This window comes from Halolactibacillus halophilus (genome assembly GCF_900115605.1).
Taxonomy (GTDB): Bacteria; Bacillota; Bacilli; order Bacillales; family Amphibacillaceae; genus Halolactibacillus; species Halolactibacillus halophilus.
Genome location: NZ_FOXC01000010.1, coordinates 1 through 57,671, shown reverse-complemented (window position 1 = coordinate 57,671; position 57,671 = coordinate 1). Strand labels below are relative to the sequence as shown.

Annotated in this window: 46 protein-coding genes and 4 pseudogenes (1 of these 50 running past the window's edge); 30 read left to right on the top strand and 20 right to left on the bottom strand. The window is 37.3% G+C overall.

Annotation, left to right across the window (positions count from 1 at the left end; translation table 11 throughout):
• From BM098_RS05340 to BM098_RS05315, 7 genes are all read right to left on the bottom strand, one after another.
• Positions 1–309, bottom strand: partial view of a YehS family protein gene (locus BM098_RS05340; RefSeq protein WP_089831184.1) — the 5' portion only. The gene continues 198 nt to the left of window position 1, outside the view; the window shows 309 of its 507 coding nt (coding positions 1–309); the start codon lies at positions 307–309; the stop codon falls past the left edge of the window.
• 496 nt (positions 310–805) lie between these two features.
• Entirely contained in the window at positions 806–2,884 is a 2,079-nt protein-coding gene (locus tag BM098_RS05335; protein WP_089831182.1) for a carbohydrate-binding domain-containing protein, read from the bottom strand.
• 869 nt (positions 2,885–3,753) lie between these two features.
• Entirely contained in the window at positions 3,754–4,626 is an 873-nt protein-coding gene (locus tag BM098_RS05330) for a metal ABC transporter permease (protein ID WP_089831180.1), read from the bottom strand.
• Positions 4,626–5,534 carry a metal ABC transporter permease gene (locus BM098_RS05325; protein WP_089831178.1) on the bottom strand — a complete coding sequence of 303 codons (909 nt, stop codon included), beginning with the start codon at positions 5,532–5,534 and terminating at the stop codon, positions 4,626–4,628. The genes BM098_RS05330 and BM098_RS05325 overlap by 1 nt, the downstream gene beginning before the upstream one ends.
• Before the next feature lies 1 nt (position 5,535).
• Entirely contained in the window at positions 5,536–6,273 is a 738-nt protein-coding gene (locus BM098_RS05320; RefSeq protein ID WP_089831176.1) for a metal ABC transporter ATP-binding protein, read from the bottom strand.
• A 34-nt stretch (positions 6,274–6,307) separates the two neighbouring features.
• On the bottom strand, positions 6,308–6,526 hold the full coding sequence (locus tag BM098_RS13675) for a hypothetical protein (protein ID WP_234987420.1): 219 nt from the start codon (positions 6,524–6,526) through the stop codon (positions 6,308–6,310).
• 459 nt (positions 6,527–6,985) lie between these two features.
• On the bottom strand, positions 6,986–7,924 hold the full coding sequence (locus BM098_RS05315; RefSeq protein WP_089831174.1) for a metal ABC transporter solute-binding protein, Zn/Mn family: 939 nt from the start codon (positions 7,922–7,924) through the stop codon (positions 6,986–6,988).
• Positions 7,925–8,261: 337 nt separating this feature from the next.
• On the opposite strand from BM098_RS05315, the gene BM098_RS05310 reads away from it, so the two are divergent.
• The 11 genes and pseudogenes from BM098_RS05310 (at position 8,262) to BM098_RS05260 (ending at position 21,508) form a co-directional block, all read left to right on the top strand.
• Positions 8,262–9,968: a sensor histidine kinase gene (locus BM098_RS05310; RefSeq protein WP_089831172.1), complete on the top strand. Its 1,707-nt coding sequence runs from the start codon at positions 8,262–8,264 to the stop codon at positions 9,966–9,968.
• Between the two features lie 3 nt (positions 9,969–9,971).
• Positions 9,972–11,483 carry a response regulator gene (locus tag BM098_RS05305; protein WP_089831170.1) on the top strand — a complete coding sequence of 504 codons (1,512 nt, stop codon included), beginning with the start codon at positions 9,972–9,974 and terminating at the stop codon, positions 11,481–11,483.
• 150 nt (positions 11,484–11,633) lie between these two features.
• Positions 11,634–12,956 carry an ABC transporter substrate-binding protein gene (locus BM098_RS05300; RefSeq protein ID WP_089831168.1) on the top strand — a complete coding sequence of 441 codons (1,323 nt, stop codon included), beginning with the start codon at positions 11,634–11,636 and terminating at the stop codon, positions 12,954–12,956.
• Between the two features lie 22 nt (positions 12,957–12,978).
• Entirely contained in the window at positions 12,979–13,866 is an 888-nt protein-coding gene (locus BM098_RS05295) for a carbohydrate ABC transporter permease (protein ID WP_089831166.1), read from the top strand.
• Positions 13,863–14,693 carry a carbohydrate ABC transporter permease gene (locus BM098_RS05290; RefSeq protein ID WP_089831164.1) on the top strand — a complete coding sequence of 277 codons (831 nt, stop codon included), beginning with the start codon at positions 13,863–13,865 and terminating at the stop codon, positions 14,691–14,693. The genes BM098_RS05295 and BM098_RS05290 overlap by 4 nt, the downstream gene beginning before the upstream one ends.
• Before the next feature lie 10 nt (positions 14,694–14,703).
• Entirely contained in the window at positions 14,704–15,990 is a 1,287-nt protein-coding gene (locus BM098_RS05285) for a glycoside hydrolase family 125 protein (protein ID WP_089831162.1), read from the top strand.
• A gap of 20 nt (positions 15,991–16,010) precedes the next feature.
• Positions 16,011–17,402, top strand: a complete 1,392-nt coding sequence (locus BM098_RS05280) for a glycoside hydrolase family 1 protein (protein ID WP_089831161.1) — start codon at positions 16,011–16,013, stop codon at positions 17,400–17,402.
• Positions 17,395–18,294, top strand: coding sequence for an ROK family protein (locus tag BM098_RS05275; protein WP_089831159.1), 900 nt, complete (start codon positions 17,395–17,397; stop codon positions 18,292–18,294). The genes BM098_RS05280 and BM098_RS05275 overlap by 8 nt, the downstream gene beginning before the upstream one ends.
• A gap of 128 nt (positions 18,295–18,422) precedes the next feature.
• Positions 18,423–19,328 (top strand): ROK family protein, encoded by a 906-nt coding sequence (locus BM098_RS05270; protein ID WP_089831157.1) that lies wholly within the window; start codon positions 18,423–18,425, stop codon positions 19,326–19,328.
• Between the two features lie 362 nt (positions 19,329–19,690).
• Positions 19,691–19,864 (top strand): annotated as a pseudogene (locus BM098_RS14035) (IS1634 family transposase); the annotation flags it as partial.
• A 130-nt stretch (positions 19,865–19,994) separates the two neighbouring features.
• Positions 19,995–21,508 (top strand): annotated as a pseudogene (locus BM098_RS05260) (IS3 family transposase).
• Between the two features lie 347 nt (positions 21,509–21,855).
• On the opposite strand, the gene BM098_RS05255 reads toward BM098_RS05260, so the two are convergent.
• The gene (locus BM098_RS05255; RefSeq protein WP_089831155.1) at positions 21,856–22,668 is read right to left on the bottom strand and encodes a MurR/RpiR family transcriptional regulator; all 813 of its coding nucleotides are present in this window, start codon (positions 22,666–22,668) and stop codon (positions 21,856–21,858) included.
• Between the two features lie 225 nt (positions 22,669–22,893).
• On the opposite strand from BM098_RS05255, the gene BM098_RS05250 reads away from it, so the two are divergent.
• The 8 genes from BM098_RS05250 (at position 22,894) to BM098_RS05215 (ending at position 32,732) form a co-directional block, all read left to right on the top strand.
• On the top strand, positions 22,894–24,216 hold the full coding sequence (locus BM098_RS05250; RefSeq protein ID WP_089831153.1) for a family 4 glycosyl hydrolase: 1,323 nt from the start codon (positions 22,894–22,896) through the stop codon (positions 24,214–24,216).
• Positions 24,217–24,230: 14 nt separating this feature from the next.
• Positions 24,231–25,784 carry a DUF3604 domain-containing protein gene (locus BM098_RS05245; RefSeq protein ID WP_089831151.1) on the top strand — a complete coding sequence of 518 codons (1,554 nt, stop codon included), beginning with the start codon at positions 24,231–24,233 and terminating at the stop codon, positions 25,782–25,784.
• 18 nt (positions 25,785–25,802) lie between these two features.
• Positions 25,803–27,170, top strand: coding sequence for a PTS transporter subunit EIIC (locus tag BM098_RS05240; RefSeq protein WP_089831149.1), 1,368 nt, complete (start codon positions 25,803–25,805; stop codon positions 27,168–27,170).
• A 57-nt stretch (positions 27,171–27,227) separates the two neighbouring features.
• The gene (gene nagB, locus BM098_RS05235; protein WP_089831147.1) at positions 27,228–27,962 is read left to right on the top strand and encodes a glucosamine-6-phosphate deaminase; all 735 of its coding nucleotides are present in this window, start codon (positions 27,228–27,230) and stop codon (positions 27,960–27,962) included.
• 29 nt (positions 27,963–27,991) lie between these two features.
• Positions 27,992–29,371, top strand: a complete 1,380-nt coding sequence (locus BM098_RS05230; protein ID WP_089831145.1) for a sulfatase family protein — start codon at positions 27,992–27,994, stop codon at positions 29,369–29,371.
• 355 nt (positions 29,372–29,726) lie between these two features.
• Positions 29,727–30,506, top strand: coding sequence for a sulfite exporter TauE/SafE family protein (locus tag BM098_RS05225; protein WP_089831143.1), 780 nt, complete (start codon positions 29,727–29,729; stop codon positions 30,504–30,506).
• 123 nt (positions 30,507–30,629) lie between these two features.
• Positions 30,630–31,454 carry a formylglycine-generating enzyme family protein gene (locus tag BM098_RS05220; protein ID WP_089831140.1) on the top strand — a complete coding sequence of 275 codons (825 nt, stop codon included), beginning with the start codon at positions 30,630–30,632 and terminating at the stop codon, positions 31,452–31,454.
• Between the two features lie 27 nt (positions 31,455–31,481).
• Positions 31,482–32,732 carry an anaerobic sulfatase maturase gene (locus BM098_RS05215; RefSeq protein WP_089831138.1) on the top strand — a complete coding sequence of 417 codons (1,251 nt, stop codon included), beginning with the start codon at positions 31,482–31,484 and terminating at the stop codon, positions 32,730–32,732.
• 120 nt (positions 32,733–32,852) lie between these two features.
• On the opposite strand, the gene BM098_RS05210 is transcribed toward BM098_RS05215, so the two are convergent.
• From BM098_RS05210 to BM098_RS05200, 3 genes are all read right to left on the bottom strand, one after another.
• Positions 32,853–33,587: a GGDEF domain-containing protein gene (locus tag BM098_RS05210; protein WP_234987418.1), complete on the bottom strand. Its 735-nt coding sequence runs from the start codon at positions 33,585–33,587 to the stop codon at positions 32,853–32,855.
• A gap of 51 nt (positions 33,588–33,638) precedes the next feature.
• Positions 33,639–34,532 (bottom strand): hypothetical protein, encoded by an 894-nt coding sequence (locus tag BM098_RS05205; protein ID WP_089831134.1) that lies wholly within the window; start codon positions 34,530–34,532, stop codon positions 33,639–33,641.
• Between the two features lie 242 nt (positions 34,533–34,774).
• A complete protein-coding gene (locus tag BM098_RS05200) occupies positions 34,775–35,959 on the bottom strand; it encodes a dicarboxylate/amino acid:cation symporter (RefSeq protein ID WP_089831132.1) in 1,185 nt (394 codons plus the stop codon).
• 296 nt (positions 35,960–36,255) lie between these two features.
• On the opposite strand from BM098_RS05200, the gene BM098_RS05195 reads away from it, so the two are divergent.
• Positions 36,256–36,993: an HIRAN domain-containing protein gene (locus BM098_RS05195; RefSeq protein ID WP_089831130.1), complete on the top strand. Its 738-nt coding sequence runs from the start codon at positions 36,256–36,258 to the stop codon at positions 36,991–36,993.
• Positions 36,994–37,293: 300 nt separating this feature from the next.
• Here the strand turns inward: BM098_RS05195 and BM098_RS05190 are convergent, their stop codons facing one another.
• The 3 genes from BM098_RS05190 to BM098_RS05180 form a co-directional block, all read right to left on the bottom strand.
• Positions 37,294–38,817, bottom strand: a complete 1,524-nt coding sequence (locus tag BM098_RS05190) for a cryptochrome/photolyase family protein (RefSeq protein ID WP_089831128.1) — start codon at positions 38,815–38,817, stop codon at positions 37,294–37,296.
• A complete protein-coding gene (locus BM098_RS05185; RefSeq protein ID WP_200795833.1) occupies positions 38,818–40,266 on the bottom strand; it encodes a DASH family cryptochrome in 1,449 nt (482 codons plus the stop codon). It abuts the gene before it with no gap.
• A gap of 319 nt (positions 40,267–40,585) precedes the next feature.
• On the bottom strand, positions 40,586–41,692 hold the full coding sequence (locus BM098_RS05180) for a putative manganese transporter (RefSeq protein ID WP_159430115.1): 1,107 nt from the start codon (positions 41,690–41,692) through the stop codon (positions 40,586–40,588).
• A 265-nt stretch (positions 41,693–41,957) separates the two neighbouring features.
• Here BM098_RS05180 and BM098_RS05175 point away from each other — a divergent pair, with 265 nt between their 5' ends.
• The 3 genes from BM098_RS05175 to BM098_RS05165 are packed head-to-tail and all read left to right on the top strand — an operon-like array spanning position 41,958 to position 44,791.
• Positions 41,958–43,085 (top strand): NAD(P) transhydrogenase subunit alpha, encoded by a 1,128-nt coding sequence (locus tag BM098_RS05175; protein WP_089831121.1) that lies wholly within the window; start codon positions 41,958–41,960, stop codon positions 43,083–43,085.
• A gap of 3 nt (positions 43,086–43,088) precedes the next feature.
• Positions 43,089–43,394, top strand: a complete 306-nt coding sequence (locus BM098_RS05170) for an NAD(P) transhydrogenase subunit alpha part 2 (RefSeq protein ID WP_089831119.1) — start codon at positions 43,089–43,091, stop codon at positions 43,392–43,394.
• Positions 43,391–44,791, top strand: a complete 1,401-nt coding sequence (locus BM098_RS05165) for an NAD(P)(+) transhydrogenase (Re/Si-specific) subunit beta (protein WP_089831118.1) — start codon at positions 43,391–43,393, stop codon at positions 44,789–44,791. The genes BM098_RS05170 and BM098_RS05165 overlap by 4 nt, the downstream gene beginning before the upstream one ends.
• A gap of 91 nt (positions 44,792–44,882) precedes the next feature.
• Here the strand turns inward: BM098_RS05165 and BM098_RS05160 are convergent, their stop codons facing one another.
• Positions 44,883–45,704, bottom strand: coding sequence for a DUF4097 family beta strand repeat-containing protein (locus tag BM098_RS05160; RefSeq protein WP_186819685.1), 822 nt, complete (start codon positions 45,702–45,704; stop codon positions 44,883–44,885).
• Positions 45,705–45,709: 5 nt separating this feature from the next.
• A complete protein-coding gene (locus BM098_RS13410; protein ID WP_234987417.1) occupies positions 45,710–45,880 on the bottom strand; it encodes a hypothetical protein in 171 nt (56 codons plus the stop codon).
• Positions 45,881–46,090: 210 nt separating this feature from the next.
• On the opposite strand from BM098_RS13410, the pseudogene BM098_RS13325 reads away from it, so the two are divergent.
• Positions 46,091–46,312, top strand: a pseudogene (locus BM098_RS13325) (GGDEF domain-containing protein); the annotation flags it as partial.
• A 354-nt stretch (positions 46,313–46,666) separates the two neighbouring features.
• On the opposite strand, the gene BM098_RS05150 reads toward BM098_RS13325, so the two are convergent.
• The 3 genes from BM098_RS05150 to BM098_RS05140 all read right to left on the bottom strand — a co-directional run bounded on the left by BM098_RS05150 (position 46,667) and on the right by BM098_RS05140 (position 50,015).
• Positions 46,667–48,190 (bottom strand): methyl-accepting chemotaxis protein, encoded by a 1,524-nt coding sequence (locus tag BM098_RS05150; protein ID WP_089831113.1) that lies wholly within the window; start codon positions 48,188–48,190, stop codon positions 46,667–46,669.
• 208 nt (positions 48,191–48,398) lie between these two features.
• On the bottom strand, positions 48,399–49,043 hold the full coding sequence (locus tag BM098_RS05145) for a peroxiredoxin-like family protein (protein ID WP_089831112.1): 645 nt from the start codon (positions 49,041–49,043) through the stop codon (positions 48,399–48,401).
• A 261-nt stretch (positions 49,044–49,304) separates the two neighbouring features.
• Positions 49,305–50,015, bottom strand: coding sequence for an HAD family hydrolase (locus BM098_RS05140; protein ID WP_089831110.1), 711 nt, complete (start codon positions 50,013–50,015; stop codon positions 49,305–49,307).
• 213 nt (positions 50,016–50,228) lie between these two features.
• Between BM098_RS05140 and BM098_RS05135 the strand changes: the two genes are divergently transcribed.
• From BM098_RS05135 to BM098_RS05115, 5 genes are all read left to right on the top strand, one after another.
• Complete coding sequence (locus tag BM098_RS05135) at positions 50,229–50,987, top strand: MurR/RpiR family transcriptional regulator (RefSeq protein ID WP_089831108.1); 759 nt, start codon at positions 50,229–50,231, stop codon at positions 50,985–50,987.
• A 123-nt stretch (positions 50,988–51,110) separates the two neighbouring features.
• On the top strand, positions 51,111–52,715 hold the full coding sequence (locus BM098_RS05130) for a PTS transporter subunit EIIC (protein WP_089831106.1): 1,605 nt from the start codon (positions 51,111–51,113) through the stop codon (positions 52,713–52,715).
• A 21-nt stretch (positions 52,716–52,736) separates the two neighbouring features.
• Positions 52,737–54,062 (top strand): 6-phospho-alpha-glucosidase, encoded by a 1,326-nt coding sequence (locus BM098_RS05125; RefSeq protein ID WP_089831104.1) that lies wholly within the window; start codon positions 52,737–52,739, stop codon positions 54,060–54,062.
• 135 nt (positions 54,063–54,197) lie between these two features.
• Positions 54,198–55,112, top strand: a complete 915-nt coding sequence (gnd, locus tag BM098_RS05120) for a phosphogluconate dehydrogenase (NAD(+)-dependent, decarboxylating) (RefSeq protein WP_089831102.1) — start codon at positions 54,198–54,200, stop codon at positions 55,110–55,112.
• On the top strand, positions 55,102–56,574 hold the full coding sequence (locus BM098_RS05115) for a gluconokinase (protein ID WP_159430113.1): 1,473 nt from the start codon (positions 55,102–55,104) through the stop codon (positions 56,572–56,574). The genes gnd and BM098_RS05115 overlap by 11 nt, the downstream gene beginning before the upstream one ends.
• Positions 56,575–56,631: 57 nt before the next feature.
• Here BM098_RS05115 and BM098_RS05110 read toward each other — a convergent pair whose 3' ends face one another.
• A complete protein-coding gene (locus tag BM098_RS05110) occupies positions 56,632–56,805 on the bottom strand; it encodes a winged helix-turn-helix transcriptional regulator (RefSeq protein ID WP_089831096.1) in 174 nt (57 codons plus the stop codon).
• A gap of 393 nt (positions 56,806–57,198) precedes the next feature.
• Here BM098_RS05110 and BM098_RS05105 point away from each other — a divergent pair.
• Positions 57,199–57,671, top strand: a pseudogene (locus BM098_RS05105) (hypothetical protein); the annotation flags it as partial.

The window sequence follows — 57,671 nt, the reverse complement described above, 5'->3', positions numbered from 1 at the left end:
AACGTTATTAACATTCTCATCTGTTAACGTAACTGTTTGCGGGGCTTTTTTCGCTGGATCTTGTCTACCGCGCTTAAAGATAATTAAGCCATCTAAGAACGCATTTAACTGTTGATTGGTGCAAGTTGTCTTGTATTCATTTTCCGTAAAAGTATTGTCACCCGCTGTTTTATCAGTCGTTTTTAAAAACATGTCCCGAACGTTTTCTACCGTTAGCTTCTCATCACCTAAAGCAAAAACTTCTGTCATTTCTTCATCTTTTAGATCAAGAGCATACCTTATTCTTACTAATCGATCATTATTATTCATGCCAAACCTCCGTTAGTCATCTATTTTAATATTATTTTCAGCGCTTATTTTGTTAGAGCGAATATCTAACTTAATTTTAGACCAAACCAATAGACACGTCAATTAGCGCAAGTCACCTGCTTTTTAAGTCTTTGAAAGTGTAGGTAAAAAAATTCAAGAATTAAACCATCAATGAACGAATGGAAGATTTAAAATACGATTATTCTGATACCGTTGATCTATTAACGAGAATTCAAGTTATATCTCGTGTTTTAAGTAGTTCACTTCAAATATATTTTAGAGAAAAAATGAAGACCTAAGAACTGTTCTTAGGTCTTCAATGAGACTAGCTTTATTTTTATAAACAGTGACTTATTTACATCAGAATGACCATAACCTTGTCTAAATGGATGAGTTGTTTATGGATACAATCGGTACGGAAAATGGTATATGAACTATGCCCATCCTCGTATTTAGCTCCCGCTAAATTCTTTGGTTTTTTACATGATGTGAACTTTTATCCGTTTGGTCCTACCCCATCACCAATTACGGTAAGAGAGGTTTCACTAATACCATCTGACGTTATGTGTGTGATTGTGTCGTTTAACTCAAACGTTACAGAGGTATCATAGTCAATGATGTTACCTTCAGTATATAAACCATCCTCAGACTCACCTTCAACTGTTGCGCCCGTAAATAGAGTATAAGTGTCACCAACAGGTAATTCTGGTGTTGAAATGACAATGCTGTCATAGGATTTAGACGGTGTGAAGGCAGTGATAATATTACCGTCGCTATCCGTTATTGCGATTGTTTCATTTGCTACTAAATCATTCAGTTTATAAAGAATCGCGTTTTGATTAGAAGTATCAGATGCGACTTGGGCCATGTTACTGTTTCCGGCAGCGATAAGTGTACCACCATTTATTTCGAAAGTATCATCGTAATCAATAGCACCCTCTCTCATTGTAGTAGGTCCATTAATTAATAACAGCCCATCGTTTAGCTCAATTGTAGCGTTTGAATCAATACCATCGCCTGTAGCATCAATAATGGTTTGTCCACCATTAAAATGAAGGTAACCGACTTCGTCTGTTGTATTATCACTCCAACCCATACCGGTATTTATCCCGTCATCCATGGCGGTAATATGAAGGACGCCATCATTTATAGTGACTTGATTCGCTTCCATGCCTTCATAGCTCATATCAATATCAATTGAGCCACCATTAACTATTAATGAACGATCAGCATGTATCGCGTCATCGCCTGTTAATAGTGTGAATTCCCCGTCTTCAATGGTAAGTGTCTCATCGCTATGAATGGAATCATCCAAACTATCAATTGAAAAAGTACCATTTACAATCACTAAGTCGCTACCTGCTTTTAACCCTTTAGTGGACGACGTATCTTCACTCGTTTCATCCGCCCTTTCATCATCTAGGTCTGGAGCTATACCGTTTTGGTCATTATCTCTAGGAGGCATTCTGTCATTAGTACCACCTGCTATTTCCCTTCTACCAGGAGGTGTTGCACCTTGTTCAGGCCCTTCATTAATTGCCCCAGGAGGTGTTAAAGCTTCTAACTCACCAGCTTCTTCAAGAATCAAACGGATCTCTTCTAACGATTCGGCTGTTTTAAGCTCATCTTCAACATCTGCTGAAAATGTATTGTTGTTTACTAATTCATCTTTTATTACATTGATATCAGCCTCAATAGGCATTTGAGGTTGCTGGTGTCCTTGTTCAACTGGAACGTCAATGGTATCGGGATGGCCCTCGCCAGTTGTCAAATCATAGTTTCCTTCCTCGATATATAAAGAAGCTATACTCTGAATGCCATCGGCATCACTGTTAATTGTCACATCACTAGAAAGAATAACGAGATTACCTTGGTCTTCCTCATCATTGGTAGTTTTAATGCCGTCACCACCAACAGTCGCTGTTATAGTACTATCAGAAATATAAGCGAGATCACGACCGACAATACCATCATCGATAGCATTTACATAAAGATCAACTTCAGTAATGAATAAATCATCACGACCAGTGATGGCATCATTGCTTGAAGAAGTAACAGTTAGTGTCCCGCTGCCATTGATGACTAAATTATCGCTGCTATACAAGACGGCTGTTAGGTCGTCGTTGGTTGTTGTTGTCGTTGATATAAGTTGATTAGCTGTGTCAGGGACGACTGAGATAATGGTTTCATCTGCTTGTTCAACTTGAATTGCTGACGATTGACTTGTTTCAATGGTCGCTTCATTGAGAATAAGGTTGACAATACCCTCATCTTCTTGGTCAACAATAATTGATCCGGCCGTATATTGGCCAGAGAAGACATAAGTACCAGAAGTTCTAATATATACATCCCCTGCTTGTTGACTTACTGCATTGTTGCCGTCAATTGTTATCACATCATTATCTAATGTGACAAATGTAGCATCATCTGACCACTCCGTGTGGAGAGGGATCTCCTCAATTGTTTTGATTGAGTAGTCTCCTGATGTGGTTGTTACATTTGACTCTGTTTGGTTTGTTGAACACCCTACTAACAATAATAATAAAGCAAGAGCTGCGGTTATAAGCTTTTTCATAGTATCATCCTTTCGGTTTTAAATTTACCATCGTAACTTTACAAAATAGCTGAATATACGTCAGTTAAATTAGCCAGCTACTCTATGAGAGATCGATTGACTGTCTTTAAACAAAGTTCATAAATTAGTTCTATTTTTCCACTAGAAATGATTGAAAAGAATCTAATTTTAGTTGTTTGGTTTATTTCCTCCTCATTTTGTTGATACTATTGATTCTAAAGAATAAATGTGTCAGGAGTATGTCAGAAGAAAAAAACATAAAAAGCAAAGACTGCAATATAGACTAACCTTCGTTATTATGGATATGATGTTGCGCTATAAAGATAGCCTGGTGGTATTTGTGTTTTAGTATGGGAAGGTGCTATCTATGAAAGAGGAAGAGTTGAAGGATCAGTTCAGCAATAGGGTATTCTAGATAAAAGATTACATCATGATGCTCAGTACAATACTTACGCTGTTTGTCGTATGACTCAGTAAGGTTATGAACAAGAACGACCGTACAAAGGGGATATTTTTAAATCATAGAGACGCGCTTACCTACATCTGTTTTATAATCCTGAAAAGGTAGCAAAAGATAGCTGAATCCCTAGATATCTCGGCTCTCCCATTATAAAATATCGGGAATTCAGGATGCATAACATATATATGTAGCGGTGTTAAAATTGTGGTAATAAACTACTAAATAAAAAATGAGGGACGTATGACGTTTTAAAAGTCACATGTCCCTCTCGTGATAAATATGGTCTTACATGATATTTAATGAAAACACGGTTAAGTATCGACTTTTGCATGTTGAGAAATCACATAAATCGATGGTCTATTCTAAAAAAATCTTTAATTATTGGCATGGTTAGCATTTATCTTTTTTATCACAAGTTCTTAATAGGCTGAACGTATTTTGATATGATCCCATGCTTTGGCGAAAAGATAAAACTAAACATAAATATTAAACCTGTTGAAAAGGCCATAGAGCCAGATATCGAAGTATCAATCCAATAGGCAATATAATAGCCCGAAATAGCGGATAAGATACCGAAGATACTACTTAAAATCAACATGACAACAAGTCGGTCGGTCCATAAATAAGCTGATGATGCGGGTGTGATGAGCATCGCAACAACCATAATAGCACCAACCGCATCAAAGGATGCGACAGTAGTGATAGACACTAAACTCATAAATAAATAATGCATAGCAATGGCAGGAATACCGATGCTGACCGCAAGAGCAGAGTCAAATGATGTTATTTTCCATTCTTTATAGAAGGCGGTAATAAAGAATAGTACAATGAGGAAGACAATAAAGAGCAGTAAAGTTGCTCGTGGAACCTCACCAACCAATGGTAAACTAACTTTATCAAATGGGATAAAGGTGATCTCACCCATTAAGGCATGTTGAATATCTAAGTGAGCATTCCCAATAGACGTTGAAATCAGAATAACACCAATGGCAAAGAGCGTTGTAAATATGATCCCCATAGACGCATCATGTTGAACGTCAAGGGAATGTAGCCATTGGACTAAAAAGGCTGTTAGAAGGCCGGCAAATATACCGCCCACGAGCATCGCAGGCCCGCTAACTTCCTTGGTTACTAAAAAAGCTAGAACAATCCCTAATAATACAGTGTGACTAATAGCATCTGCCATCATGGCTGTTTTTCTTAGAACAAGAAAGACCCCTATTAAGCCACATGACATTCCTACCAATGAAGCTGTTACGATAATCCATGCGGTGTAGGTCATCATTTAACCTCCCTTATCTCAGTTCTTAATGTTTGTTGCTTTTTTTGTTGCTGCTTATTCAAAAATTTAATTAATAATCCCTTTTCTTTACCTAATGTTAACGATAGTATGAAAATACCTGCAGCAATAACAACGATGAAAGGGCCTGTAGGCCATCCGCTTCCTTTAGAACTGATAAATGTTCCTACAGCGCCTGAAATAGCACCAAAACTTGATGAAATAATTAACATGTTTCTAAATGATTTGGTCCAGTAGCGGGAACTAACAGCGGGTATAATGAGCATAGCTGCCATTAAAATAACCCCTACGGCTTGTATACCTATAACAATGGTCATGACTAACACGAGCGTATAAAGTCCATTCATAAATCCTATAGGTAACCCTAATCCATTAGCAAAGTGGCGATCAAAGAGGTATAGTTTCCATTCCTTAAAACCAATAACGATAATAAAGATAACCACAATAGCTAAAATTGACATAATCCGAACATCAGATTTCACCATAGCAGCAGCTTGACCGAAAATAAAGCTGTCAAGACCACTTTGGTTTCCCCCTGCCGATCTGTTGGCAACAGTCAAGAGCATTATACCTAAGCCGTAAAAGATTGCTAAAACCATACCCATTGCGGCATCTTCTGAGATTCGGCTAGCATTTGAAATCCATTGTATCAGCATGGCACCAAGAAAAGCACTAATACCGGCACCAATAATAAGGAGTAAAAGATTTTTTTCTTGAACAATTAAAAAAGTGATAACCACACCAGGTAAGGCAGCATGAGATAAGGCATCACTCATCAGGTTTTGACGTTTCCAATAAGCTAAACAACCAATAGCGCCTGATGCAATTCCTAGAATGGTTGTACTCATGATAACCCATCCGGTATTCGTATTAAAAAGAAGTGACCACATATTATATGCCGCCTCCCAAGATGCGAATGTTACCACCGTATGCGCGGGTAATATTGTCTTTAGTAAAGACTTTTTCTGTTTTGCCATGGTTGATGATGGTTTTATTTAAAAATAGAACATGATCAAAATAATCTTCGACTGTTTGTAAATCATGATGAACGACAAGAACGGTCTTACCAATCGCATTTAGTTTTTTTAGCGTTTCCATGATCGCAATCTCAGTAGCAGCATCAACGCCGGCTAATGGCTCATCCATGAAATATAAATCAGCGTTTTGAACAAGCGCGCGTGCTAAGAAAACACGTTGCTGCTGGCCACCGGATAATTGACTGATTTGGCGGTTAGCGTAGTCACCCATCCCCATTTTTTCAAGGGCCTCAAATGCTTGTTTTTTATGAGATTTTGAAGGTCTTTTTAACCAACCAACCTCTCCGTATAATCCCATTGTCACAACATCAAGTGCATCGGTGGGGAAATCCCAATCGACAGAGCCTCTTTGGGGTACATATCCGATTCTTTTCTTTACTTTTTTAAATGGTAATCCAAAATACTGCACCTCGCCTGTTAAGGAAGGATGTAAATTTAACATCGTTTTAATTAATGTTGATTTACCCGCACCGTTAGGTCCAACAATGGCTGTAAGTGACCCGGGTGTAATTTCGAAATTAACATTTCTCAATACCGTATTTTTTTGGTAGGCTGCTGATAAATTATTAACCGATATAACGGGACTAGACATTTTCATCAAACTCCTTTATCTATTTAACGTATTTTTAAATGGTCTTGTTATTGTATCCATCGTACTTTTGGTAAAGATGGTGGAGACGTTGTCGTCGTGATAGTGTCATGAATACTAAAATACCAACCTCATCTTCTACCTGCAATCTTTGGCGGCTAATAACATCTATGTCATATTTTCTTAAAGTATCGTGAGTAGCAACGAAACCACGTTGTTCCACTGGTGTTGCTGTTTTTGCGTTATTTAATTTCACGAATTATTGATGGTGTTTATTTCCGAAAAAAGCAAGCTGAAGTATTTTGATTTCATAGTCATTCTCCCTTTATTTTGCCTTAAGGCAACTTTTTTGTATAAGTACAATTTAACGTATTTTTCTTGTCAATGTCAAGTATTAAACATAAAATTATTTAATGCGGTGATTAAAAAAGAGAAACAACTATAAAAGCTGTAAAAAAGTCTTGTGGCTGTACTATTGTTCAGAATTCAATTGGTAAGTTAAAGGGATGAACGATGGGTGTGTCCATCAAGTAATGGTTCAGTCAGAATGGGTGAAGCTAATAAGGTTAAGACAGATCGTATCTAGTACGAAAATGAAGCCATTTTCCCTAGTCATTTGTGCGTGAATATATAACAAAAAGAGCCTCAACTCATTGGGGGTCAATGAGTTGAGGCTCAGAACAATAGAGCATAAGCACAAAACACCGGTATACTATTATTTATTTAGCGCATTATAAATAGTTTCAATATTGTGTTCATACATACCGATATACGTTCCTTTTTCTGTATTCGCTTCACCCATAGCATCTGAGAACAGTTCACCGCCTAATGCAACGTCAACACCGTCACTTTGTGCACCTTCAATTACTGCTTGTATGGTGTCTTGGTTAATACTACTTTCAACAAAGATGGCAGGGACGTTGTAGTCTTTAATGACAGCAATGGTATCATTGATATCAGAAACACCAACTTCATCTTCTGTACTCAATCCTTGTAAACCAATAACATCCATGTCATATTTTCTACCGAAGTAACCAAAAGCATCGTGTGCAGTAACAAGAATACGTTGTTCATCAGGTATGGTTGTTATTTTTTCTGCTGATTCTTTTAAGTCAGCTAGTTTTTCGAAATATTGGTTTTTATTATTTTCAAAAAATTCAGCGTCTTCTGGTGAATATTCTTTTAGTTTATCAACAGCAGACGTTAAAGCTTGTTCCCATAAATCAATATCGAACCAGATGTGTGGATCAATTGCGCCTTCTTCATCATATAATAGATCATCTTCAGAAATACTATCACCAACAGCTAGTACAACTTTTTCATCACTAATCGCTTCAAAGACATCGACCATATTTGCTTCTAAATTTAAGCCGCTGTAAAAGACGACATCTGCTTGGTCTACCTTTGTTATATCACTTTGTGTTGGGTTATATAAGTGAGGATCGACTGATGGCCCCATCAAGCTAGTAACCACCACTTTATCACCGCCGATTACAGATAGTGGTTCCCCAATCTGAGAAATCGTTGTGACGATATTAATTTCTCCGTTTTCTGCATCACTTGAATTACTCGTGTTGTCATCTCCGCAGGCGCTTAATAACAAAAGTAATCCTAAGACTACTGTTATGAACACATGATTTATTTTTATTTTCATATCCATTCTCCTTTTTTGCCCTAAGGCAACTTTTTTGTATAAGTACAATTTAACGTACGTTCATGACTCATGTCAAGTAGCAGAATGAAATTATTTAAATTAATTGGTTATAAAACGAAACGTGTTGCTTTAAGTATTGTTAAAAATCCTTGCAGCTGTGCTATCTTTATCGTTTTAGAGCGAGAAGATACCTTACTCAAACATCGTGTGAAGGAACCTTAGCGCGTTTAAAGCGCCTCACGCTTGTTTTGCCAGAGATAACCTTGTTTTATGTGAAGCTATCGTATACTATTAAGAGAAATTAGCACGTATATGTTTTATAATCGAGGTGAATAATATGAGGCTCTTCAAAAACAATAGTTTACAGACGCGTATTTTTGTATTTACGTTAGTTTTAGTTCTTATCCCGGTAATCATTATCGGACTAGCAACGTATTCAAACTATAAAAATTCAGCTATGGATAACTTAGTCTATTCAAATAAAAGTACAGTTAATCAAATTAGTGAAAATTTAACGTTCATCCTAGAAGATATCCATGATCTTTCCCTTTTTGTCATACAAAGTAACCAAGCACAAAACTTACTTCAAAATACAGAAGATAGAGATCGTTTTGCTTTCCAACAAAAAAAGCGAGAAGCAGAAGAATTATTAGTCCACCTTATTGGATCTAAAGATTATATTAAGTCGATTCATATTGGTACAGAAGACGCCTTGCTAATTAATACAAATCGCTCTGGTGAGCTGTTAAATGAAGACCAGCATGAGAAGATATTAGATTTAAATGGACAAGCATGTTTTTTTATTGATCGTGACCAATCAAGTTTTGTTTATAGCCGTGTCATTAAAAACCTCCAAGATATCACGTCACCGATTGGCTATATTAGTATTCATTTAGATATGAATTACTTAGATGATTTACTAACGACGAGTAACGAGAATGTAAAAGAAAATTATTATTTAATTCATAATGATGAGAAGCTTGTCTTTAAAAGAGAACGAATAGATACCCCAACTCAAATTGATTGGCATATCGAAGGCACAGAGACTGTTAGTAAGGAAGTATCGATTGATCGCACCAATTATCTCCAAACAATCAGTCCGTTAGAGGCACATCCGTTTAGCGTTGTTCATTTGATTTCACTTGATCAATTATTACAAGGCAGAGCAATTGTTCCTAGATTAGCTATTGTTTCATTAATCGTTAGTTTAGTCGTTTGTTTGATTGTTGCTTTTTATTTCTCGAGATACATTGTTCAGCCGGTTAAGAATCTAGAGTCGTTAATGAAAGAAGTTGAAAATGATAACTTAGATGTCACTTTTACTGAAAAGGGAACCGATGAAATCAATCAATTAGGTTCTGGGTTTAATGCGATGTTGACGCGGATTAAATATTTAATTGAACGTGTCTATCAAGTTGAAATTAAAAATAAAGATGCAGAATTAAAAGCTTTGACCGCACAAATTAATCCCCACTTCTTATATAATACGTTAGATACAATTTATTGGATGAGTTTTTCAGAGGGGAGTAAAAAGTCAGCAGAGATGGCTTACTCTTTATCACAACTGTTTCGTATGATTTTAAAAGAAGAAGGTTCGGTGACGACGGTAGAAAATGAATTATCTTACGTCACTCACTACTTGAAAATTCAAGAAGTGCGCTATCAAGGTATGATTAATTTTGACATTGATGTTGAACCAGGTATTGAAAACTATAAAACAGTAAAAATGGTTATTCAACCACTCATTGAAAATGCAATTACGCACGGTATTGAACACCGTGGTCAAGGAAATATTTCTATTCAAATTAAAACGACTGATCACTATTTAGATATTAAAGTTGAAGATGACGGGGTTGGTGCCGATATTACTAAATTGTTGGCGCTGTTGGATGACAACAGGTTCAATCAAGATATGAAAGGTTATGCCTTACGAAACATTAATGATCGAATTAGGTTAAATAATGGCGTAGATTGTGGTTTAATCTTTTTAACGAATAAACAACAAGGATTAACGGTTATTGCTAGGCAGAAGATGGAGGTGTAAGCATTGAAGATTTTAGTTGTAGAAGATGAACCGATGATTAGACAAGGTATTGTCGCAGCTATTAAACAGATGGATGAACACGATGTTTTTGGTGCGTCAAATGGCCAAGTTGCTTTAAATATAATGGACAAAGAAGCACCAGATATATTAATAACCGACATTCGTATGCCGGTTATGGATGGTTTTGAATTAATTCAAGAAACATGTAAAAACTTCCCTAAAACAAAGATGATTATCTTGAGTGGTTATCAAGATTTTCAATATGCCCAAAAAGCAATACAATTTGGTGTGAAAGAATATTTAACAAAACCTGTGGGTTTTCCAGATTTAGTGCGCTCGTTAAATAAAGTGACCAATCAAATTTTAGGCGAGCGAACACGCCAAAGTTTTTATAAAGAAAATAAAGTATTACTGCAGCGAGAATGGCTCAGAACCATTATGCAATCGCAAACAGACTTGACAAGTTTTCAACTCCAAACCGCTAAAAAATTAGGCATTCATTTTGATGGGCCATTCTTCCGTGTCGTATCAGTGGAGTTTGACCAACCTGTTTCTAGAAATGAAGGAGACCATCTTCTACAATTAATTAGAGGAAGCTATCTTTCTTTTTTCCCTTCTGAATATGAAATAGCGCTGGTCATAAATGAATCAGCTGTAAAAATAAAAGAAACTAAAGAATATTTTGTAAGCGTTTTAAAGTATGCGATAGCGAAAAACTATACGATTACAATCGGAGTAAGTTCTGTCGTTGATTCAAGTGTAAAATTAGCAATTTTGTATACTGAGGCGGTCGATGCAAGAAAACAAAAGGTATATTTTGGAGAGAACAAAGTCTATGTGGCTTCTGATATCCTTTATCAAGATGAACAAGGCCATTTACCGGTAATTTCTAAAGAAGTTAATTTGACTATTATTGAGTGTTTAAAAAACTGTGATATAGCAAGGTTAGAACAAAAAATAGATCAGTTATTTCAGATGTTTGTAAAAGAGCGCTATTCTTTAACTAAAGTGCATCAGTGGGCGGTACGTATACTTATTCGTTCTTATATTGAATTGGACCGAGAGGAAGAATTAGCGCAACTCGACCAGGCAGAAATCTTTGCTTTAGATAATACTGTAATGAAAATTCAAGCGACATTGGTTCAGGCTTTTCAACATTTATTAGAAAAACGAGAGGCAGAGTCAACAAGTACACGCTTTAAGCTTGTAAATCAAACAATCGATTATATAAAAGAACATTATCAGGAAGAATTAGCGCTTGAAGTCTTAGCAAAACAAGTCTTTATTTCCCCAACATATTTAAGTAAAATTTTCAAAAAAGAAAAAGGGGTATCACTTATTACGTGGTTAAATGATTATCGAATAGAACAGGCGAAAATCACGATAAAAGAACAACCGGCTTGGCCGATGTATCGCGTGGCAGCTGAAGTGGGCTTCAAAGATTACAAATATTTTGTGCGCGTATTTAAAAAGAAGACCGGTGATTCCCCAACGGAATTCAGAAACAGAAGATAATTTTATATTTTTTGAGAAGTTAAGTTGACACTTGCTTCTCTTTTTTTGATGATAGACAAAAATGGAGAACATTTCACAAGAACGTGTAACGTCAAAAGAATTATCAGGCGGTATAATCAAATTATAAATTAAATCTTAGGAGGAATAAAAATGAAAGCGTTTATTTTAAAGTTCACTTTATTTGTTGCTATTGTCAGTCTTCTTACTGCATGTGGAAGCGGGGATGATAATGCAACCGGTTCTGAAAACCAAGGCGGTGATGATGTAAGTATTTCACTTATGCACTATTACAACAAAGAATTAGGGGAACCAGCACCAACGGCTCAATTAGAAAAATTAGATGAGTTTGCCGCTAACAACCCAGATGTAACAATTAACCAAGAAATTCAGTCACATGATAATTACGAAACGAAAGTTAAGACACTAGCAGCTGGTGATGAATTGCCAGATGTATTTCTAATTAAAGGTTCAATGACGCAACAATTTTTAGAAAACGAACAAGTCATGAACTTAGATGAGTTTTTGAATGAAAATGATGGTTGGCAAGACCAATTTATTGATGGAACACTTACGCCGTTCCAAGTAGATGGTAGTGCTTATGGCGTGCCAATTTCAGGTGGTGCAACACATATCGTTTATTATAACCAAGCAATCTTTGATGAAGTAGGTATCGAAGCATTCCCTGCAACATGGGATGAGTTCTTAGCAGCTATTGATACGTTAAATGAAAATGATGTAACACCAATCGCTCTAGGTAATAAAGGTAAGTGGGTACTTAATTCAAGTTATTTAAGTACACTAGGTAACCGCTATACAGGTGATGAGTGGTTCGATAATATTTTAGCGAACAATGGCGAAGCTGCCTTTACTGATCAACCATTTATTGATGCACTAAGTGCCATTAATCAATTAGCTGATAGAGATGCTTTTAATGAAAATATGAACAGTATCGATAACAGTGAACAACAAGCCTTGTATATGAACGGTAAAGCAGCGATGTTTATCGAAGGCGACTGGGCAGCTGGTTCTATTTCAAGTAATGCTCCAGAAGAAGTATTAGAAAATACACATGTAGCTATTTTCCCAGCGATTGATGATGCTGGTGGAAACCAAAATACCGTATCAGGTGGCGGTGGTTGGGCTTATGCCATCAACGCTGACGTTACAGGTGAAAAACTTGAAGCAATTAAAGACATGATTTATCACTTAACGAATGAAGAAGCAGGAAAGCTTATCTTAGAAAAAGGTCAAATGCCAGCAATCAAAGTATCAGGTACGGAAGATATGGAATTAGGTAGATTAACACGCGAAATCTTAGAATTACTCGAAGATAATAAATATGTACCTATCTATGATACGATCCTAGAACCTGCTTTAATTGAAGAAATGAACAACAACATGCAAGTCATGGTCATTGGCCAAGTGACACCAGAAAAAGCTGCGGAGAATATTCAAAAAGTATACAGTAAATAATCTTTACATTTGAGGGGATAAAATGAAAACAAAAAGTGCAATAAAGCCTAGAAATTCTAAGATTTATTTATACCTTTTACCTGGATTAGCTATCTATGCTTTTGTCGTTCTAGTCCCACTTGTGATGGCATTAAGATATAGTTTCTTTGATTGGTCAGGTGGACCAAATATGGACTTTATCGGTTTAGATAACTTTGTAGCACTCATTCAAGATGATGTGTTCTGGCAATCGTTCCGAAATAACTTATTTATCATTATTATGAGTATTATCGGTCAAGTCGGCATTGCTTTCTTAATTGCGGTCTTATTAACGAGATCATGGGTAAAATGGAAACAATTTCACCGAACGGTTATTTTTATCCCCAATGTACTAGCCGCCGTTATTATCGGTTTCTTATGGTCAATGATTTACAATCATGATTATGGTTTATTAAATTATAGTCTGAATGCTGCTGGTCTTGAGTCATGGATTTCTCCATGGCTCGATGACCCAAGCATTGTAATGGCCTCAGTTACGATTCCGATTGTGTGGCAGTTTATTGGGTTTTATTTAATTATCTTTATGTCTGCGATGCAAAACATTCCAGATGAACTATATGAAGCCGCCAAAATTGATGGCGCAACGAGTTGGAAACAAACATGGCATATTACGATGCCGATGTTAAAAAGCACATTTAGAGTAGCCATCATGCTGTGTATTGCTGGAAATATGAAAGTGTTTGATCATATCTTTGTTATGACAGGCGGTGGGCCAGGTAGTAGCTCAACTGTTATGGCACAATATGCGTACGACGTATCATTTAACCGTTTTGAATTAGGTTACGGAAGTGCTGTATCTATTGGTATGTTAGCACTTAGTCTAGGACTTATTCTTATCAGTCAAATAATAGGAAGGGGAGAAAAAGAATGAAATGGCTCACACCTTTAGGTAAAACGATTGTAAATATACTATTGCTGATGTTTTCTTTATCTGCTGTCTTCCCTATTATATGGATGTTATATTCGTCATTTAAAACACAGAAAGAATTCACATTAAATACGATTTCTTTACCTGAAACGTGGCAATTCTCTAATTACATTGAAGCGATTCAGGTTGGTAAATTACATGAGTACTTTTTTAATAGTGTTTATATTAGTTTATCATCCGTATTTTTAATCATCCTCTTAGGGTTTATTATTGCGTATATGATCGCAAGATTTTCGTTCCCAGGAAGAAAAGTGATTTATATATTATTTATGTTTGGGATGTTGATTCCCATTCATGGTTTACTCGTCCCTATTTTTATTGAATTTAAAAATGTCGGGCTATTAAACAAACCGTACACACTTATTTTGCCTTATGTCGCCTTTGGTTTGCCGATTGTGATTTTCTTATTTGAATCGTTTATTAAACAAATTCCAAAAGAAATTGATGAGGCAGCGATCATGGATGGTTGTACAACTTTTCAAGTTATTTTTAAAATTATTTTCCCAATTGCCTCACCTGTCATTGCGACAGCGGTTATTTTAAGTTTCTTAACAGCTTGGAATGAGTTCCCATTTGCGTTAGTACTTATTCAAGACGAAGCGCTTAGAACCCTTCCTGTTGGTTTAACGAACTTTAATGGTCAGTACACAGTGAATTATCCGCAAATGATGGCAGCGATGTCGATCACGGTATTGCCAGTCTTACTGATTTACTTAGCGTTCTATAAGAAAATTATCCAAGGTATGACAGCGGGATCTGTGAAAGGTTAAGGGTGAGAAAATGAAGCAATATCCAGAGATTATTCAACATGTCATGGATGAAGTCCATATACAATTAAAAAACGAACCAAAATTACAACAGCTGTTTATGAATTGTTTCCCGAACACACTAGAAACAACGACCAAACGTTTAACTGACGGAACAACATTTGTATTTACAGGTGATATTCCGGCGATGTGGTTACGAGATTCAGCTGAGCAGGTCGCTCATTATTTGCCGTTTTTAACTAAAAGTGACGAACTACAAGAGCTAATCAAAGGGTTGATTAAACGACATTTGTTTTATATCAACCACGATCCTTACACGAATGCATTTAATGAAGAAGCAAATGATCAACACTGGAATAAAGCAGATAAATCAGTGCTCACGCCATGGATTTGGGAGCGGAAGTACGAAGTCGACTCTGTCTGTTTCTCACTAAAGCTAATCTATACTTACTGGAAACAAACAAGTGATGACACGGTCATTGATGCAACGTTCTTAAGAGCACTGGATAAGATTATTTCAATGTGGGAAATAGAGCAATATCACGATAAAAAATCTTCATATACTTTTGAACGAGATGATTGTCCCGATATAGATACTTTGTCTAATAACGGCAAAGGAACACCTGTGAATTATACAGGTATGACTTGGTCGGGCTTTCGACCAAGCGATGATGCCTGTGAGTATCATTACCATATTCCTGATAACATGTTTGTTGTTGTTGTCCTTGGCTATGCGTTAGAAATGATCTCACACCTTGAGGGTGAAGATATCTTAATAAAGCGGATGCAACAACTACAAAAAGACGTTCAACAAGGTATTGAAAATTATGGGATAGTACATCATCCAGAATTCGGAGAAATCTATGCCTATGAAACAGATGGATTTGGTCATCATGTGTTAATGGATGATGCTGGAACACCTAGTCTACTTTCTGCGCCTTATTTAGGCTACTGTCGTGTTGATGATGAGATTTATCAAAATACGCGTAAATTTGTTTTAAGTGAAGGTAACCCGTATTACTATGAAGGCATATATGCCAAAGGTTTAGGAAGTCCGCATACGCCGGAAGGCTATATTTGGCCAATTGGTTTGTCAATGCAAGTTTTAACTGAGCAAGATCCTAAAAAGATTAAAGCGCTTATAGATACTTTAGCTTCGACTGACGCTGGAACAAACTATATGCATGAGGGGTTTGATGCGAATGATCCTTATCAATATACCCGTGAATGGTTTGCATGGTCTAACAGTTTATTCTCGCAAGCATTACTCTATGCGCTTGAAAAGAAAGTATTTGAATAATTTAGAGAGGATGGTCATGAATGGTTCATTATGATTTCCCTCCCGATTTTTTATGGGGAGCAGCATCTTCTGCGACGCAATCCGAAGGAACGGTAGCAGGTGATGAAAAAGCAGAAAATATTTGGGACTACTGGTTTAAAACGAATCCTGAAAAGTTCTATCATGGTGTAGGTCCTAGTATCACATCTGATTTTTACCAACAGTTTGAAGAAGATATTCAGAGAATGAAAAACATTAACTTTAATTCGTTTCGGACATCAATTTCATGGTCGCGGCTACTTCCAGATGGTGAACACGTTAATCCAGAAGCAGTGACCTTTTATAATCATGTTATTGATCGATTAATTGAAGCAAATATTAAGCCGATTATTAATCTGTTTCACTTTGATATGCCGATGCACTTACAAGAAAAAGGTGGGTGGGAAAACTCTGATATTATTAAAGCTTTTTCCTATTACGCAGAACAAGCCTTCAAGTTATTTGGTGACCGAGTGAAGATGTGGACAACGTTTAACGAGCCGATTGTGCCAGTGGAAATGGGTTACTTAAATACCTATCACTATCCTGCAGTTATTGATATGAAACGGGCTGTTGTTGTTGCTTATCATTCAATGCTCTCAAGTGCAAAGGCGATAGAAACGTATCGAGAACGTAATTTAGACGGTGAGATTGGAATTATTTTAAACTTAACCCCCTCTTATCCTAAGAGTGAAAGTGAAGCAGATATAAAAGCTGCTCATTTAGCTGATTTATTCTATAATCGAAGTTTCTTAGACCCCTCTGTGCTTGGGGAGTATCCAGAAGAGTTAGTTCAACTTATTGATGAGCACGCCCTCTTGCCTGAAAGAATCGAAAATGATGTGGCATTATTAAAAGCTAACACGGTTGATTTTTTAGGTGTCAATTACTATCAACCGCGCCGGATAAAAGCAAAAGAAACAACGAATGCATTCGAAAATATCACACCAGAAAGCTTCTTTGATTATTATGAAGACCCTAATCGTCGAATCAATCCGCATAGGGGTTGGGAGATTTATGAAAAGGGTATGTATGATATTGCGATGAACATTAAACAAAACTATCACAACATCCCGTGGTACATTTCGGAGAACGGTATGGGTGTATCTGGTGAAGAACGCTTTATCAACGATGACGGAATGGTTGAAGATGATTACCGCATTGAATTTTATGAAGAACATTTAAAGTGGCTTCACTTAGCAATGCAAGAAGGAGCTAATTGCTTTGGCTTCCATACGTGGACATTCATTGATAACTGGTCATGGTTAAATGCATATAAAAATCGATATGGTTTTTACCGGCTTAATTTAGAAGACCAAACACGGCACATTAAAAAGAGTGGCTTATGGTTTAAAGCACTCGTAAAAAGAAACGGGTTTGACACCAATGAGTGATGTATTAGCGATTGATATTGGTGGAACAAATATCAAAGTCGGCCTTGTTGATAACAAGAGCCAATTATCACAGCAACAATCTTACCCAACACCTACACTATTTGCAGATTTTACGCTGCTATTAAATACAATCAAACAAGCCTATGTATCACACGATTACCGTGGTGTGGCGGTTAGTAGTCCAGGTATACCTTTATCTAGCGGGATGATTGGAGCCGATAGTGCGGTACCGTATTTACATGAACATAACATTTTGAATCTGTTTAAAAGAACTTTTCACTTGCCTGTAACAATTGAAAATGATGCTAATTGTGCTGCACTGGCAGAAATATGGAGTGGAAATGCTCGAACAGAAAAAAATGTGGCAACATTAATTATTGGAACGGGTATTGGTGGTGCTATTATTCAAGACCGGAAGATCTTTCATGGTAACCATCGCCATGCAGGTGATTTTGGTTATATGCTCTTTCCGACTGAGACTGGAGAATTGTCGGTATTTAGTCGTTTAGCTTCGACTTCTTCAATCATTCGTTATGTCGCTAAGAAGAAAGCTGAACCCATATCTTCTTGGTCAGGAGAAAAGGTATTTGAGCTTGCTAAAGCGAAAGACCCGATTTGTCAGGAAGCAATTGACCGCTTCTATTCAATGTTATCGCTAGGTATTTATAATATTCAGTACGTCTATGACCCGGATGTCATCTTAATTGGTGGTGGGATTAGTTCGCGAAAAGAATTATTAGATGAGTTGAGAAGTCGTTTAATCACTATTCAAACAGAGACACCGGAAAAACTCGTGGTGCCAAAAGTGATGGTCTGTTATCATAAAAATCATGCTAATTTACTCGGAGCTGCCTATCACTTTATGATTTCAGGAGAGGTAACTGACAAGTGATTCGTTTTTTTAGAACAACATTATGACATAGACATCATTACGTCAGGATTAAGATGATAGCTCATTTATAGCTATGGTCCTTTTTCTGACGTTTCTGTTTATACTATAATAATAAAGGATGTGGCGAGATGTACGCGGTTGGTATTGATATTGGCGGAACCAAAACAGCACTAGCGATTGTAGACCAAAGTGGAAAGATTCTTTCTCGAACGAAACTTGTAACAGATACGAGCATAGACCCTTCACGGATGATTAAAAGCATAATTGAGACGGTAAAACAGATGTTAGTTGACCATGATATTAAAGAGGAGATGCTGGCTGGAATCGGTATAGGGGCACCGGGTCCGTTAGATATTTCTCGGGGCATGATTACTTATCCACCCAACTTGCCACTTTGGCGCAATATTTCGATTGTGGCTGATTTTAAAAAGCAGTTTAATGTCCCTGTTCGTTTGGAAAATGATGCCTCTGCTGCAGCGGTTGCAGAACATCATCTAGGTAACGGAAGAGGGTATAAGGATCTTCTTTATGTGACGATTAGCACCGGAATTGGTGCAGGTATTATCTCAAATAATCAATTACTATCAGGCAACAAAGGAAATGCCGGGGATATTGGTCATATGGTTGTCGATCCTAGCTTTGGTGAATGCACATGTGGCCAACTTGGTTGTTTTGAACATGTATGTTCAGGGACAGCTATTAGTCGAGAAGCTTCAAAAATTAAAGGTATAACAATCTCTACTGCTGAAGCTTTTCGTCTTTATAAAGAGAAAGATGAAGAAATCACCCGGTATTTAGACGTAGTGATTAACCGAATGGGAATGGCCGTTACGGCTATGATTAATACACTTGACCCGGAAATTATCATTATTGGTGGTGGCGTCAGCCAAGTAGGGGAAACGCTATTCCAGCCTATTCGTGGTTATGTTAAGCGGTTTACTTTAAATCGAGATGCGCGTGATACTCCTATTGTACCTGCTGAATTAAATCAAGAAGCAGGCGTAATTGGCGCAGCTTTACTTATGTTTGAATAAAACGTCTTTAAATAAAAATCATCGTGTACACATAGGAGTATCCTTGTAAGGAACTAAATACCAGGGAAAATCAATGGATTGAAGAATGCAAAAAAAGTCCCTTTGGTACGATTAATGTCATTGATGACCTCTAATTCAAATACTAAAAGGAAACCTCCACAAGAGATTTTACACAAAATTAACGCTTAATGTAAATTACAGAAAATAAGTGTATGTGTCAAGTTGATCTCGATAAGATTGTCAAATAAAGATTTAAGTGCGAGTTTTTTTTCGATTTCAGAATTTTTTTTGCTACTGTACTATCGTTTGCTGCCTGCATTCCCAGAATTTATAACGAGGTGGTAATTGTGAGAATAATCTATCAAATCAATAAACAAACGGGGATCTATGAGGATTTAAAAGCCATCTTTCCTTCTCGCTATAAACAGATACTATCAATTGCATATTGCTTGATACTTGAAGGAAATAATTCTTTAAGTCATTTTTTGCATTGGTAGAAACTGCACCACCATTTGTTTAAACAAGATATAGCCTCTTAGAGAAGCAGTGATTTATTTCAACAGATTGATGGGGAAGGTCGTATAACCTTCTTGAATATTGCGGACAAAAATAGCCACTTGGAGGTGTGGACATAATCTTGGACAACTATAAGACGGGAGAATGTCCATGTACTCTTACGAAGAAAGAATAAAAGCTGTAAAGCTTTATATTAAATACGAGCACTCATTAGCGTCAGTCATTCAGGAACTAGGCTATCCTTCTTCAAAAGCTCTTTACAAATGGTTTAAGGAATATGAAGAGAATGGGGATCTTTCAAAATCCTCAAAAAGAAAACGTAAATTTACCCATGAAGAAAAGCAGTTTGCTGTTAATCACTATATCGAATACGGTCGCAATTATTCTAGAACTGTTCGTATGTTGGGGTATCCAGACAGAAACATGCTTAGCGATTGGTGTAAAGAACCTGCCCCTGAAGCTCGTAAAATCAGGCGCAGTAAGTTAAACTATTCTCAAGAGCAGAAAAAAGAGGCCCTTATCCATCTTGTGAGCCGAAAAGCCTCTGTCCAAAAAATGGCTGAGCGCCTTCATGTCAGTCGTAAAACGCTCTATAATTGGAAAGAGGAGCTCATTGGAGAGGAACTTCCACCAAATATGACTAATATGCCTGATAGCCCTCAACTAGAAGCGTTAAAAAACGAAGTTGATGTTTTAAAACAAGAAGTTTATCGACTGCGAATGGAAAAAGATATCTTGGAAAAGTCTTCTGAACTTGTAAAAAAGAACGGGGGTATCAATCCAAAACATCTCTCCAACAAAGAAAAAACACGCGTGATTGATGCCTTAAGAATCTTTTATCCATTGGGGCTTCTGCTAGAAAATCTCGATTTAGTTAAGAGTAGTTATTTTTACCACAGAAGCCTGTCTAACCTTCCGGATAAATATACTGATCTTCGGGTAATGCTTAAAGACATTTTTATTGAAAGTCGTCGTGCGTATGGTTATCGTCGTATGTATGAAGTCTTAAAAAACGACATGTTGTTGTTTCTGAAAAAGTTGTTAGGCGACTTATGAAGGAAGAGAATCTTATTGTTCGTTCAGTAACTAAAAAGAAATATAGTTCGTATGCAGGTGAAATTACTCCCGCGACCCCTAATCTTATTCAACGAAATTTTAAAGCTGAAGCGCCTGATAAAAAGTGATTGACGGACATGACAGAGTTTCGTATTCCTGCCGAAAAAGTCTATTTATCGCCCATTATCGATTGTTTTGATGGGGCCATAGTTAGTTGGTCAATCAGTACACAACCGAATGCAGAGCTTGTTAATAGTATGTTTGATCAGGCACTTGATACACTCTCTGATCATTCAAAGCCAATCGTACACTCTGATCGCGGAGTACACTACAGATGGCCAGGTTGGATTGAAAGGATTAAAACCAACGGTCTGACACAGTCCATGTCTAAAAAAGGATGTTCACCAGATAACTCGGCTTGCGAAGGTTTTTTTGGAAGACTTAAGAATGAGTTTTTCTATGGATTTAAATGGGAAAACATATCAATTGATACATTCATTAAACTACTTGATGATTACATGCATTGGTACAACAATAAAAGAATTAAACTGTCTCTAGGAGGACTCAGTCCGATAAATTATAGAAAGACACTAGGTTTAATTGCATGAAAAAAGTCCAAGAAAACATCCGCACCTCCTACTAATGAAATATCCTAAGCTTAGACCGTCCTATGCGTTCATCACAGGTTTTGACAAGCATTAAAGGATAGAGATATGCTTGAGTTTCGCGAACTCATTTTATATGAAAAAGATCGACATGATTTATTAACTACATACTTCATTTCAAGGCTATTATCTGATTTCCCACCTACTTTAAACATCATAGAACTTAATGAAAACAATGGCTTCCTAGAAGGTCAAGTTAATCGATAAAATTGCGTAAGAACTTACTTTTTTAGCCGTTATACCTTTAAAAACATTTAGTTTAGTTAACATTTTAGACTAAAACCGTTGAGTTATAGCATATCATCATGCACTTCAGATGTTTCTATAGAAGTTGTCGTATTTAATATTTCATGATTATGCAAGTAACGTAAAAATATTTTTTCTAAGATATAATCAATCATTAAATTAGATGCAATGCATTCATTATTCTTAGGTTCATAAATCACAGAATAGTAAGCCCAAAAGTTTAACGCACATAATTTCGATAGCGAATTTTTAGTTATTGATGTTATTGAAATTGACGTTGCTCCGACTTGTTGGGCTTTTTTTGCATATTTAATAATATTTTTACTCTCACCTGAAAAGGATAGAAAGATGATTAATGTATTACTCGATATACCGTTTAAAAAAGCTATTTCAACTTCTTCTTCATTTTGAGGCGAAATAAACTTACTGTCGTAATAATTGAACCGCATAGCCGTAAAATAAGCGCTCGATTTCAACAACCAAGATCCTATTAAATATACTCGATCAGCCTTTTCAATAGCCTCCACTGCTTGAGAAACACTTTGCTCTTTTAATAAATCTGATGTCTTCTTTAAATCTTCAATTAAAAAACTACGAGAAATCTCACCCGAACGTGCTTCATCAATAGTAGTTTTATTGAACTTGATATAAGATTTAAATTCTGAATATCCTGAAAAACCTAACTTTTTTGCTAACCTGAGGATTGTAGCATGTGATACGAAACAATGATCTGCTAAAGTGTTGATTGAGAATGTGTCTACTTTTTCAACATTTTCTAAGACAAAGTTTAAAATTTTATAATCTGTTGTTGAAAGTTTTTCCTCATTTTCTTTAATCAACTTGGATAAGTATTTCAATTCAGCACGCTCCTAGTGATTATATTTAATAAAATTATTATGGCATTTAAAATATAGAGTGTCAATTTGGTATATTTTAAATTCATATATATGTAAAAAAGATAGTTTTTAACGTTAGGTGTGATTTATATCAGTTGAATTAACGCTTTAACTATGATCTCACGATATATTGAAAACGCTTTAAATGCTGTTATGATGAGGTTAACAACACAAAGGAGTGAGGTTATGAAAAAAGTTAACATTACTATAGTTGGAGGGGGAAGCACGTATACTCCTGCACTGCTGGATACGTTAGTTAGATATCAAGACCAAGTGTCTATTGATAATCTCGTATTATTTGATACTGATGAGGCTAGACAGCGGGAGGTGGGAGATTTTGCAGAAGTCTTGTTCAAAGAAAGATATTCATCCGTTAATAGCATCAAATGTACTACGAATATTGAAGAAGCTTTTAGTGATACAGATTTTATTCTGATGCAAATTAGATCAGGTGGTTTAGAGATGAGAAAGCATGATGAGAAAGTTCCTTTGAGTCATGGTGTGGTAGGACAGGAAACTTGTGGACCAGGTGGGTTTTCTTATGGTATGAGAACTTTAAAAGACTTCATTGAGATAATTAAAGAAATCAGACGGCAATCTCCAGAGGCGTGGATTATTAATTATTCAAACCCAGCAGCTATTGTCGCAGAAGCAACAAAAAGAGAGTTTCCGAACGATCAGCGTCTAATAAATATCTGTGATATGCCAATTGGGATAATGGACGCATTCTCAAATATTTTGGGAGTATCAAGAAAACAACTGTCACCAAGATATTTTGGATTAAACCATTTTGGTTGGTTTACTAACTTGTATGACCAAGAAGGAAATGATCGATTACCAGAAATTAAAGAATACCTTAAACATGACGCGATTCTCCCTACTGAAAAAGCCATGTCGGATGATTCGTGGAAAAAGACATTTGAACAATTAGCTCAAATGACTAATGATTTTGATGGCCCAGTTCCAAATACGTATTTACAGTACTATTTGTATCCCAAGAAGATTGTGAAAGAATCCGATCCTCATCATACAAGAGCGGATCAGGTTATTGCTGGGAGAGAAAAAGAAGTATTTTCGATGATTTCAGCTGTCAAACAGAAAAATTCCACAGAGGGTATCGAAATATCTTCAGGGGTACATGGTGACTATATTGTCGATTTAATGACAGCAATCATTAATAATAGAAATGATTTATTTATCATAATGGTTGAAAATAAAGGGGTTATTGAAAATTTACCTTCAGAGGCTATGGTAGAAGTACCGTGTTTAGTGAATAGCCATAATATTGAACCCTTACGTGTTGGACCGATTGATACTTTTTATAAAGGCTTAATAGAAAATCAATATGCTTATGAAAAGCTAACGGTAGACGCTTTTTATAATAATTCGTATGACGCGGCTTTAAAAGCTTTAACTCTAAATAGAACAGTAGTAGATGCAGACTTAGCTAAAAGTATTTTAAATGATCTTATAGAAGCTAATAACGATACTTGGCCAAAATTAAATTAAGAGGGAGAATAAGTATGAAGAAAAAAGAATTATTGTGGTCGGATTTCCACTCGAATATCCATCCAAAACAAATGAATGATTTAGAAAATTGGTTTGATTTTGCTAAAGAAATGCTTGATTTCTGGGGGGTTGCCTACTATCCGTTCCTTCATCGGAAATCTGAGCATGGATTACCTTTGGAAGATACGATTCCTGAAGAAGATATGCAAAAAGATTGGGAATACATTCGTCAATTTGCTGAAGAAAAATCTGAAGACGATTTTACATTTTTTATGGGATATGAATGGCAAGGAAATGGCGAAGATGGGGATCACAATGTTTATTATTTAGATAACAATCAAGGTATCCATCACCCGATGACCTATAAAGAATTATTAAATAAAATACCAAAAGGTCAAGCGATGGCCATTCCACATCATACAGGGTATGCAGTAGGCCATAGAGGAAAGAATTGGGCCACTCATGATTATGAATATTCTCCTTTCACCGAGATATATTCATCTCATGGATCATCAGAAAGTGATTATGATGACATACCAATGAATGTTCATATTCATATGGGACCAAGAGACTCTAAGGGTACAGTCATGCAAGGGTTGAAAGAAGGAGCGGTTACAGGGATTATCTGCTCAGGTGACAATCACGTTTGTCCTGCAATTACTGGTAACGGATTTTTAGCCGTTTGGTCGGAAGATAGATCGAGAGAAAGTATTTTTAAAGCTTTACTCAACCGCAACGTTTATGGTGTAACTCGAAGCCGGATTCAATTAAACTATGAACTTAACGGGGCATTAATGGGTGATTTTATTGAACCCTCTCAAACAAGCGAAGCAAAAGTTGAAGTTAAAGGGACAAATGCGATTGATAGAATTGAATTTATTAAAAGTAACGTGGTAAAAGACACCTATATTCATAATGGACAATGGGAAGAAGAAACACTGACTGGAAATGTAGTATTTAAGTTTGAGCTGGAACTTGGATGGGGTCCTGATCAGCGAGTGTATCCTGATATTCAAGAAAAGCACTGGACAGGCTCTCTTAAAACCACAGGTAAAATACTAGATATTGAAAAGTTATGGACAACCCCAGGCCAAAGCGTAAGTATGATTGGTGAAAGTGAAGCAGAGTTTGATATCAATACAACGAAGGGTGGATATGGTAATGAAAAATTATCTCAGAAAAACCACCAGACACCTTATATTCAAAATCAATCAATGATATTTGAGATTGAAGCAGATGTTAATTCTGATTTAGAAATAATTATCGATGATAAAACTTACTCATATAAAGTCAAAGATATTTTATCTGAATCTAATTTAATTGGCTTAGTCGATGAGGCTAAAAAATTAGCCAAAGAACGTTTTGATAAAGATGACTTTTATCGCTCAGACCCATTCTGGCACAATGCATATAAGGTTAAGATTCATAGAGGGGTTCCTGCTACCGCTTATGAAGTAACCTATGAGACGGAATTGGGTGAATTGACACAAGATGATTATATATTAGTTAAGGTATATCAAAGAAATGGAGAGCGTGCATGGGCTTCACCAATCTGGGTAAAAAACTAATAGAAAAGAGGGGTTCAAATGGCTTTAAACTATAAAGTATTGGCTCAAGATATTATTGAAAATGTTGGTGGAAAAGATAATATTCGAGCAATGGAACATTGTGCTACCCGATTAAGACTGATGCTAAAGGATGACTCACTTTTTAATAAGGCTGCTATAGATGATATGGATGGAGTGAAAGGTGTACTTCATAAGGCTGGGCAATTTCAAATTATATTAGGAACGGGTACAGTTAATCAAGTCTATAATGAAGCGGAAAAATTAGTAGATAATAAAGGTAATGTAAAAGATGAAGCGTATGATGATATGACAGTGGTTCAGAAAATTGTGCGGGTATTTGGTGACATATTTATTCCTATAATTCCGGTCATCATTGCTTCAGGTATATTAATGGGGCTAAGATCGTTTATGGTTAATCTCGGTTGGTTAACTGAAGGTTCATTTTGGTTTGGATTTTCACAAATATTAACTGATACACCGTTCGCTTTTCTTCCAGCTCTTGTAGGTTGGTCTGCAATGAAGCGATTCGGCGGCACGCCAATATTTGGTTTCATCATTGGATTAATGCTCGTCCACAATTTCTTGCCATCTGCAGGTGCGGTAGGGCGTGGGAATTTAGAACCTTTATTTGTTGATTTGTTTGGATTTGAGGCAACAGTCGTAGGTTATCAAGGTTCTGTATTGCCTGTTCTTGGTATCGCGTTTGTGGTAGCGTATCTTGAGAAAAAAATTCGTAAAATTGTTCCGGATGCATTAGATTTAGTGCTAACACCATTTATCGTTATGACTATCGGTCTATTTATTGGCTTATTCATGGTAGGACCTGTTGCACGTATCCTTGAAACAGGTGTTGCAGATTTATTCGGCTTCTTATTTACTTTACCATTAGGGATTGGTGGCTTCTTAATTGCTGGTTTGCAGCAAGTGTTGGTTATTACAGGTTTACACCATGCTCTTTGGGTTATAGATATCAATTTCTTAGAACAAATGGGAGAGAATTTATATCAACCAATTCGTTCTGCTGCTGTAGCGGGTCAAGCCGGTGCAGTAACAGCATTTGCTATCTTCGCTAAAGGTAAAAAAATGAAAGCGTTAGCTATTTCTTCCGCTGTTTCAGCATGGTTCGGTATTACTGAACCAGCAATTTTCGGGGTCAATTTAATTAATTTCTGGCCGTTTATCTTTGGATTAATTGGAAGTGCTCTTGGTGGTATGTATTCTTCTCTTGTAGGATTAGCTGGAGATGGGATGGGTATCGCTGTTATACCAGGATTTTTACTTCATTTGGATGGAACAATGTTCCATTATGTTATGGTGAATCTGATCGCTGGTTTGGTACCATTTATCCTTTCAGTCATTTGGATTAAGAAGAAAGGGAACATCTAAATATCACAACAGACTGGGTTCATCCCAGTCTGTTGATTAGTTTTAGGGGGATTTGTAATGGATTTAATTGTTTTCAATACTAAAAATGAAGCAAATGTCTATGTGGCTGGTTTGATTGTTCAAGAGATCAATAAGAATGCCTTTTTGACCTTAGGATTAGCAACAGGAGAAACTCCTAAAGGCATATACAATGATTTAATTAAACGATATCGAGAAAATAAAGTGAGTTTTAAAAACATCACAACATTCAATTTAGATGAGTATATAGGATTGCATCCTGAAAGCCCTGATAGTTATCACTTTTATATGCAGGAAAAACTCTTTAATCATATTGATTGTCCAAAAGAAAATATCCACATACCAAATGGTTGTGCAGAAGATTTGAATAACGAGTGCGAAAACTATGAAAAGCTAATAGAAGAATCGGGCGGAATTGAACTGCAATTGTTGGGAATTGGAATTAATGGGCATATCGGTTTTAATGAGCCAGGTACCGCATTCGATACACATACACATATAACTAAATTAGCTCCATCAACAATTGAAGCAAATACGCCATTGCTAGTAGAAGAGAAGAAATTACCATCACACGCACTATCGATGGGTTTAAAAACTATTAGACAGGCTAAAAAGATTATTTTAGTAGCATTCGGAAAACAAAAAGCTGATGCGATTCAAAGACTATTGAATGGGGAAGTTTCTGAAGGTTTTCCTGCTTCCATTTTGAAGAGACATTCAGACATTAAAATTGTTATTGATAGTGAATTAAATAACGAACTAAAGGTAGAGTAGTTAATCTTTCTTCAGGAGGTGATGAAGTCATGAAGCATAATATAATTTATATTCACACGCATGATAGCGGGAGGATATTAAGTCCGTATGGATACGATGTCCCAACACAATCACTTAAAGCATTCACAAAAGATGCGACGATATTTAGAGAAGCCTATTGTGTTGGACCAACCTGTTCGCCTAGTCGTTCAGGATTACTAACAGGCATGTATCCCCATAGTAATGGCATGTATGGTTTGTCACAGCGTGGATTTAAGCTCCATGATTACAACCAACATTTAGTAAATTTTTTAAACAAACGAGAGTATAATACAGTCCTTTGCGGTATTCAACATGAAGCAGGTAGCTTTACAAATCATGGTGAAGGAGGAAAAATTATTGGTTATAAACAAGACATTACAGCTGATAACACCGGACTAGCAGAAGAAGAACTTGCTAAGTGGGATTATGAAAACGCATTAAAAGCTAAAGAATGGTTAGAGTCTTATCAAGAGGATAAACCTTTTTTCCTCTCTTTTGGTCTGTTTTCAACACATAGGAAATTTCCGGAAGAAGGACATAAGAATAAAGAAAAGATTAATCCGAAATATGTTATGCCTCCTCTACCATTATCTGATGACTACCCTATTCGTGAGGATTATGCTGGATATCTAAAGTCAACGACATGGGCAGATGAGTCCTTTAAGATTGTCATTGAAGCCCTTAAGGAAGCTGGATTCTATGATAATTCAATCATTATTTTTACAACCGATCACGGCATTGCATTTCCTTTCAATAAGTGTAATCTTTTTGATTCAGGTATTGGTGTTTCTTTAATCATGCGTGTGCCTGATAGTCACATGAACGGTGAGGAGGTGGAAGGTTTGGTTTCACAAGTTGATGTTTTCCCTACTTTATGTGATTTACTTAGTCTTGATAAACCTGATTATTTGCAAGGCGAGTCCTTTGCATATCTCTTTGAAGAGAAGGAAGGGAAAGAAAGGAAAGAAATATTCTCTGAAATTAATTACCACACAGCTTATGAACCTGCGCGAAGTGTTCGTACGAAACGTTATAAATATATTAAATACTATGATGAATCTTACTTGAAAATTAACCGGACGAATATCGATAACTCAATAAGCAAAGATTATTATCAAGCAAATGGTCTAGAACAAATTGAAAAACCAGAAGAAGCTCTATACGACTTGCTGTATGATCCAAGTGAAACAAATAATCTTATAGAAAACGAAAAGTATCAGTCAATAGCTGATGAATTAAGACAAAAACTATTACAACATCAATTAGAAACAAACGATCCTATTCTAAATGGTCATTTTAAGTTAGAAGAAGGTTGGAAAATTAACAAAAGTGAAAATTATAATCCGAGTTCTAAAGATCCAAATGATTTTCTAAAGATCGGTGAATAACTTGCATATTAAAAAGCTATACAAAACGGCTATTTGATAAACTTTTATCTCTTGTGTTAATCAGCACTAAAAAGAGAGATGAAGACAAAAATTATTAACTGTAGACTTTGAAACAGTTGAAATGGAAGTATCTTCAATTGATATCATTGTGGTGTTTAGCAATAGAGAGAAATGTACCGTTCATACCCCTGAGGAAACCGGTGCTGTTCTTGACCGAAATATTATTGATATAAGTTAAGTAGACCACTTGGGGGAGGTCATTCCCCCTTACTCTAATTACAGCTAAAGCATAAAGTATATGTTATATACGATGAGTGAGTTGTAAAAATTCTTTAAATTTAAGGGAGAACCGGTTATGTATGTTGTATATTTTTTCGTAGGGTTAATTTCCACTGCATTAGGAGCTGCGGCAGGGCTAGGCGGAGGTGTCATTATCAAGCCTACGCTTGATTTACTAGGTGATTTTAATTTGAAATCAATAGGGGCATTATCAGCGATTACTGTTTTTACTATGGCTGCCGTCTCGCTTTTCGGCTCAAGAAAACTCGATGTTCAACTTCAAAAAAAACAAAGCTTTACTTTTGCTATCGGTTCTATTATAGGTGGTGGCATAGGGAAAAGCTTATTTAATAGTAGTTTGAAATATGGACCAATTAATCATATGATTGGATTAGTTCAATCAGCACTGCTTATCGGTATTTTAATCATCATATTATTATTAATGAAATATCGTTATCTCTATAGAACATATCACCTCAAAAGCGCTGGGATTATTTTAATAATTGGTCTTATATTGGGCGGTGTCTCCGCATTTCTCGGCATTGGGGGAGGGCCATTAAATATTGCTGTTTTAAGTTTATTATTCTCCATGGATACAAAGCAAGCGCGTCTTAATTCTATTTTCATTATATTTTTCTCGCAACTCGCCGCAATCATCCTTATATTTACAGAGGGCAGCCTCGTTGAATATGACTTAAGTATGCTTCCGGTTATGGTTATCGGCGGAGTCGCTGGAGGTTTTATAGGAAATTATTTATCCTTAGACTGGGATAGTAGACGAGTTGAGTTAATTTTCAATGCAACAATTATATTGATTATTGCTATCAATATTTATAATGTTGTACAAGCCATATAATTAAGAAGGAGGGTGAATTACATGAGTTGTTGTCATAGTAATTGAATAAATTGCGATCAAAATACGGATAAAAACATAAAAACCTCCAACTTGATTAAACTTGGACAGCATCATCAAGAAGGAATGGTTAAATTAACTGGTGGAACATTTTTAATAGGAACAGAGGATAGTGATGCCAATAAAGGCGATCAAGAAGGTCCAATAAGAGTGGTTAATGTTGAGTCTTTCTATATTGATCCAACTCTAGTTACGAATCAACAATTTCTTGAGTTTATAAAGGATACGAACTACCTAACAGACGCAGAACGATACGGATGGTCCTTTGTTTTTTACAACCTTTTATCGGTAGAAACAGCTAAATCTGTCACACAAAGACCCGCCGATACCCCGTGGTGGCGGGTGGTAGAAGGGGCAGATTGGGCGCATCCTGAAGGACCGGATTCTTCCATCCAAGATCGTTTAAATCACCCCGCTGTTCATATTTCATGGAATGACGCTATCGCCTATTGTACATGGTCAGGGAAAAGACTATTAACTGAAGCGGAATGGGAATATGCCGCAAGAGGGGGGCTCGTCCAAAAACGTTACCCATGGGGAGATGAATTAACACCAAACGGTAAACATCTGTGTAACATTTGGCAAGGGGATTTTCCGATTGAAAATACTCAAGATGACGGATATAACAGCACGTGTCCTGTTGATGCTTTCCCTTCAAATGATTTCGGTATCTTTAGTATGGTAAGAAACACGTGGGAGTGGTGTGACAACTTTTTTGATCATTCAACAGATACATCCATCACACAAGAGCATCAACCAAGAGCCATAAGAGGTGGATCGTATTTATGTCATGAATCATACTGCAACCGTTATCGTGTTACAGCACGAAGCTATAACACGCCAGATAGTTCATCTGGTAATATGGGTTTTCGATGTGCTAGGAATACTTAGTTACAATATTTTAAGGAGGTGACAGACATGTCTAATCAACCAGCGGTTAAAATTAAACCTAAAATTTCTAGTGTGATGTGGAAGACGGTATCAGAAGCTTGTAACTTAGCCTGTGATTATTGCTACTATAGTACATGTAATGGCCGTCCTGGAAAATTCAATCAAATTGAGGAACGAAAACTCGAAAAATTCATTAAAGAATATATGGAGATGTCTCAAGGACTTGTATCTTTTATTTGGCAAGGAGGGGAACCATTACTTGCCGGGTTAGATTTCTTTGAAAAAGTGGTTTATTATCAAAAGAAGTACAGTACAAAATTTAAACGCGCCAGTAATTCAATTCAAACGAACGGCATATTAATTAATAAATATTGGGCGCAATTCTTTAGTCAGCATGGTTTTTTTATCGGGGTAAGCTTAGATGGTCCGAAAGAAATAAATGATCAAAGACGCGTCACAAGTACAGGAAGACCAAGCTTTGATTTAGTCATGCGAGGTATTGAACACCTTCGTAACCATCGTGTTGAATTTAATATTTTGACGGTCATACACGAAACGAATGTTCATTGTGCTAAAGATTTAATGAACTTCTACCAGCAAGAAAACTTTCCATATGTTCAATTTATTCCTTGTATGGATTTTAAAGCACAACAAGTAGAGCAACCGGGTGTATTTGCGATTACACCAGAAGAATATGGTGCCTTTCTCTGTGAGGCTTTTGATCATTGGTATAATGATGGGCAACCAATCACGTCTGTTCGTTTCTTTGACAATATGTTGACAGGGTATTTAAATCAAACGGCTGAACATTGTATTCATCAAGAAACGTGCCCTAAAGCTCTTGTTTTCGAACAAAATGGCGATGCTTATCCGTGTGATTTTTATATGGATGAAGCTTATCGACTTGGAAATATCAATGTTGATTCCTTCGAAGACATCGCGATGAACCCTAAATTAGACGCGTTTGTTAATCAAAAGAAAAACTTACCCGAGGTATGTAAATCATGTGAGTTTCTAAAACTTTGTCATGGTGGTTGTCCAAGAAATAGGCATAATAACGCTAGTGAAAACGAACAAAGTAAAACGTATTTCTGTCATAGTTATAAACAAATTTATCGTTATGCGCACAACCGAATGAAGCTATTAGCTGATAAAATTAAACAAGATAAATTGCAGACGCTTATTAAGGTGGCTTATCCTTTACCGAAAGATAACGACATGTGTATATGTGGAAGTAATAAGACATTTGCCTCTTGTTGTAAGAGGTTAATTTTGTAATTAACCTCTTAGTGAGTCTATGTTAATCAATCAATAGTAAATTCCATAAGTATTTATTCAATACACCTTTAGAATATTACAGAATCCAGGTATACATAAATTTGGTATTAAACAAAATTTTCATATAGTATTACTTTCTGATTGAGAGAATGACAGTCGATTCTTCCCTTGTCGTTTTGCTTGATATAGTGCTTGGTCCGCACACTGTAGAATGTTCTCAGGTGTCGTGTGTTGATTTGTATCACACATCCCAACAGAGATGGAAGTGGTGAAGTTTTCCCCATTAAAAGAATGGGTATCATCATAAATATGTTGGCGAATATTTGTCATAATCTTTTTGGCATCAGTTAGCGCACAGTCTTTAAAGATAATCACAAACTCATCACCACCATAACGACAAAGAATGTCGGTCTTACGAATATATTGTTTGATTGTATCGGTGAGGTAACATAAGACGTAGTCACCGGCTAAATGGCCGTAGGTATCATTTAACGGTTTTAAATTGTCCAAATCAACAATCGCTAAGACGGACGTGTCATTAAGTTTCTTCAGTTGTTTCTGCAGATAATAATTGTTGTAAGCACCTGTAAGGCCATCAGTGATTGATTGCGTCATCGCTTGTTGTTTTAAGTCTCTTTCTTTTAGAAGTTTAATATCTTTTTCTAAAAACAGTACATACGTAATAATGAGCGGCAAGAAGCCAATCACAAAAATAATGAAAATAGGCGTAGATAATGAGTAATAACTGAGCTTAAACCCTTTGATCAGTGATAACATTCCTAATGTGAAAATGGTTGAATAGTGCAACAGCATTACAAAGACAATATTGTTTTGTTTGTAATGTCTAAAGGTCACGATTAATAAGAATAATGCGACCGCAATAATACTAAAGAAATAGTAATTGTATTAATATCTAAAATCAATCATATTCGTTGCAGTAAAGAAAATAATGAGATAATAAATCAGCTGCATGACCGGCAATGTTAGGACATACTTTTTCTTTAACAATGAATAGCTTGCTAGGCCATAAAAGAGAATACCAAGTGAGAGATTTAATAAGAAGAACTTTTTTATCACGAGATAATCAGTTAAAAGATAAGGCATCGTTAAGTAATCCCAGAGATAACCGCCCGTAAAGAGGGTCGCGAGACTGAGCCATAATAAGAAAGTATTGTCTTTCCGGTTAAAGAAGTAAATGAACAAGCTAAATAGCCCCGACATTATTACTAAGCCAATCCCAAGCGTGACTAATCGATCATTAAAAAGCCTGAGCACGCCAATGTTTCGATTGCCAGGTGTATTTTCTGAGATAATGACCGGATGAAAGGTCCCGGTTCGGTAACTGGCGTACGTTGTAATAGCAAGTGTGTTTTTGTCTTGGATTAATCCTTTCTCAATCGTTCCGTGAACAAACCCTGGCCGCAACATGCTGAGGCCCTCTGACATATCGCCTTCACTAACGATTAATTGATCATTAAAGTGTACAGTGATGGCATTGCTGTGGACGCTATTAATCACCAGTGTAAATAACTCCCCGTCTAGTTGACTAAAGTCTTCTTTAGCTAGGTCAATGGTGTAACGAAAGATATTTTCATCATCGTGAGACAATTCATATGTATTAAAATCTTGATCAAACGCTGTTGGTTCAATATGGATCGCATTTTCTGTTGTTAGAAAATCAAGCTGGCTCGTGTAGACCGTCAACAGTAAAAACGCCGCAATAATCACAAAATAGATGATTAAATAAATGACCTTATGACGACGACGCGTTGATAGCGATGGTAAGTCTGATTGGTTCATTGATACGCACCTTCTTTATAATAATGACAAGTAACTCATGATTAGTATAATGGATATTAATTCACCTGTATAGCATGGCTAGGTAAATGAAACGTCAAGGTGATAAGCTTAAACATAGTTAGGTAAGCATTATAAACAAACGGATCCACCGAGTAAGATTAGTTGTCTAATCTATTGTGAGATGGATCCGTTCTTGTTAGGGATACTTTTTCTAAGTTGTGTTGGACGAAAGCTGTTAAGTATTAAGCGTTTTGCTGGGCGTTTTTTTTACGCTTACTAACAAATGAATCAACAATGAGGGCAATCGCCCCGTCACCGGTGATGTTACAGGCGGTACCAAACCCATCCTGGGCCATGTATAACGCAATCATGAGGCCTGTTTGCGCTTCTGTGAATCCAAGGATAGAAGACAGTAAGCCTAAGGCAGCCATTACCGCACCACCTGGTACACCAGGTGCTGCGACCATGGTAATACCGAGTAATAGAATAAACGGTAAGAAGTCCGCAAATTGTGGTGTTTGGTCGCCAATAATTAATACCGCAACAGAACAAGCGACTAACGTAATCGTACTACCAGCGAGGTGAATCGTCGCCGATAACGGAATAACAAAATCCGCTGTCTCCTCACTCACATTATTACGCAACGCGCTGCGATACGTTACCGGAATCGTTGCGGCACTACTCATCGTGCCAAGGGCAGTAAAATAGGCCGGAATCATATTTTTAATCGCCTTAAATGGATTCATCCCGGTGCGTAAACTAGCCAGACTATACTGGAGCACAATGTAACCAACGTGCATAAGGACAATAAGAACAAATACTTGTCCGAAGACACCTAAAATATGAAAGGCTTCACCAGAAGCGGCCATATCCGCAAAAATACCAGCAATATGAAGCGGTAAGAACGGAATAATAATCTTATTAATGACTAAGATGATGATCTCGCGAAACTCATTCATGCCCCGAAACAGTAATGTATGCGAATGTTCGTGACGGATATAGTTAATACCAAGACCAAAGATAAAGGCGGTAATAAGTGCCGTCATCACGCCCATAATTGCAGGAATCTCTAACTCAATAATTGGACTTAAGCCTGACGCGCTAGCCTCTGATACAGCCCCACTTGTGATAATGGTTGGAATGACCATTATTGAAATAAAGAAGGCGATAATTCCTGCTGAAATCGTTGATAGATAAGCAAGACCTGCAGTTCCAGCGAGTAAGCGACCTGCTTTTTGACCGAGGTCAGCAATCCCTGGTACGATAAACGATATAATAATTAAAGGCACAATATAGCCTAGAAACTCTCCGAAGATATGGGTGAACGTATAAAGAATGTTGCCTATCCATTCAGGTAATAGAAATCCAACAAAAATCCCGCCTAATATCCCGATAATCAGACGTGGAAGTAAACCAATTTTTTTCATGCGAACTCTCCTCACTCTTTTTTTGCCTAATCTTGAAGCAAATCTTATCTTATCACAGATTATTCATACTCGAAAGAATTTTTCGACACTTTATCTGATTCGCTGATAAAGTGATGAGCCATCAAATGACGATGCATGTATTAAAAATAGAAATCTATATATTAATAAGTCGAATAACGTTATTATGTTTAGTATATAAAACAAGACCGAAGATCCGATCAGAACTAAAAAGGAATGAGGTGCTCAAAATTGCTACAATGAGACGAAAATGTTTGTTTAATTAGGGAGGAAACGAGATGTGCGAAACGCAAAAATTACTATTGTCCTGGAGGGGGCCTCAATCTAATCAACATTATTTTGTGGGTTGCTTAACGAGACAGGATGGTAAAAATGATAAACGGTATACGTTTAGCTATAATCAAACAATTGTAAAGGAAGCAGAAAAAGAAGGCTTTCGACCGTTGATTGGTTTGAGTGATTTAAATAAGGAATATACAAATGATAAGCTTTTCTCTATTTTTGAAAGAAGGTTACCAAACAAAAATCGACATGTTTTTCAACAATTTATGAAAGATCATCAGCTAAATGATGCAGATGAGGCGGCATGGGAATATTTAAAAGAAACAAAAGGAAAAACAGCGACCGATAAGCTATCCTTTTTAAAGCCGGTCTATAAACATAATGATACTTTAAGTTATTCAGGTGAGATTGCTGGGTGGTCATATACAAAGGGCCAGAATGAAAAACTTCAAGTTAATCAACCTGTTAAATTAATTATTGATGAGACTAATCCAAAAGATAGAAAAGCTGTAGAGGTTATTGATCAGGTTCATGGACATGTTCGTGTAGGATATATCCAAAAGCCTTTTAATCAGCTGTTTTTCAAGTTATTAGAGGCAGGTTATGATTTAGAAGGACATATCACATCAATAGATCCATCTGATAGCCGACCGACGCTAGGGATTGACGTAGCATTGCAAAATCAAATCATTGACTTCCAAGCTCTGAGTTACTTCATTGATGTTACGGATTAATTTATAAAGTACAAGCATGTTAAGCACCTTCTTAAATAAAAAGAAGGTGCTTATGTGTTATGAAAAAGATTTTTTAAAATGATCCCTATTATGTCACCATGTATTAGCGATAGAACATTGACATTTTCTCATACTTTTTGATTAAGATACAAAAAAATCCATCTGTTTCGGTCGCTATAACATTGTACCAAGTTTTTAAAGAACGTCACCCAGATAATCGCTCTTTTTACATGCCATGGTTAGATGATTCAATCTTTATAAAGTCATTTTAAAACCGAGTAATAGAGAAGGAAAGACTGATTATAATTGTCCTTGTTCAAGACGTTCTAAATGTAACCTTGCTTGGTTTTTTAGTTCTGCCTTTTCTTCAGCTGATTTTTTCTCAAGTAATCGGTACATCATTTTCATGCGGGGGTTACTGGCAAGAACATCTTCATGTACCATTAAATAATCCCAATAGAGGGAGTTAAATGGACAGGCGCGTTCGCCTGTTTTTTCTTTTACATTAAAGTAGCATCCTTTGCAGTAATTACTCATTTTGTTAATATATTGACCTGATGAGACATAAGGTTTTGTTGACATTAATCCCCCGTCGGCATAGAGTGCCATCCCTAACACATTCGGTAACACGACCCAGTCATGGGCATCGGTATACATCGTGTTGAACCACTCGGATACGTCTTGCGGGTTGATTTGTGCTAAATTGGCAAAGTTGCCAAGTACCATTAACCGTTGAATGTGATGACTGTAACCATATTCTATGACTTCCGTTACGGTTTGGTGAAGGCAATTCATCTTCGTTTCACCGTCCCAATATAGGCGAGGTAAAGGGCGTTTATGCTTAAGAAAATTAACATCTTTATACTCAGGCATCTTAAGTAAATAAACGCCACGCACATATTCACGCCAGCCAAGGATTTGGCGAATAAACCCTTCAACAGCGGCGAGTGGAGCTAATCCATCATGATAAGCTTGCTCTGCTTGATGAATCATCTCAAGCGGGTCCAGTAAACCAATATTAAGAGCACTAGATATGAGTGAATGAGACATGTACGGGTCCCCTTCGATCATTGCATCTTGATAATCACCAAAAGTGGCTAACCGCATTTGGATGAAATGCTCAGCGGCTTCTTGTGCTTGTTTTCTCGTTACTGGTAAAGTAAAGTTTTGTGTTGTACCGGGATTCATAGGAAATGTTTGATCAACTTTAGCAATCACAGCCCTTGTTTGTTCATCGGGTAAAAAGAGCAGCGGTTCGACAAACTGTAATCCCTTTTTAGGTGGTTTACGATTCTCACTATCATAACTCCATTTTCCGCCGATGGGTTGGTTCCCATCCATTAAGATTGAGAACTTTTTTCGCAAGTGACGGTACACGTTATCTAGCTTCCACGCTTTATTTCCTGGTAGTAACACTTCCCAGTCAGCTTCTTTAGTTATAAACAGCGACGCTTCAAGGGTCGTGACATGTCTGCCTTGTTCTTCTTGTCTAGCTTTCCATTTTCGGAGTAACTGGCGCATCGATTGATCTGTAGGTAAATGAAGGATGACTTCAGCAGGTTGATAGTCTTTTACGTGTGCGTCCCATCCTTCTTGGAAACTGTCGACTTCTCGGTAATCGACTTGATACCCTAAAGCCCTCAGCTCACGTGCGAAATGACGCATTGCTGAGAAAATTAAGACCAGCTTCTTCTTGTGATAATCTTTCCATACAGCGCGTGATTTGGCCTCAATGAGGAGAACCTGGTCGGTTGTTTGATTAATTTGAGATAAGCCTTTAAGTGATGTTGATAATTGATTCCCAAATAGCCATAATGTCTTCATTTACGTTCCCTTCTTTCGCTCTGCTTGTTCGTATCGCGCGCGTTGTTTTCTAGCCGATTCAGTTAAATCAACCAGCGGCTCTGGATAGTCTTCACCCAATGTCAGTTCATATTCAGCCCATTCGAAAGCTGTAAATGTAGGGACATCATAGACGCGTGACGATGGGATGTTTTTAAGTACTGGGAGCCAGTGTTTGGCGTAATCAGCTTTTGGATCATAATCTTTCCCTTGCTTTGTGACATTAAATATTCGAAAACCACGGGCGTCATTTCCAACTCCCGCGCTGTAGCACCAATTCCCATAATTACTTGATACATCATAATCGACTAAACATGATTCAAACCAGGCAGCGCCAATTCGCCAGTCAATGCCAAGGTTTTTAGTTAAAAAACTAGCAACGTTTTGTCTGCCTCTGTTAGACATATACCCGGTCGTTTTCAGCTCAATCATGTTGGCATCGACTAAGGGATACCCTGTTTTGCCATGAATCCAGGCTTGAATCTTTTCTTCATCCGCTGACCAGGGCATGGACAGTCCGAATAAGCCGTCTTGGTGAAACAGTTTATTTTTAAATTTTAGATGGACGAGGTAGAAATAATCACGCCATAACAGTTCAAAGTACAGCCAGTACGTTGACTTATTTTTGACGCGCGCGTTTTCATAACGCTTCAGTTGCCAATAGATAAAGCGCGGAGATAAACACCCATGAGCTAAATAAGGTGACAACTTCGATGAGTCATCCAGCTCTAGCATCCCGTTGCGCGTGTCTTTATAAGTGCTAATTCGGTCGGTATCATAGAAGTAATGCCTTAACCGCTTTTTTCCTTCTTTTGATCCTCCGTGATAAATAATTGTTTCAGGCGCTGCACCAACTCCTAAATCATATTCAGATGGAATCCTTCCTTCGGACGTTACCGGCACACCAGCGACCTTCATTGGCGTTGGTAACACCGGGCGCACTTGCGCCTCTTTTTCAATCAGTTTACGAAAGCTGGTATAAACATCCGGGAGCTCATCAATTGTAAAGGGTAAATCGTCCACATGATATAAATTGTGTCCGGTATAAGAAAAAAAGTTACGTGATGGTATGTTTTTCTTGACGGAATGTTCAACCTCTTGTTCTTCACTTCCAATTTCATGATGGTAATAAATAGCTTGAATATCAAGAGATTCTGATAGTTCAGGAATCACTTCTTCAGGCTTCCCTACTTTAACAATGAGTGACAATCCAATCTTGTTCATACTGTCTCTGAGGTTCTCGATGCTTTCAATTAGAAAGTGGGCGCGATGTGCGCCAGTCTTAGGAAAACCAAACGTTGTTGGTTGAAAATGTCTCGGGTCAAAACAATACACGCCAACGACAGGTAACCCTGATTGAGCCGCTCTTAATAAAGGCTCATGGTCATGGACGCGTAAATCATTGCGAAACCAAACGAGTGCACATGTCATATACATTCCTCCCTTGTTGTATAATAATTATACATTAGTTATACAACATTTGCATTTAAAAGTAGTTCCGAGCGATGAATTCCCCATCTAAAATGAAACAGAAGGGCATGATGGAAAGTAACCCTTCAAAAACCTGATTAAAAATAGCATAGTAGTTAAAAATAGCCGAACATCAATAGAGGTATGTCTATTGGTGTTCGGCTATTTAATTAAATCATTTTTTGTTTTTTTGATTAGTTACCATTAATCATTGCGAGGCAATGTATCGCATCGCAAGCATTTAAACGAATGCTTGCATAACTAGGTCTGTTGATAAATCTTATAGTTGAATGCCTAACGCTAGTAGAACATAACCAACAATAAGTGCGATTACTAGGCTAAGCCCTGTAATCAGTAAGGCATCTTTTTTATTTGCTGCAAATAGTGGAAAAATACCATCGCCACTTGTGGCAATCGCGGCAGCGACTAGAGCTGCGATTGGAAAGTTATTGATTGTTGTGAAGGCGACAGTAACAGAAATCATACCACCACAACCAGGCGTTGCCCCAATGATCGCGGCAATGATGACAACAATGAATGCAGATGAGGTCATCCACATATCGAATGTTTCTACTCCTACGACAACGTCAATAATATAGTTAGCAATGAATAAACCGATGAACACATAGACAATAACAGTTGCGATATCAGATACAGCATGTAACAAAGTTGATTTCGCACTGCTATTACAGGCACAATTATGTCCTTTATAGCTAAATTTATAAACAAAGAAATACAGGATAGAAAAAGCTGTAAGGGCTACAGCCACCCATTCAGCTACATCATCATAGCCAGCTATTTCTCCGCCCCAAAAGGCAGCGATTGATCCAGGCAGCAAGAAAATCGCCATAGCAATTATAATGTAAAAGCCAATCTGTTCGATGAATCGATGAACAACGCGTGTCACTTGCTTAGAATGACAACGCTCTTCCAGATGTGGAGCGGGAATCTCGCGAGTGCTGAATCTTATACCAAAAGCATCAATAAGATAACCTGAGATCAGCGCTACGATAATACCGATGACGTTCACAAAGACAAAGGCGCTCAAGTTCGCTGTTACACTTGCTTCATCAGAAGCACCTAATAAAACAAACGAGCCTTCACCTAAAGTTGCAATAAAAGTAGCGACCAAACCACCCAATGATATTTTTTGGTTTTTATACATCGAAGAGACAATGATGGTTGCTCCGCAACCAGGAATGGCACCTAAAAGGGCACCTATAACTGGATGGGCCCAGTCAGGTCCTAACTGTTTGTTACCTGATAGTTTCCCTTTAGTCGCAAATGTTATGAAACTAACACCGATAATTGAAATAGAAATATACCCACCGATCACCCCAGCCGCGCCAAGATTCTCTAAAAGAAAAGTCCATAAATCAAAAGTCATATGTTCTCGCATCCTTTTTAGTTTATTTGTTTAGTAAGTCATCGATATTATAATTGATAATGATTATCATTGTCAATAGCTAATGTTAATTAAAAACTGAATTTTCGCTCAAACATTCACAATATCTACGGCTTACTGTATTGACTTCCTAATACGATAATGTTAAATTACATTTAATTGACTGAAAATTCTGCGTTTTATTATTTAAAGGTATAAAAAGTAAAGGAACAGTTAACAGAGCAATCACCAGAAAGGAACAGAGCCCATGAAAATCGTTACGTTAAAAGAAAGTCGTGAACCACGCGTCGCGTTAGTACCTGATGCGGTTAAGAAACTATGTCATCTGGAAGGGATTGAGGTGGCAGTAGAAAGTCAGCTATCACTTATGATCACTGACCAAACTTACGAAGAGGCGGGAGCTGAAGTCGTAGAGAGTAGGCAAGCGTTGTTGGCGACTGCCGATATCTTTTTATCGGTAAATGCCCCATTACCTGAGGATATTAAACAAATGAAACAAGGGGCGTTATGCATTAGCTTTTTAGATCCGTATAACGACACGGAGCGGATTAAAGCACTACAAGCACGTGGTGTGAATGCGATCAGTATGGAGATGTTACCACGGACAACCCTCGCACAGAAAATGGATGCGATCAGTTCACAAGCCTCCCTTGCGGGATACGTCGCCGTTATTCTCGGTGCGAATAAATTAGACCGCATCTTCCCGATGATGATGACCCCATCTGGGACAATTCCACCGGCGAAAGTGTTTGTAATTGGCGCAGGTGTTGCCGGTCTTCAAGCGATTGCGACAGCTAAACGTCTCGGTGCGCGTGTTGAAGCCTTTGACACCAGACCAGTTGTTGAAGAACAAGTCACCTCTCTTGGCGCGAAATTTGTTAAAGTCGATTTAGGTGAAACTGGTCAAAATAAAGATGGTTATGCCAATGCTTTAACCGAAGAACAACTAAAAATCCAACAACAAGCAATGGCTAAAAGTTGTATGAATGCAGATTTAGTGATTACCACGGCCAAACTCTTCGGTAGAAAAGCACCCGTTATCGTAACGGATGATATATTAAAAGGTATGCGTGACGGCACGGTTATTATCGATTTAGCGGCCAGTTGTGGCGGGAATGTCGAAGGGACTGTTGTTGATGATACCGTCACTGTAAATGGTGTTGATATTGTTGGGTTGGATAACTTACCAGGTGAAGTCGCCTATGACGCTTCTAGTATGTATGCGAGTAACTTGTATCACTTAATCTCACATTTCTATGACCAAGAAACAAAAACCGTATCACTCGATCAATCAGATGAGATTATGAATGGCTGTCTCGTTGTGAAAGACGCTCAAGTAGTAAACGAACGACTAAAAGAAATTTATGGAGGGTAACTAATGGGTATGATGCTCGTGTTTGTTTTAATATTGGCTTCATTTTTAGGTTTTGAACTTATTTCTAAAGTACCAGCACAACTACATACACCGCTAATGTCAGGCTCTAATGCGATCTCTGGCATTACTGTTGTCGGGGCGATTCTTAGCTTGTCTGGGGCTTTTGTTGTTAGTAGTGATACGATGACAATCATCTTAGGAACGCTATCGGTGTTTTTTGCGACGATTAATGTCGTTGGTGGGTATATGGTCACCGACCGAATGTTATCGATGTTTAATACAGGTAAGAAGGAGGACCACGTGTCATGAGTGAAGCTATCATTAATGGATTATATATTATTTCAGCTATTTTCTTCGTCTTCGGATTAAAAATGTTAGGAAAAGCTGACCAAGCGAGAAAAGGGAACCTTGTCTCAGCTGTTGGGATGTTGATTGCAATTGTGACCGCACTTGTCAGCCAAAGTGTTTTAGAATGGCAGTGGATTGCGATTGGTATGATTGCCGGTTCAATCGTTGGTGCGATGGCCGCAAGGCTTGTGGCGATGACGGCGATGCCGGAGATGGTCGCTATATTTAATGGTTTTGGTGGCGCGGCTAGTTTACTCGTTGGTTGGTCAGAATATCATCGCTATACTGTTACTAATACGTATATGGATGCGGATGTCTTATCTTTACTTATCATTATTCTCACTATTGTGATTGGAGGGGCAACATTTACCGGGTCACTTGTTGCTTGGGGTAAATTATCGGGAAAACTCCCAAGTAAAGCCATTCAATACCCTGGGCAACAATTTGTTAATGTGCTGCTAGTCGCATTAATTATCGGTTCAGCGGCATTATTTGGTCCTTTACGCGAGTCATTGAGTATAGATAGTTACCTGTTAGTGATCGCAACGATTCTGGTCGCTTGTATTTTAGGGATTACCTTTGTTATTCCTATCGGTGGTGGGGACATGCCAGTTGTTATTTCACTGCTTAACTCATTTAGTGGGATGGCGGCGTGTGCGGCTGGTTTTGTTATTTCAAATAACGTCTTAATCGTCGCCGGGGCTCTTGTTGGCTCAAGTGGGATTATTCTAACGAATATTATGTGTAAATCAATGAACCGTAAATTAACAAATGTCTTGTTTAGTGGCTTTGGCGCTAGTAAGTCAAGTGCGGGCGGTGGCTTTCAAGGTGAAGCAAATCCAGTATCTGTTGAAGATGCTTACCTAATGCTTGAAGCGGCAAGCAATGTCCTTGTTGTCCCTGGATACGGTATGGCTGTTGCTCAAGCACAACACGCTATCCAAGAACTAGCCGATCAATTAGAAGCTAATGGTACGGAAGTGAACTTCGCCGTCCATCCAGTCGCAGGTCGGATGCCTGGGCATATGAACGTTTTACTCGCAGAGGCGAACGTGCCTTATGAACAGCTCAAAGAAATGGATGATGTTAATCCAAATATTGAAAACGTTGATATTGCGATTGTGATTGGGGCTAATGACGTCGTTAACCCAGCCGCGAGAACGGATGAGACATCACCGATTTATGGTATGCCCGTGATTGATGTCGATAAAGCTCGCACGGTCATTGTGATGAAACGTTCCATGAAGCCTGGTTTTGCAGGAATTGATAATCCACTCTTCTTTAATGACAATACCCGGATGTTGTTTGGTGATGCGAAGAAGTCAACGCAAGGCTTAGTAGCTGAATTTAAAGGATAGTGTTTAGATCATAAACTAGGTAACATGAATCATCTATTGATGCTTATAGAGAAAACGCGCCTTCTGGATAATCAGAAGGCGCGTTTTAAGATTAATGATATTCAAGTGAGATCTGACCCAAGTCAACACTTGCGTCTAACTTTGGACCGTTTGTCCCTATCCTGCTTTGCCACACTTGAATCGTGTCAACATCAGCAGTGTTCAAACCTTCAGTTTGGATCTCGCCTAAATCGACATCAAGCGTTATATTATAGTCTTTAGGCATTGTTTCAGTCATAATATTAATTGCTCCAAGTGCAACTTCAGCTGTTATGTCTTCTTCAAAACGCAATAACTGAAGGTCGACTTCACCGATATCTGTCGTAGCTAACCACTCACCCATACCACCAGATACAGATATCTGACCAATGTTTATCTCAACAGAAGCCGTATCCGTTTTAGTTTGAGACACAGTGACGGCTCCGACATTGTTTTTTGCAGTAAGGCTATCGACTTGAACCCCGTCTATATCGATGTCACCAACTGCTAGCTTTATATTTAGCTGGTTATACACTTCTTCTGGTAAAGTGATAATCAGTTGCGGTCGGTGACTACCGAAGAGATTAAAACGACTTAAGTTAAACACTCGGTCCTGGTCGAGCAAGATCGATAATCGTTCGGATTCTAATTGGACGGATAAATCCGCTGTATCTTTGTCACTAACTAAGATATGAATATCGTCATCTGAACTCGGCTCAACTATAAGAGAGCCGGCGCTTGCTTCAATATAAATATCAGCGACCGTATCATTGATTGTGTCAGTTTCATTCATCGTCGTCTCACCACTAGAGCTGGTAAAAGGAGCACCGAAGAAATATAATCCGGAGATGCCTAAAATAATGAACAGTAGACCTAAACGCATTGTTGTTTTCAACATCCTCACCCCTTTACCCAATCTGATAAGACTTGACTATATTTTTTAATCAACATGACACTGCCTTTTGACAGGAGATACCAAAGGCTTGAGGCGATCAGTGTTGTACCAATCACGATGAGTAACCAAGATAACTCCGTGAGTAACAGTGCAGGTGTGCGCCACAATAAAGACAAGCCCCAAATGACTGGGGCTTAAAAAGCCTGTCGCAATTAGTACCCCGAAAAAGCCATAAACAGGGCCAATTACAAAAATAATGTTAACGATAAGTACAATAAGCAACCGCCCAAGGTGGGTTGTTTTTTATTTTGGTTGATCGGCATAAGTTCCTGAATTGTAAAGTCAAATGCATAAACTTTTTAAAAAAATGATATTTACAAGGTACCACGAGCAAAACCGGTAAGAAAAAAGCCGAACAATTAAAAGACGTCTTAAGAGAACGACCACTCACTCAACAAAATGTCATCATCCCGGTAGAAATAAGTATGGGTGTTACCGATACCATCATAAGTGAAGCAACGACGTTTAAAGAATTATTCAAATTCGCGGATCATGCTTTATACGAAGCAAAACGAAAAGGAAAGAACCGAATATGTGTCACTGTTTAAATTTGTGAGTTTCGACCTATCATACATGGTGAATAGCAAACTAAAAACGCTCAGAATATTTTCTGAGCGTTTTTAGCGTGCTATCTAACTTTTTCACTTGTTCTTTTCGTTCATCTTTCGCTTTACTCCAAACATATATAGCAACAGCTCAAAAATAACGTAACTAACCACTATTGTGATGAAGAAAGAAACATGTCGTTGGATAATCAAAAAATACAGTGAAAGAATTAGAAAAGTAGAAACAATCAATTGATACAATTTCCGGTTCATCTTATCACTCCTACTGTGATTATCACATATAGAAACAAACATAACAACCTATTAATGTTACTTCGATTGAGTGTCTAGTTGCGTTTACGACGCTTTTAAATCCACAATTAATTTGTTTAGCTGATCCACTTGTTGATTTAAGAAATCTGCCATCTTATTTGTTTCACTAATTAAGTCATTTTGATGCGTCACTTTTGTTTCAACATCTTCGGCATAATTAGCAGTTTCTGAGGCAATCTTCGTTAATTGATCAACGGTTTGTAACACTTCATCAGCATTTGCTGATATTTCTTCAGTCGTTGCGGCTGTTTCGTTGACCTCACGGTCGACGTCTTTAGCAGCGGTGATAATTTTTTCGAATTTATCACGAATACCTTGAATCGCCGCTTGTGTTTTAGATAATTCACTTGTACCAGAGGCCATGGAGTTATTGGCTTCAGTGGCATCTTTTTGAATATCCGCAATAATCGTCGTGACTTGTTCGGCAGAACTTTCTGTTTGTTCGGCTAGTTTTCTTACTTCATCAGCTACAACCGCAAAGCCTTTACCCGCTTCTCCGGCTCGAGCGGCTTCGATCGCAGCATTTAAGGCAAGTAAATTCGTCTGATTTGAAATATCGGTAATCACCGTAATAATGTTTTCAATATTTTTTGAGCGTTCTGTCAGTGATATTAGAATCTCAGATAGCTGCTTAAAACTTGTGTTAAAACTATTCATCTGACTAGCTGTCTCAGATAGCATCGTATGGCCTTCACTTGATTCCTCCATCATTAAGCGCGACGCATCTACGATTGAGCTGGTGCTGGTTGCGATATGATGAATGGCCGATGTGACATCGGCTAGTTTTTCAATGCTAGAATCAGCCCCTGTGATTTGTTTATCAGCCCCTGTTCTAACAGCTTGAATCGCTGTCGTAATATCACTAGATACAGCCAGTGTTTCTTTACTATTTGTATTCAACACTTTCGCACTATCGTAGACATGATTACTCGTATTTGATAATTGTTCAACGACACGTTTAAAGATAGTTTCATTGTCAGCATTCACGGCTTCGAGTGATTGGACTTGTTTTTCCTTCGCACGAATTTGTATCACAGTTGCACCGGCTGTCACAAGTAAAAAGACCGCATGAATCAACACCATCACAAAAGTGTATGAATCAACGCCATAGACAAAGACAGTAACGGCGGGTACAAAAAAACCAAGTAAATGCTGGATGACAAAGATGCTTGTCATCGTGATAACTAATGTAACCTGTTCATAATATGCCAGCATCGCTACAACCATAAATAGAGAGAAGTGGTATTCCACGCGGCCTTCCCCGCCCATAATCGTTGAAATACTCGCAAAGGTTAAGGTAAGCGTTACAAAAAGCGCGAGAGCTTTATGATCAGGTTTTACTTTAAATAAAATCAAAGAAATGATAAATAAAATAATGGGAATAGTTAAAAAAACCATTGAAACAAAGTTGAAGTAGTCAGGTTTTGTCATCATGTCTCCGTGCATATTCACCATTTCAATTAAATTGTAGGCATGGAGAATATGTACAGTGCCCATAATGATGAGGGTGATCAATGATAAACCTAACATTAATTTGTGTTTGTGCATGTTGGTCCTCCTTAAGCATAGTCAATATAAATGCAGTACAACTACTATATCGGCAGTCTCAGCCAAATGGTTAAGTCATAGCGAACAAACCATCCTTTAACCAACACCAAATATTAGACAACAATAAAACCGTCCCCGTAGATCAGTTAAGCTAATCTATGGGGGCAGTTCGAAATGATAGTTAATAGTATATGTGGTTATTTAAATCTCAATACTTTGAGGCGATTTCAATAACCTTTGCAGGTTCTGTACGCTGAGTATAATCGGAATTCACTTCCGCAAAAACAATTTTTCCAGCAGTGTTAATGACAAATGTAGCTGGTTTTGGCAGCTCCCAATCTTGATTGCCATTATGACTTGCGACATCTAATCCAGATTGCTGATACATTTCAATCAAATAATCTGGCATGGAGAAAACTAAATCGAACTTCTTAGCAACAATATTATCTTTATCACTTAGTACTATAAATTCAAGTGCGTTTTTTTCTTTAGTTGATAAAGAAGCATCAGGTGTTTCTGGAGAGATTGCTATTAATGTAGCACCTGCGTCTTTAACTGCTTGTAATTCTCGTTGATACGCATTTAACTCTAAATTGCAGTACGGGCACCATCCACCTCGATAAAATGTCAGAATAACCAGTCCATCTTCAAGGGTATCCATTATAGAAATAATTTCCCCTGTAGCATCTGGGAGTTGAAATTCTGGTACTTGATCACCTTTTTCAAGCCCCAAGGCTTTTTGGGATTCCTCTAATTCTCTAGTAGCCTTTGCATATAATTGCTGTTTTTTCTCCGACGCATTTTGTTTAAATTGTTCTTTAAGCTGCTTAATATCTTCAAATAAAGATGTCATAGTGATCTTTCCTTTCTAAAATAGTTTTATGATGAAATCTGATAACCCCTATCATTGAGTGGTAAATTGTGAGTTTATTGTTTAGAGGCATTTTAAAATAGTTACATGTTTATTCGAATAATACACCTTTTTGTAGAAAATATCCATTCTAAGCCCTTTTTAATAATCAATATAAAGGTGAATCAGTTACTATATCGACACAATCTGCCGAACGTATGATCATTCTCACCGTGGTTGGAGGGGGCGAATGAAATAGCTAGATTAATTAAAGCGTTGTGTAAAGTAGTGATACAATGCTTCGGCACTGATAATTTCTTTATCAGCCGTATAAGGGCTCATTGGATTGGCCTGACGCAGGCGGTGATTCATCCATACTGCTTCCCACCCTGCTTGTTTAGCTCCAATAATATCTTTTTCAAAGGAATCACCCACATAAATTGTTGACGCAGGTTGTGTTGGTAATTTGTTTTCAATGATATGAAAAATTTCTGGATTGGGTTTCGCAATCCCGTAAGTACCTGAGATAAAGGTGTTTTCTTTTGGTATCCACTTTTCTAACTGTAGCTGATCAATCTTCATTGACTGATGCGCGACTTCTCCGTTTGTGAGAATAGCTAACGTCACGTCTTTAGTTTTTAAATAATCAAGTAAGGTTTCGACTTCTGGAAAAAGGGTGATTTTTCCTTGCGCGCGTTTATATTGCTTATGAAATTCTAGAGCTGGATCGTCATCAATATCAATGCCAAAGTCTTGAAGCGCTAATTTATAACGCCCTACTTGCCAATCAAGGACAGTAATTTCCCCGCGTTCACTTTGGTCAAATAGTGTTTCACTATAGTTTCTACTTGCGCGATAAATACGATCTATTTGATCGTAGCTGTATGTGTCATTAATTAATTGTTTAAATGTCTCGTGAAAAGATAACGCTTGGTCATATAAAGTATCATCAACATCAAAAATAATCGTAGTCATGGTTCTCCTCCTATTATTTGTGTATATAAGCCATCATATCAGAAGAACGATTATTATAAAATTGACAAATATAAAATGATAGCGCTAGTATATAAGTATCAAAATGTATGAGCTGTTAAAAAAGGCTTTTGTGAGAGCGATTTCATTATGGGCGAAGGTCTACGATGATATGGTTAGAGTGGAAAATAAAAATCTACATGAAGGAGACTAAATGTGATAGATATAAATAAGATAACGCAAGGGAAAGACTTAACCGATCTGGATGAAAAGTTATTAACGTATATTTTAAGTAACATGGATACCGTCTTACAAAAAGGCGTTAGACAAATAGCAAAGGAGAACTACACCTCTCCAGCGACAGTAATAAGGTTGTCAAAGAAATTAGGTTACAACGGCTTTATAGATTTATACTATCAGTTATTGCCGATGGTTAATACGAAAACAGAATATATTGAAGATGATTTAGACTTTTTTAAATTAGATCATGGGTTATTACTTCAATACAATACGGTAGAAGATATGGATATATTCATAAAGAAGGTTTTGTGTCTAGATCAAGACTTTATTTTCATTTATGCGGCAGGCTTCTCATCAATTGCAGCTGAATACATGTACAAAAAATTACTTTTACTCGGGAAGAAAGTCATCATTGCTACGACATTAGACTCTGTAGGTGTATTAGAAAATAATATAAAAAACATTGGTGCCTTTGTATGTTTTTCAAAATCTGGAGAAACCAAGAGTGTATTAGAAAAGCTGGAAGCTGTTAAGAAAGAAGGTATATTTTCTGTCTCTTTTACTAGGGAAATTCCTAATAGAATCGGTGAGTGTAGTGAATTAAATTTTAAGATTACTGATCAAAATAAGCTAGATGACCGTAATCTGTTACCCAATACTTTTTTCCCTTTTGTCTTGTTATTGATTGAGTATTTGTTGAGTCGATATTTAACAGAAATACATGAAGTAGAATAATTTAGATACTCTGAAACGTGTTTCATCTTGATGAAACACGTTTTTCAATTGCTTGAAAGCCTTTTCTAAACGAGGTAAACCCGCTAGACTAAGGTTAACTTATTAAACATTGGAGGTATAGAAATGAAAGAAAAAGTCATGGGAATTATGCAACGTTTTTCAAAAGCTATGTTCATTCCAGTATTAATACTACCTATTGCGGGTATTTTAATTGCGATTGGGAACCTATTCACTAATGCAAGGTTACTCGAGGTTATTCCGTTTTTAGACAATCCTATCACTACAGGGTTTGGTACGATTCTTTCGGGATCACTTGTATCCATTTTAGTAAATTTAGGTCTTGTCTTTGCGGTTGGTTTAGCCGTAGGGCTTGCTAAAAAGAAAAAGTCAGAAGCAGGTTTTATTGCAGTACTGGGTTATTTAGTATTCATTAATGCAATGAACCGTTTTATGGATTTACAAGGGATATTAGTTGATGGGGATTTACAAGGGACCGGACAAACACTTGTTTTAGGAGTGCAAGTGTTAGATATGGGCGTGTTCTTAGGTATTTTCCTTGGTATTGTCACAGCTTTTGTCCATAACCGCTATGCTGAAAAAGAATTTGATAATGCTTTTCAAATTTATGGAGGTACACGTTTTGTCTTCATCGTACTTATTCCAGTTGTTGTCATCTTAGCTATTTTATTCACTTACATATGGCCGTTTTTCCAAATGGGAATCAGTAATTTAGGTGAACTCATTAATCAAAGTGGTAACTTTGGGATATTCTTATATGGATTACTAGAACGACTATTGATTCCTACAGGATTACACCATTTAGTATATACACCGTTCTTGTATACAGAGCTAGGAGGCGTTGCCGAAGTTGCTGGAGAAGTGTTTGAAGGTGCCCGAAATATTTATTTCGCTGAGATTGCTAACCCTAATGGTGGATTACTTGCGCCAAGTGTCATTTGGGATGCGCGGGGCATATCAAAAATGTTTGGTTTAATTGGTGCCTGTTTAGCGATGTATCATACAGCTAAACCTGAAAATAAAGCTAAAGCCAAAGCTATTTTAATTCCAGCAGCCGTGACGTCATTTATTGCTGGTGTCACTGAACCTATTGAGTTTTCTTTCATGTTTGTTGCTCCGATATTGTTTGTTGTACACGGTGTGTTAAGCGGGTTAAGTATGGTTGTACTAAATATCTTTAATGTTAGAGCCATTGGCCCAAATGGATTTATCGATTTTCTCCTGTACAATGTGCCATTAGGAACAGAAAGAACAGTATGGCCGATGTACATTGTTGTTGGATTGATCTTCTTTGTTATTTATTATTTCCTATTTAGATTCTTGATTACGAAATTTAATTTTAAAACGATTGGTAGAGAAGTAGGTAATCAAGAAACTAAATTATACTCTAAAAAAGACTATAAAGAAAAAAAGACGAAAAATGATAGCGAACAAAAGGATAATGAAGAAGCCGATCTTGGACTTGCTCATCTTATTGTGGAAGCACTTGGTGGCGAAAATAACATTAAAACGGTCACAAACTGTTATTCACGATTACGTTTAACAGTAGATAATCCCGAAAATGTCGATGAACAAGTGTTAAAAAATGAAACTGGCGCAAGCGGGGTTATTAAAAAAGGTGAGAATATCCAAGTCGTTTACGGCTTGCAGGTTACAAAAATACGTAAATCCGTTGATCATGTTTTAAATAGAGAAACAACAGAAGAATAGAAAAGAAAGGAATGATTTAATATGAAGAAATTTTCAGTTGTAATTGCAGGGGGAGGAAGTACATTTACACCAGGGATTGTTATGATGATGTTAGAAAACCGTGATCGTTTCCCTATGCGTGAATTAGTATTATATGATAATGACAAAGAACGACAAGCGGTGCTAGGTGAAGCACTCAGTATTCTTATTAAAGAGCAAGCTCCAGAGTTAAAGTTTTCTTATACAACCAATCCAGAAGTTGCTTTTACTAATCGTGACTTCTGTATGGCACATATTCGTGCAGGGCAATATAACATGCGTGAAAAAGATGAAAAGATTCCACTAAGACATGGTGTTATTGGACAAGAAACGTGTGGTCCTGGTGGTATAGCTTACGGTATGAGAAGCATCACAGGTATGCTAGAAATTATTGATTATATGGAAAAGTACTCACCAAATTGCTGGATGTTAAACTATTCAAATCCAGCTGCAATTGTAGCTGAAGCCTGTCGTGTTTTACGTCCAAATGCAAAAGTGTTAAATATCTGTGATATGCCAGTGGGAACGTTAAGACGGATGTCACAAATTATTAATAAACAGCCACAGGATTTAGAAGTGCGTTACTTTGGTTTGAATCACTTCGGTTGGTGGACAAGTGTTAAAGATAAAGAAGGTCATGAATATCTTGATGAAATTAAAGACTATGTTGCTGAAAATGGCTATTTAACGCAAGTTGAAGTAGATACACAACACATGGATCCTAGTTGGCAAGAAACACACAAAAAAGCTAAAGATTTATTAGCGATTAATCCAAGATATTTGCCTAACACATATTTAAAATATTATCTCTATCCGGATTATGAAGTGGCTCATTCAAATCCTGACTTCACGAGAGCAAACGAAGTGATGGAAGGGCGAGAGAAACAAGTCTTCACAGCTGCAAGAGAAATTATTGAAAAAGGAACAGCTGAAAATAGTAATTTCCATATCGATAGCCATGCTTCATTTATTGTCGACCTTGCTCGTGCGATTGCGTTTAATACGCATGAACGAATGTTGATGATTGTTGAGAATAATGGGGCAATCGCAAACTTCCCTGATGATGCCATGGTTGAGGTACCTTGTATCGTTGGCAGTGATGGTGTCGAACCGTTAGCTCAAGGGAAAATCCCCAACTTTGAACAGGCTTTAATGTACCAACAAGTAACGGTAGAGAAATTAGTAGTAGAAGCTTATATAGAAGGTAGCTATCAAAAATTATGGCAAGCATTGACACTTTCTAAAACGATCCCAAGTGCAAAAGTTGCAAAAGATGTGTTGGATGATCTAATCGAAGCAAATAAAGATTATTGGCCAGAATTAAGCTAAAGCTAGATGGTTGATTATGAAGAAAGAGGCCTCTTGTGAAGCGGTCTCTTTCTTTAAACGTGCCAATAAGGGAAGAGGACATTTAGTATCGATCATGGCAAAGGCTTAACTATAAAGAACACGAGGAGTATCAAAATGAAAATAGGTATGATAGGTCTAGGTAAAATGGGATTTAACTTGGCAAAGAATCTGAATGATCATGAGATAGATGTATATGGGTATGACATTGACCAGACAATGAAAGGTGAAGTGGAAGGGGCAAATATACAATTCACGTCATCAATTGATGCGTTATTACATCATTTAGATGATGAGACGAAAACAGTATGGATGATGCTTCCTGCGGGTGAAATTACTGAGGCAACTTTCACTAAATTATTAAATAAATTAAATAAAGGTGACCGAATAATTGATGGGGGGAATGCCCACTTTGAGGACTCCAAGCGCCGCGGGGAACTGTGTGGAAAACAAGGTATTCACTTTTTTGATGTGGGGACCTCTGGTGGTATTTCTGGTGCTCGAAAGGGTGCTTGTATGATGGTTGGTGGTGACAAACAAGCATTTAAAGAAATAGAACATATCTTTCAAAAAATAAATGTAGATAAGGGCTACTTATATACAGGACCAGCTGGGAGTGGCCACTATTTAAAAATGATTCATAACGGTGTGGAGTATGGTATGATGCAGGCGATTGGGGAAGGGTTTAATTTACTAAATCACTCAGAATATTCATATGACCTTGAGAAAGTTGCTACTGTTTGGAATCATGGCTCTGTGATTCGAAGTTGGTTGATGGAGTTAATGGAAGAAGCATTTAAAAATGGTAATATCGATGAGATTGAAGGTGTTATTCAGTCCTCAGGTGAAGGGAAATGGACGGTAGAAGAAGCGCTAAGATTACAAGTTCCTATGCCAGTCATTTCTCAAGCACTAATGGTAAGATTTATGTCACTTGATCAAGAAAAATACGGAGAAAAACTTGTGGCCGCTTTACGTCAAGGTTTTGGCGGCCATGCGGTAATTGAGAAGAGGCAGTCTATTGAGCGCTAGATATACATTGGGCTTAGACATTGGAACCACTAATAGTAAAATTGTGTTATACAATGAACGATTAGAAGTTATTGATAGTGCTTATACAGAAAATAACACATATCGTGATCATTTAGGGATGGCAGAACAGCAAGCGGATGAGATTTATCTTGGGATTAAAAAAATAATTAAGGATATAATCGGTCGACATATTGAGATAAAAGGTCAGATTCAATCACTGTCTTTATCTAGTGCCATGCATAGTGTCTTACTTATTTCTGATGATGACACACCTTTATCGCCACTATATACATGGGCAGATAACCGATCCAACGGTACTTTAAAAGAAGTGAGGAATGAAGGAGACTTAGACTGGATTTATCGTCGCACCGGAACCCCCATTCATTCTATGTCACCATTTAGTAAGTTAATCTGGCTGAAAAAGACTCAGCTTGGGATTTTAGAAGAAGCCAAAAAGATTGTAGGAATAAAAGAATACGTCACATATAAATTAACAGGTGAGTGGAAAGTTGATTATTCAATTGCTTCTGCGACGGGATTACTTAATTTAGAACAATTAGATTGGGATGATGACATATTAGAAATGGTTGGCATTAACTATGAGTCATTGTCTGAACCAGTTGATACAAATTATTTATTTTCTGAAAAAAATCTAAAAGAACTTGAAGAATTAGGATTCAATCATCCTTTGGCTATTCATATTGGGGCAAGTGATGGTGTTTTATCAAACGTTGGTCTTGGAGCAATAAATCAAGGTGAAGCAGCGCTTACTATTGGAACGAGTGGTGCCATTCGAGTTATTAGTGATGAGATTAAATTAGATGATCAAGGTCGTACGTTTTGTTATTATCTAAAGAAAGATACGTGGGTCATTGGAGGCGCAGTCAATAATGGGGGCAATACACTAGAGTGGCTCTCAACATTATTTGAGACGACTAATTTAGATGAGTTAAATGCACGTGCTGAAGAAGTATCTGCCGGATCTGATGGGGTGTTATTTTACCCTTATTTAAATGGAGAACGTGCACCTCTTTGGGATGCATCAGCAACAGGCCATTTTATCGGTATCAAGCCAATTCATATAAAAGGTCATTTTGTTAGAGCTGTTATGGAAGGGGTCATGTACAATATTTATGATGTGTATCAAGTTCTCACAAATTTAGTAGGAGATATTTCAACAATTAAAGTGACGGGAGGGTTTTTAAAATCCGATTTATGGAAGCGAATTGCGGCGAATGTTTTTAATCATGAACTTATTGAAAGTGACCGTATTGAAAGTTCATGTTTAGGAGCAGTCATCCTCAACATGAAGGATATTCAAAGTGACATAACATCTAAGGAACAAAGTATTAAACCGGATCAAAAGGAAGTAGAACGTTATAGTCAGGCTTTAGCTGTTTATCAAGAGTTATTCCAGCCGATTCTTGCAATCCACGCTTTAAAATCTAAGAGAGTGGAATAGATGATATAAATTATTTCCATACTAAAAATGTATGTATAATAACTACCAAAGCGTGAGCTAATGAGGATGACTCAAATGGCTCACGCTTTTTACTAATAAGTACGAATCGTTTAACAACATCCACCATTGTTCAATCGATTTTAAAATTGGTTCCATTGACCGACCTTGATCAGTTAAGGCATATTCAATCACAACGGGTGTGTCTGGAATGACGTCACGTTCGACTAACACTTTTTTTGTGGTTTAAAATCTGTGAATAGGTAAAAGAATGATTCTAAGCCGGCATTCACCAAGGAAATATTGTGGTTAAAAGACAGGTGGGCGGGTAAATATTGATAAAGGTACTTAAATAGAACGGGTGAGTCTTGTTGAATGCTATCATACGTTTTTTTAATCAGCCGTATGCGATGCAATTGTTAGTTGCTATCATCGGTATAATCGTGATTCTTATTATTTAGAAGATTTATCGTATTAAGGCGAGAAGACACCTTCCTCAAGTGCGTCAGCACTAGGTGGGTGATGAATCGTTTGTTTTGAATATTTTTGAAGTGACAAACATATATTCTACATGGTATAATTAAAGCACTAACAATAACCGTCACAAAAAAAGAGAGGGTGTGTATCATGGGCATGAAGACCATTTTTTCAAATCGCTTATATAAGCATAAAATCGACCATGATTTTGTGATGTCCATGGCTCACATCCTTCGGGTGTTTAATCAAGCCAAACATTTTCGCTATCAAGCGGAGGTCCGCGAGCTTAGGGGCTCGAAAGCGAAAAGTTCCGTCTCCATCCATCAACGTTTAAAGCAACGTTACGGATTAAATGATTATTATGCGAACAGCGCTGTTCAAGAAGGACGCGCGCTTTTATCCGCACAAAAAGAATTAAAGAACGTGTACATGCGTAATAAAAAAGAACAAATCAGCGCTATTAAAAGAAAAATAAAAGCGACGAAGGCGCGCTTGACGACACTTCAAAAAATAAAAGGCTCTTTTGTTAAAGGAACACCGCTGTTCAATAAAACATCACGTGAACAACAAAAAGGGGCCTTTTTTGTTGTGACATATAAGTATTCCACACGCTTATTTTACTG

What these genes read in the sequence shown, in the direction of transcription:
- BM098_RS05205 (WP_089831134.1), bottom strand. Translation starts at nt 34,532, where the DNA reads ATGAACCAATCAGACTTACCATCGCTATCAACGCGTCGTCGTCATAAG.
- BM098_RS05330 (WP_089831180.1), bottom strand. Translation starts at nt 4,626, where the DNA reads ATGACCTACACCGCATGGATTATCGTAACAGCTTCATTGGTAGGAATG.
- BM098_RS05215 (WP_089831138.1), top strand. Translation starts at nt 31,482, where the DNA reads ATGTCTAATCAACCAGCGGTTAAAATTAAACCTAAAATTTCTAGTGTG.
- BM098_RS05315 (WP_089831174.1), bottom strand. Translation starts at nt 7,924, where the DNA reads ATGAAAATAAAAATAAATCATGTGTTCATAACAGTAGTCTTAGGATTA.
- BM098_RS05150 (WP_089831113.1), bottom strand. Translation starts at nt 48,190, where the DNA reads ATGCACAAACACAAATTAATGTTAGGTTTATCATTGATCACCCTCATC.
- BM098_RS05225 (WP_089831143.1), top strand. Translation starts at nt 29,727, where the DNA reads ATGTATGTTGTATATTTTTTCGTAGGGTTAATTTCCACTGCATTAGGA.
- BM098_RS05280 (WP_089831161.1), top strand. Translation starts at nt 16,011, where the DNA reads ATGGTTCATTATGATTTCCCTCCCGATTTTTTATGGGGAGCAGCATCT.
- BM098_RS05310 (WP_089831172.1), top strand. Translation starts at nt 8,262, where the DNA reads ATGAGGCTCTTCAAAAACAATAGTTTACAGACGCGTATTTTTGTATTT.
- BM098_RS05290 (WP_089831164.1), top strand. Translation starts at nt 13,863, where the DNA reads ATGAAATGGCTCACACCTTTAGGTAAAACGATTGTAAATATACTATTG.
- BM098_RS05220 (WP_089831140.1), top strand. Translation starts at nt 30,630, where the DNA reads ATGGTTAAATTAACTGGTGGAACATTTTTAATAGGAACAGAGGATAGT.
- BM098_RS05145 (WP_089831112.1), bottom strand. Translation starts at nt 49,043, where the DNA reads ATGACATCTTTATTTGAAGATATTAAGCAGCTTAAAGAACAATTTAAA.
- gnd (WP_089831102.1), top strand. Translation starts at nt 54,198, where the DNA reads ATGAAAATAGGTATGATAGGTCTAGGTAAAATGGGATTTAACTTGGCA.
- BM098_RS05295 (WP_089831166.1), top strand. Translation starts at nt 12,979, where the DNA reads ATGAAAACAAAAAGTGCAATAAAGCCTAGAAATTCTAAGATTTATTTA.
- BM098_RS05125 (WP_089831104.1), top strand. Translation starts at nt 52,737, where the DNA reads ATGAAGAAATTTTCAGTTGTAATTGCAGGGGGAGGAAGTACATTTACA.
- BM098_RS05170 (WP_089831119.1), top strand. Translation starts at nt 43,089, where the DNA reads ATGGGTATGATGCTCGTGTTTGTTTTAATATTGGCTTCATTTTTAGGT.
- BM098_RS05185 (WP_200795833.1), bottom strand. Translation starts at nt 40,266, where the DNA reads ATGACATGTGCACTCGTTTGGTTTCGCAATGATTTACGCGTCCATGAC.
- BM098_RS05240 (WP_089831149.1), top strand. Translation starts at nt 25,803, where the DNA reads ATGGCTTTAAACTATAAAGTATTGGCTCAAGATATTATTGAAAATGTT.
- BM098_RS05180 (WP_159430115.1), bottom strand. Translation starts at nt 41,692, where the DNA reads ATGACTTTTGATTTATGGACTTTTCTTTTAGAGAATCTTGGCGCGGCT.
- BM098_RS05165 (WP_089831118.1), top strand. Translation starts at nt 43,391, where the DNA reads ATGAGTGAAGCTATCATTAATGGATTATATATTATTTCAGCTATTTTC.
- BM098_RS05190 (WP_089831128.1), bottom strand. Translation starts at nt 38,817, where the DNA reads ATGAAGACATTATGGCTATTTGGGAATCAATTATCAACATCACTTAAA.
- BM098_RS05200 (WP_089831132.1), bottom strand. Translation starts at nt 35,959, where the DNA reads ATGAAAAAAATTGGTTTACTTCCACGTCTGATTATCGGGATATTAGGC.
- BM098_RS05250 (WP_089831153.1), top strand. Translation starts at nt 22,894, where the DNA reads ATGAAAAAAGTTAACATTACTATAGTTGGAGGGGGAAGCACGTATACT.
- BM098_RS05300 (WP_089831168.1), top strand. Translation starts at nt 11,634, where the DNA reads ATGAAAGCGTTTATTTTAAAGTTCACTTTATTTGTTGCTATTGTCAGT.
- BM098_RS05175 (WP_089831121.1), top strand. Translation starts at nt 41,958, where the DNA reads ATGAAAATCGTTACGTTAAAAGAAAGTCGTGAACCACGCGTCGCGTTA.
- BM098_RS05230 (WP_089831145.1), top strand. Translation starts at nt 27,992, where the DNA reads ATGAAGCATAATATAATTTATATTCACACGCATGATAGCGGGAGGATA.
- BM098_RS05275 (WP_089831159.1), top strand. Translation starts at nt 17,395, where the DNA reads ATGAGTGATGTATTAGCGATTGATATTGGTGGAACAAATATCAAAGTC.
- nagB (WP_089831147.1), top strand. Translation starts at nt 27,228, where the DNA reads ATGGATTTAATTGTTTTCAATACTAAAAATGAAGCAAATGTCTATGTG.
- BM098_RS05285 (WP_089831162.1), top strand. Translation starts at nt 14,704, where the DNA reads ATGAAGCAATATCCAGAGATTATTCAACATGTCATGGATGAAGTCCAT.
- BM098_RS05130 (WP_089831106.1), top strand. Translation starts at nt 51,111, where the DNA reads ATGAAAGAAAAAGTCATGGGAATTATGCAACGTTTTTCAAAAGCTATG.
- BM098_RS05195 (WP_089831130.1), top strand. Translation starts at nt 36,256, where the DNA reads ATGTGCGAAACGCAAAAATTACTATTGTCCTGGAGGGGGCCTCAATCT.
- BM098_RS05335 (WP_089831182.1), bottom strand. Translation starts at nt 2,884, where the DNA reads ATGAAAAAGCTTATAACCGCAGCTCTTGCTTTATTATTATTGTTAGTA.
- BM098_RS05320 (WP_089831176.1), bottom strand. Translation starts at nt 6,273, where the DNA reads ATGTCTAGTCCCGTTATATCGGTTAATAATTTATCAGCAGCCTACCAA.
- BM098_RS05270 (WP_089831157.1), top strand. Translation starts at nt 18,423, where the DNA reads ATGTACGCGGTTGGTATTGATATTGGCGGAACCAAAACAGCACTAGCG.
- BM098_RS05245 (WP_089831151.1), top strand. Translation starts at nt 24,231, where the DNA reads ATGAAGAAAAAAGAATTATTGTGGTCGGATTTCCACTCGAATATCCAT.
- BM098_RS05325 (WP_089831178.1), bottom strand. Translation starts at nt 5,534, where the DNA reads ATGTGGTCACTTCTTTTTAATACGAATACCGGATGGGTTATCATGAGT.
- BM098_RS05140 (WP_089831110.1), bottom strand. Translation starts at nt 50,015, where the DNA reads ATGACTACGATTATTTTTGATGTTGATGATACTTTATATGACCAAGCG.